Genomic DNA, 56,014 nt, shown 5'->3' with positions numbered 1-56,014 from the left:
CGGCGAAGCCGTCCACCCGGAACGCGTACTCGCGCGCGGTCTGGTCCACCACGGTGGTCTCGGCGGGGTTGCAGCGCAGTCCGCGCAGCAGGGCCTCGCGGTCGGGTGCGGCGGTGCCGTCGTAGTGGGCGACGAGCTCCGCCTTGTAGCGCCAGCCGGTGCCGGCGGCGTTGCGGGCGACGTCGCCGACCTGGAGGTCGAAGCGCTGCTCGGTCATCAGCCGCTCCTGGTCCGCCAGGTAGAGTCCCAGGTCGTCGTAGAACAGGTTGAACACCAGCGCCCGTTCGCGGGCCCGGACCAGGCGCAGGGTGGCGCGGACGATGATCCCGGCCTGGCCGCCGCCGGCCAGCACCGCCTCGAACAGCTCCCGGTCGGCGGTGGGGGAGGCGGTGACCAGCTGCCCGGTCCCGGTGACCACGTCGACCGACTCGACGGTGTCCGCCTGGAGCCCGAACCGCTGCACGGCGCCGCCGATCCCGCCCACGCTCAGCGTCCCGCCGACGGACAGGTGCAGATAGTCCGTCAGACAGGGCGGCATCCACCCCTGGGCGAGCGCGGCGTCGGTCAGCTGCGCCCAGGTGACGCCGGCCTCCACCACGGCCCGGCCGGGGGTGATGGCGACGATCCGGTCCAGGCCGCGGGCGTCGACGGCGATACCGCCGGGCGCGGTGGCCTGCCCGTAGCTGGAGTGCGACTCCAGCTCGGCGGCCGTGCCGGTGCCGCTCTGGCCGTTCATCGCGACGGGGATGCGGTGCCGCCGGGCGAAGCCCACGACCGCGGCGACGTCGTTCACCGACCCGGGGCGCAGGACGGCCCTGGGCGCGGCGGTGACCAGGTGCCCGAAGTCGCCCCCGAAGCGGGCGAGCGTGCCGGGATCGACGACGACGCTGCCGTCCAGCCGTGGCAGCGCGGCGAAGGCGCCGGCCTCCTCGGCGCCCCCGGCCCCCTCGACCCCCTCGGCGGTCCGCTCGGAGGGGGCGACCGCCCAGGAACGCCCGGCGGTGTTCCACCCGATGACCGTGGCCGCCGCCCCCACGAGCAGGCCGCGACGTGGCAGGGCTGACTTGCTCATTACAGATGTCTCCGATCAATCGTCATATTTGCAGTGTTGTACCGCAGTCGGCGCGTACACACGCAATCGCCCCGCCCCCGGACCGGTTCGAGGGCGGGGTGGGGCGGGGCGGTTCCGGGGGCGGGGCGCGGCGGTCCAGGGGCGCGGAGGTGCGGCGCGGGTCGTGGCCGAGTGAAGCGGTGCCGTGCTGCGGACAACCGTGATCGGCCCGGCTACGGGCTCCCGGGCTCCGGCCCCGGCTCGCCGGTCCCTTCCGGGTCGGCCGCCAGCGCCTCCCAGAACGCGACATAGCCCTGCTCGTGTGCGATGCCGAGTGTCAGGAGCCGGGTGCGGGCCGTGGTGTCCGGGGCGTGCGGGTCGAGCCGGGCGCGGAGCTCCCGGTACTCGTCGCGCCACCGTCGGTGCTGCGCCGCCTGCGCCGAGGCCAGCTCGGCCACCTGTCCGGGTGCGCCCAGGTCCGCGAACGTCAGCTTGAGCAGCGCGGGGTTCCGGGTTTCCGGCTCGGGTGTCGTCGGATCGGCGAGCCACTCGCGCAGGGCCTCGTGTCCGGCGCCGGTCAGGTGGAAGACGCGGCGTCGGCGGCCGTGCTCCTCGGCGTCCTCGCGCAGCAGGCCCAGTTCGGCCAGGCGCGGCGGGTCGCGGTAGAGCTGGGCGTGGGGGACGGGCCAGTAGGTGCCGACGGAGGACTCGACCTTGGACTTGAGGTCGTAGGGCGTCATCGGACCGTGTCTGGCGATGAGGCCGAGCACCACCAGTTGGGAGGGTGTCAGATCCTTCGTCATGGTCCTCGTCCTCGTTCCCGCTCACTCGTTCCCGCTCGCTCGGTTTCATTGACACCGTATCACTGGGACTGTTAGCTTCCGCGCCTCGACGGTATCAATGAGACGATGTGGAGTTGCCCATGCGCCTGCACCCCGAGATAGCCCGGGTCCTGGACCGTGTACCGCCCTTCGACCCGCTGGCCGACCCGGCGGCGACCCGGGCGTACGTGCGTGCCCTGCTGGCGGGAGCCCGCCCCGTCGAGGACCCTCGGATCACCGTCGGACCGCTCACCGTCCCCGGGCCGGCCGGCGATCTCGACGTCCGGATCTACCGGCCCACGGCCCAGGGCACGGCCCCGCGCCCCTGCGTGCTGTACTTCCACGGCGGCGCCTTCATCTCCGGCGACCTCGACACCGGCGACGCCAACTGCCGCGACATCTGCCTGGCCGCCGGGGCCGTGGTCGTCTCCGTCGACTACCGGCCGGCCCCCGAGCACCCCTACCCGGCCGCCTTCGACGACTGCTACGCCGCCCTGTGCTGGACGGCGGAGAACGCCGACGCCCTCGGCGTGGACCCCGCCCGCCTGGCCGTCGCCGGCCGCTCGGCCGGCGGTGCGCTCGCCGCAGCCGTCGCGCTCGCCGCCCGGGACCGCCGCGGACCCGCCCTCGCCTTCCAGCTCCTGCTCGTCCCTGCCCTCGACGACCGCTGCGACCACCCCTCCATCGACGAGTGCACCGACAGCCGGATCGTCGACGGCCGGGTCGCCCGCGGCATGTGGGAGCTGTACCTCGGCTCCGCCGCCGCCGACCAGTACGCGGCCCCGGCCCGTGCACAGGACCTCGCCGGCCTGCCCCCGGCCTACGTCGAGATCTGCCAGGCCGACGCCCTCCGCGACGAGGCGATGGAGTACGGACGGCGGCTCATGACCGCCGGCGTCCACACCGAGCTGCACGTCGTACCAGGAGCGTTCCACCTGTTCGAGGGCTACGCCCCCGACAGCCGACTGGCCCGCCGCGCCCTCGCGAACTGGACATCGGCCCTCACGCACGCCCTGGCCTGAACCGACCCGCTGGGGCCTGCCCTGCCGGGTCTCCTCTGGTGCGCCCGGGTCGGTGCCCGGGAGGCCGGCCGCGCTCAGTCGTCGGGCGGCGCCTCCCCCCACACGATGCGCTGGACCGCGGCGGCGGAGATCCAGGTCTCCGCCTCGCCGTGGCCGGTACAGACCCTCACCCAGCGGCCGGTGACGCGGACGTCGCCGGCGACGTGCGCCGCCGCCGTGTCCGCCCCCGCCACCTGGCCCGGACGACAGTGCACCACCGCGGGAACCCACTGCTTGCTACCCATGCCCACCAGCGTGGGCGAGGACCGGGCGGGCCACCATCCGGCGGGCCCAACGGCGGGCCCAACGGTGGGTCCAGCGGTGGGTCACACCGCGGCGGTACCGGGGCTCGTGGTCACCAGCGGTCGTGCACGAGCGGCCGGATGCGCTCGTCGTACAGCTCGCGGATCGCCGCCAGGGTGGCGTCCGGGAGCGGCGGCAGGCCCGCGGCGGCCGCGTTCGCGCGGGCCTGCCCGGTGTCGCGGGCGCCGGGGATGACGGTGGTGACGCCCGGCTGCTGGATGATCCAGCGCAGCGCCGTCTGGGCCGACGTGGCACCCTCGGGGCTGAGCGCGGCGAACGCGGCGGCGGCCTCGACACCCGTCGCGAAGTCCACCCCGGAGAAGGTCTCGCCCTGGTCGAAGGCTTCGCCGTGCCGGTTGTAGGTGCGGTGGTCGTCCGCGGCGAACATGGTCCGCGCGGTGTACCGGCCCGAGAGCAGCCCGGACGCCAGCGGTACCCGGGCCAGGATGCCCACCCCGGCCGCGGCCGCCGCCGGAAGCACCTGCTCCAGCGGCTTCAGCCGGAACGCGTTGAGGATGATCTGCACGCTGGCGACACCCGGCCGGGCGATCGCCGTCAGCGCCTCCGCGCACGTCTCCACGCTGACCCCGTACGCGGCGATGCGCTGATCGGCGACCAGGGTGTCGAGCGCGTCGAAGACCTCGTCGGTGGAGTACACCGGCGTCGGCGGGCAGTGCAGCTGCACCAGGTCGAGCCGCTCGACGCCCAGGTTGTCCCGCGAACGGTCGGCCCAGGCGCGGAAGTTGTCGAGCCGGTAGTGCTCCGGCCGCTGCTCCACCCGCCGGCCGAACTTGGTGGCGACGAACACCTCCGCATCCGGACGCCCCTTCAGGTACCGGCCGATCAGCCGCTCGCTGCGCCCGTCGCCGTAGACGTCGGCGGTGTCGAAGAGGGTGACGCCGGCCTCGACGGAGGCGTCCAGTACCGCCAGGGCGTCCTCCTCGCGGACGTCACCCCAGTCGGCGCCGAGCTGCCAGGTGCCGAGTCCCACCACCGAGACGGGCCGACCGGTGCGGCCCAGTACGCGCTGTTCCATGGGCCGACGATCTCACGGCGCGGCCCGGCGGGCCCCCCGGCGGGCGCCGATCCGGGTGCCCCGGGCGACACGGAGCCGGCCCCACGCGCCCCGCTCGGCGGAGCAGGGCGCGCGGGGCCGTGCCCGGCTGTCGGCACCGGCCGGATCGCGGCCCTGCCGAGGTGTCGCCGGCCCGACGAGGCTCGGGCTCGTCGGGCCGGATGACGGCCCCGCCCCGCCCCGCCCCGCCCCGCCCCGGGCCGGGCCGGGGGCGGGGCGGAGCCGGGTCACAGTGCCCGGCGGGCCGCCAGCGCCCGGGCGAGCACCTTCGCCCGGAACGGGTTCCGCGGCTCCAACGCCTCCGCCACCGCGACCGCCTCGTCCAGCAACGCCCGCCGGGCGTCGGGCAGTTCACGCACCGCCGGGGAGCCGGCCGCCTCGACCAGCACGTAGGCCAGCTTGGACCCGTACACCTCGGGCGCGACCGTGGTCAGCAGCCGGTACACCGACAGCGCGTTCGGCCCGCGCAGCACCCGCCGGTCGGTGGTGAGCAGCAGCATCCGGGCCCGCAGCACCGCGTCCTGGTTCACACCGTTCATGCCTGATTCCCCCTTGATCCGTCGACTCCTCCCGGCCGGCTGGGCAGCACGACGTGCGCGACGGCGCCCGCGGACGGGTGCCGGCACGGGGCCGGGGGAGTGGATGCGGACGAGTCTGCGGGCCGGGGCAGTGCCGCGGCAAGGAGAAACGGACGTGTGCTGAGTCCTACCGGAACGGCCGCTGACCGGGCATGATTGAGCCTGACACGCTGCCGCGCCGGTTTCAGTCGGCGGCCTCCACGATCACCAGGGTGCCCCGGCTCCCCGCCGCCACGGCGTGCGGGACGCCCGCTGGGACGACGTACATCCCGCCCGGCCCGAGCGGCACATCGGCGCCGTCCACGACCAGCTCCAGCCGGCCGTCGAGCACGAGCAGCACCTCGGTGTGGTCGTGCCGCTCCTCCACGACCGGCAGCCCGTCCATCCGCAGTACCTTGACCGCCGTCGGGCCCACCCGGCCCAGGACCCGCGAGTCCCACGCGAGGGGCAGCGCCGCCGCGGCTGCGGCGACGTCGATCCGGTCGTCGGCCGGAGTGTCGCCCCGGTCGTCGGTCCGGTCGTCGGCCGCAGCGTCGATCCGGTTCATGGCACACCTCTTCCTGCGCGGCCTTGCCCGCGCCTGCTGTTCAGGGATGCCTCGAACGCTAGCCGCGCGGCGGGCCCGGTTGGTCGACCGTTCGGTAAAATCCCGCGGCAGCCGGGTGGCTGACGGCGGCTCGGGGCGGGCGGATAGCCTGGGCCGCATGTTCGTTCTGGAGCTGACCTACACCGCGCCGCTGGACCGCATCGATGCCGTGCTCGCCGAGCACGTGGAGTGGCTGAAGGAGCACTACGCGGCCGGCACCTTCCTCGCCTCCGGCCGCAAGGTGCCCCGGGACGGGGGTGTCATCCTCGCCGCGGGCGCCGACCGGGCGACGATCGAGGAGATCACCCGCACCGACCCGTTCACGCGGGCCGGGCTGGCCGAGTACACGGTGACGGAGTTCGTCGCCACCACCACCGCGCCCGCCCTCGACGCCTTCCGCGAGCAGCTGCCCGCCTGAACCGGTCCCACCCCTGTCCCACCCCGGTCCATTCACCGTCCCCACGTCCGTCCCACGTCTTTCTCCACTCCGGTCCCGGCCGCTGTGAGCCGTACCCGCCGAGTGCCCGGGTACGGCCACCGGTCGTGTTCTGGTTACGATCGGTGAGCACGGGGCAAGGAAGCGCCGGGCCGGCGGGGCCGGCGTACGGACAGGGACTGGTGGGAGACACGTATGGCACACGCACGGGCCGGTCAGCTTGCGCAGCCGGACGACCTGGTGGACGTGGCGCGGCTGGTGACGGCGTACTACGCCCTGCACCCGGACCCGGAGGAGCCGGGCCAGCGTGTGGCCTTCGGCACCTCGGGCCACCGGGGCTCCTCGCTCGACGCGGCCTTCAACGACGACCACATCGCCGCGACCACCCAGGCGATCTGTGAGTACCGGGCCGCGCAGGGCGTCACCGGCCCGCTGTTCCTGGGCGCGGACACCCACGCGCTGTCCGAGCCGGCCCGGGTGACCGCCGTCGAGGTGCTGGCCGCCAACGGCGTCACCGTGCTGCTGGACAGCGCCGACGGCTACACCCCCACCCCGGCCGTCTCGCACGCGATCCTGGCGCACAACCGGCGCAGCCCGCAGGCGCTCGCCGACGGCATCGTGGTCACGCCCTCGCACAACCCGCCGCGTGACGGCGGCTTCAAGTACAACCCGCCGAGCGGCGGCCCGGCCGGCTCCGAGGCCACCGGCTGGATCCAGGACCGGGCCAACGCCCTGATCCGGGACGGCCTGCGCGGCGTCAAGCGCGTCCCGTACGCCCGCGCGCTGACCGCCGCGACCACCGGCCGGTACGACTTCCTCACCACCTACACCGAGGACCTCGTCTCGGTCCTGGATGTGGACGCGATCCGGGCGGCCGGCCTGCGGATCGGCGCGGACCCGCTGGGCGGGGCGTCCGTCGCCTACTGGGGGCGGATCGCCGAGACGCACCGCCTCGACCTGACCGTCGTCAACCCGGTCACGGACCCGACCTGGCGCTTCATGACGCTGGACTGGGACGGCAAGATCCGGATGGACTGCTCCTCGCCCGCCGCGATGGCCTCGCTGATCGGCCGCCGGGACGAGTACGCGATCGCGACCGGCAACGACGCCGACGCCGACCGGCACGGCATCGTCACCCCCGACGGCCTGATGAACCCGAACCACTACCTGGCGGTGGCCGTCGACTACCTGTACCGCCACCGTGCCGACTGGCCGGCGGACGCGGCGGTGGGCAAGACGCTGGTCTCCTCCTCGATGCTGGACCGGGTGGCGGCCGACCTCAAGCGCGACCTGGTCGAGGTGCCGGTCGGCTTCAAGTGGTTCGTCGACGGGCTGCTGGAGGGCTCGATCGCGTTCGGCGGCGAGGAGTCCGCCGGGGCGTCCTTCCTGCGCCGCGACGGTGGGGTCTGGACGACGGACAAGGACGGCATCCTGCTCGCCCTGCTGGCCTCCGAGATCACCGCGGTGACCGGCCGCACGCCCAGCGAGTACTACCGCGACCTGACCGACCGGCACGGTGCGCCCTCCTACGCCCGTGTGGACGCGCCGGCCGACCGCGAGCAGAAGGCGCTGCTGGGCCGCCTCTCGCCGGAGCAGGTCAAGGCCGACGAGCTGGCCGGGGAGCCGATCACGGCCGTCCTCACCGAGGCGCCGGGCAACGGTGCGGCCATCGGCGGCATCAAGGTCTGCACCGAGAACGCCTGGTTCGCCGCCCGCCCGTCGGGTACCGAGGACGTCTACAAGATCTACGCCGAGTCGTTCCGGGGCGACGAGCACCTGGCCCGCGTGCAGGCCGAGGCCCGCGACCTGGTCGGCGAGGTCCTGGGCGGCCACGGCGCCTGAGCCGTCGGCGAGGGCCCGGCCCCGGGCGCGGCCGCTGCGGTCGCGCCCGGGGCCGGCCGGCTCCCGGGGACGGCCTGCCCCCGCCGCGGCCGGTGGTGGAGGCCGCGCCGGGGGCGGGTGCGACCGATCGCCCCGCACCCTTCACCTCGCCCACCGGTCCATGCGTGATGGATCGTCAACTTTCGTCAACGACAGGGGGAAAGGGGGGTCGGCGGCGGGGTCAGTGCGCCGGGGCCGCGGCGGGCTGTTCGGCGTCGCCGAAGCGGGCCAGGGTCAGTGCGCCGATGACCGCGGTCGCGAAGCCGGCGACCGCGAGCGGTGTCGCGTCGTGCCGGGTGTGGTCGCCGAGCACGAGCACCCCGACGACGGCCGGGCCCAGTGTCTCGCCGAGCACCATCGCCGCCGTGGCGGCCGTGACCGAGCCGCTCTGCATCGCCCAGGTCAGCGCGGCGAAGCCGCCCAGGCCGGCCACGGCGATCGCGTACGCCGAGGGTTCGGCGAGCAGTTGCGGCAGGCGCGGCTCGGGCAGCACCCGCACCGCGACGCCGACCACCCCGAACTGGAGCCCCGCCACCAGTCCGAGCAGTGGGGCCCGGCGGCGGCCGGCGAACCGGACCACCAGCCAGCCCGCGACCGTCAGGACCACGGCGACCAGCAGCACGCCGACGCGCATCGCGGTGTCGCCCCGGCCGCTGCCGTCCCGCCCGGCGGTGAGCGCGAGCACGCACAGTCCGGCGCAGACCGCGGCCACCCCGGTCCACTCGCTGCGGCGCAGCCGGACCCGCAGGACGCGGGAGGCCCCGACGGCGGTCACGGCGAGCGCGGAGGCCAGGACGGCCTCGACCTCGTAGAGCGGCAGCCGTTCCAGGGCGACGAGTTCGGCGGCGAAGCCGAGCATGTCCATCCCGATGCCCAGCAGGAACGGCCACTGGCGGAGCGCGCCGGTCAGCGCGGCCGCGTCGCCCGCGCGGTGGCCGGCCGCGGCCCGGCGGGCGCCGACCGCCTGGAGGACGGTGGCTGAGCCGGTGAGCAGCGCGGCCAGGAGAGCCGAGAGCAGGCCGAGGGACATGGGCCGACGGTACGGCGTCGGGGTGTGCGGTGCGGCCTGGCGCGCCGTCAGGATCACCTGCCGGGTGGCCCTGCCGATCGGCGGGGGTCGGACGGCGGGGGCCGGACGACGGGTGGGTTTCCGGCCCGGTGACTCATTGTCATGCGCAGATTCGACATCAAGTTACTTTCCGGTAATCTCGGGTCGTCCCACGGGTGAACCACCCGTCACTTCTCGAAGGAACCACACGTGCACCTCCCCTGGTCCCGCCGGTCCGGCCACCTCGTGCGGTCGGCCCTGGCCGCCGCCGCAGCCACCACCCTGCTCACCGTCGCCTCGTCCCTGCCGGCCCACGCGGACACCGCTGCCGGCACCGCCTCCGGCACCGTCGTCGGCGCCGAGGGCGGCACCGCCCACCTCGACGCGGTCGAGCGAGCCCTGCGCGAGGTGGCGCCCGGCCTGGCGGGCACGGTCTGGCAGCGGACCGAGGGCAACAGCCTGAACGCCTCCGCCGACGACCCGGCCGGCTGGCTGCTCCAGACGCCCGGCTGCTGGGGCGACGCCGCCTGCGCCGACCGTCCGGGCACCCGCGCGCTGCTGGCCCGGATGAAGGCGGACGTCGCCGCCGCCACCCGGACCGTCGACGTCTCCACCCTCGCGCCCTTCCCCAACGGCGGCTTCCAGGACGCCCTGGTCGAGGGCCTCAAGGCCTCGGTGGCGGCCGGCCACCGCCTCCAGGTGCGGATCATGGTCGGCGCCGCGCCCGTCTACAACGCCAACGTGCTGCCGTCCCGCTACCGGGACGAGCTGATCGCCAAGCTCGGCCCCGCGGCCGGCTCGGTCACCCTGAACGTGGCGTCGATGACCACCTCCCGCACCGCGTTCTCCTGGAACCACTCCAAGCTGCTGGTGGTCGACGGCCGCAGCGTCGTCGCCGGCGGCATCAACGGCTGGAAGGACGACTACCTCGACACCGCGCACCCCGTCTCGGACGTCGATCTGGCGCTGACCGGGCCCGCCGCCGGCTCGGCCGCGAGCTACCTGGACACCCTCTGGGACTGGACCTGCGGTCACACCGGTGTGTTCGACAACGCCTGGTTCGCCTCCTCCAACGGCGCCGCGTGCAGCCCCTCGATGGAGCGGGACCTCAACCCAGCCCCGGCCGCCACCGGCACCGTCCCGGTGATCGCCGTCGGCGGCCTCGGCGTCGGCATCAAGGCCAACGACCCCACCTCCGCCTACCGGCCCGGCCCCGTTCCCGGCGCGGCCGACGCCAAGTGCAGCCCGCTCACCCTGCACGACAACACCAACGCCGACCGCGACTACGAGACGGTCAACCCGGAGGAGAACGCCCTGCGGGCGCTCGTCTCCAGCGCGACCGACCACATCGAGATCTCCCAGCAGGACATGAACGGCACCTGCCCGCCGCTGCCCCGCTACGACTCCCGCCTGTACGAGGCGCTGGCCGGCAAGCTGGCCGCCGGCGTGAAGGTGCGGATCGTGGTCAGCGACCCGGCCAACCGCGGCACCATCGGCAGCGGCGGCTACTCGCAGATCAAGTCGCTCGCCGAGATCAGCGACGTCCTCAAGGCCAGGCTGACCGCCCTCACCGGCGACCAGGCCAAGGCCGGCGCCGCGCTCTGCGGCAACCTCCAGCTCGCCACCTTCCGCGCCGCCCCCACCGCCACCTGGGCGGACGGGCACCCGTACGCGCTGCACCACAAGCTGGTCGCGGTCGACGGCTCGGCCTTCTACATCGGGTCGAAGAACCTCTACCCGGCCTGGCTCCAGGACTTCGGCTACGTCGTCGAGGACAAGACGGCCGCCGGCCAGCTCGACCGCGACCTGCTCGCCCCGGAGTGGAAGTACTCGCAGGCCACCGCGACCGTCGACTGGGCGAAGGGGATCTGCCAGGCCTGACACGGCTGCGCCCCGGAACACCGCCCGTCCGCACGGGCGGTGTTCCGGGGCGCACGGCTGTCGGCGGGGTCCGGCCGCGGGCCCAGGGACGAGGGGCCCCGGGGCGGGCGCGGCGGCGCATCATCTCCCGGCGGGGGTGCCGCGGAGGTCGTCCCGGAAACCCTCTCCGGCCGGGCTAGCCGTCGTCCTGGGAGCGTTCCCGGGCGCGGCAGGAGAGGCTGCGGCTCAGCGCGTCGCTGCAGTTGGCGGCGGCGAGACGGCGGAGCAGACTGCCCAGACGGGTCGTGAGCGGGCGGGTCCAGGAGCGCACGGCGGCCTCGACGCGGGCGTCGAGGCGGACCACGGCGGCGACGAGGGCGCGGGCTCCGTGGGCCAGGGCGGTGCCCGTGCGGGCGGCGAGTCGGCGGGTGCGGTGGGCGGTTCGGATGAAGCGGTTCACGCGCATGCAACGTGCCGTCCGTGGGTGCGGTTGTGGTCCGTGCGCACGGTTCCGGTGGCGAACGCCGTGGCGCGCGCCCCTTGCGGACGTCCACGCCACCGCCGGGCAGCGGTGGGCGGCGGTGCGGGCCCGGCCGTCCGGCACTTGTCCGGAATACGACAAGACCCTTGTATTGAAAGCTATTTGACGATCCATCAATCTGGTCCCCAGGGGATTTTCAAAGGGGGGACCATGAGTCCGAGGCAAGGTTTCGGCCGCATCTGCGCGGTACTCGGCGTGACCGCAGGTCTGTGCGTCGGCGTCGGCGGGGTGTTCCCCGCGTCGGCCGCCACGCCGGAGGGGGCGGTCCAGGGCGCCGGGTCCGCGAACGCCGTACCGGGCAGCTACCTCGTCGTGCTCAAGCCGCAGGCCGCCGCCGCCCGGTCGGTCGCGGGCGGGGCGCAGGGCCTCGCCCGCGCCTACGGCGGCAAGGTGCGGCGGACGTACGACGCGGCGTTGAAGGGCTTCTCCGCCGAACTCTCCGCGCGGGACGCCCGGCGGCTGGCCGCCGACCCGTCCGTGGCCCTGGTCTCGCAGAACCGGCGGGTCCGGCTGGACGGCGTCCAGTCCGCACCGGACTCGTGGGGCCTGGACCGGATCGACCAGCGCCGGTTCCCGTTCGACAACCGGTACACCTACCCGGACTCGGCGGGGCGCGGCGTCACCGCGTACATCGTCGACACCGGAGTACGGGTCACCCAGGAGGAGTTCGACGGCCGGGCCTCGTACGGCTACGACGCCATCGACGGGGACGACGTGGCCGAGGACGGCCACGGTCACGGCACGCACGTGGCGGGGACGGTGGCGAGCAGCGTGTTCGGGGTCGCGAAGTCGGCGAAGATCGTCGCCGTCAGGGTCCTGAACGACGACGGCGAGGGCACGACCGAGCAGGTCGTGGCGGGCATCGACTGGGTGACGCAGCACGCCGCCAAGCCCGCCGTCGTCAACATGAGCCTGGGCGGCGACCCGGACCCGGTGCTGGACGCGGCGGTGGCCAACTCGATCGCCACCGGCCTCACCTACGCCGTGGCGGCGGGGAACGGAAGCGTCGACGCGGCCGAGCACTCGCCGGCCCGGGTGCCCACCGCCCTCACCGTCGGAGCCACCGACTCGGACGACAGGCAGGCGTCCTTCTCGAACTACGGCCCGCTGGTGGACCTCTTCGCACCCGGCGTGGACATCGTCTCCACGGCGAACTGGAGCGACTACGGCGGCTTCGGGCTCTCCATGTCGGGCACCTCGATGGCGTCCCCGCACGTGGCGGGGGCCGCCGCGCTCTACCTGTCGGACCACCCGGGCGCCACACCCGCACAGGTGGCCGCCGCGCTGACCGCCTCGGCCACCACCGGCTCGGTGGTCGACGCCGGGCCGGGCTCGCCCGACCGGCTGCTCTACACGGGCACGGTGGCCAACCGGCCGCGCGGCCCGCTCTTCGCCGGCACCACCCCGGTGGTCATCGACGGCAAGGCCGCCTTCGAGTCGCCGGTCACCGTCTCCGGGGTGTCCGGCAAGGCGCCGAAGGACCTGGAGATCCAGGTCGACATCGAGCACGGCTGGAGCGGTGACCTGCGGGTTGAGCTGGTGGCACCGAACGGCACGGTGTTCCTGCTGCGCGAGGAGAAGACCTGGGCCGGCGGTTCGGGGATCACCGGGATCTTCGGCGTCGACGCCTCGGCGTGCACCGCCAACGGCGTCTGGCGGCTGCGGGTGACCGACGTCTACGGCCTCTGGTCCGGTGCCGTCAAGAGCTGGGCGCTGCGGTTCTGACGCTCCGCGGCCGGGCGCGGCCGGTCGGTCCGGCCCCGAGGACGGTGGCTCAGCCGGCCCTGAGGACGGTGGCTCAGTCGGACCCGAGGACGGCGGCCTCCTGCCGGATCAGCTCGCGCAGGGCGGCGAGCCGGGGCCGTTCGTCGTCCAGCCGCCACTGCATCTCAAGCGGCAGGGTGGCCCGGTCGGCGAGGCGGACGGTGACCACCTCCTCGGTCAGGTGACCGGCCATCGAGGCGGGGACGAGCGAGAACGCGCGGTTCTGCGCCAGCAGGTAGAGCCGCGAGCCGACGATCCGCGGCGGGCTGACCAGGACCGGCGGCTCGACGCCGTGCGCCGAGCAGAGGCCGAGCACGTGGTCGTAGTACCGCGGGTGCTGCTCCCGGGACCAGAGCAGCAGCGGCAGGTCGCGCAGCTCGTGCAGGTGGATGCCGTCCCGACCGGCGAGCGGGTGGTGCCGGCTGACCGCCACCCGCACCGGCTCGTCGGCGAGCTTCTCCCGCCGGTAGCCGGGCACGTCCTCCAGGAAGCGGCCGAGCCCGATGTCGGCCAGCTCCGCGGCCAGCGTCGTCGACACGTGGCCGGTGTCGACGGCCAGCTCGGCCGGTTCCAGCGCCGGGAGCTCGCGCTCGGCCCGGCTGACCACGGCCGGCAGCAGGCGGTTCATGACGCTGGGGGAGGCGACGATCCGGGCCGTCCCCATCCGTGACTCCTCGTGCAGCCGCACCCGGGCGAGCAGGGAGCCGGCCTGTTCGAGGAGCCGGGCCGACTCGGCGGCCATCACCTCGCCGGCCGGGGTCAGCCGCACGGCCCGCCGGCTGCGGTCGAAGAGTTCCACGCCGACGGTCCGTTCGAGCCGGGCCACCTCCTGACTGACCGTCGGCTGGGAGATGTGCAGGCGCTCGGCGGCGCGGCCGAAGTGCAGCGTGCCGGCCACCGCGAGGAAGACTTCGAGCTGACGCAAGGTGAAACCCATAGCCTGAAGCCTATGAGAAGGCCCAGGACTCATTCTGGATGCCTATGCGACCCGTCTCTAGGCTGGGTCCGAGTTGCCACACCGTGGTGGCATCGCAGAGAGAGCCCGTGCCATGACCGCACTGCCCGTCCGCATCTCCGACGAGGTCGCCCAGGCCGTTGCCGCCGGAGCCCCCGTCGTCGCCCTGGAATCGACCATCTTCACGCACGGGCTGCCCCGGCCCCGCAATCTGGAGGTCGCGCTGGAGGCGGAGGAGCAGCTGCGGGCCGCCGGGGTCGTCCCGGCCACGATCGGCGTGTACGCCGGGGTGCCCACGGTCGGACTCGGCGCGGACCAGATCAAGGAGCTGTCCGGGGCGGACGACCTCGACAAGGCGAGCCTGCGCGACCTGCCGGTGGTCGCCGCGCTCGGCCGCCACGGCGGGACGACCGTCGCCGCCACCGCCTTCCTCGCCCACCGGGCGGGCATCCCGGTGTTCTCCACCGGCGGCCTCGGCGGCGTGCACTTCGGGGCGTCCGAGACCTTCGACGAGTCGGCCGACATGACCACGCTGGCCGCCACGCCCGTCACCGTCATCAGCGCGGGCGTCAAGTCGATCCTCGACATCCGGGCGACGCTGGAGCGGTTCGAGACGCTCAACATCCCCGTCATCGGCTACCGGACGCACCAGTACCCGGGCTTCTACGTCACCGACTCCGGTCACCGGATCAACTACCGGGTCGACTCGCCCGAGGAGGCCGCCCGGGTGATCGCGGCCCGGGACGGCCTGGAGCTGCCGCAGGCCGTGCTGATCGCCAACCCGGTCGACCCGGCCAAGCAGCTGCCGCCGCAGGAGCTCGACGCCCTGCTCGCCCGCGCCTGGGCCGAGGCGGAGCGACAGGGCGTCACCGGCAACGCGTCGACGCCGTTCCTGCTCGACTTCATCCAGCGCGACACCCAGGGGCGCAGCCTGGACGTCAACGTCGAGGTCTACCGGGGCAACGTCCGGCTCGGCGGGCAGATCGCGACCGCGCTCGCCGCCCTGCGCAGCGAGGCCTAGACCCGTGGGCGGGGTACTCGGCGTGCTCGGCGACCTCGTGGAGGACATCGTCGTCTGGGTGGACGGCCCGCTGCGGCACGGCACCGACTCCAGCGCCCGGGTCTTCCGGCGGCGCGGCGGCAGCGCGGCCAACGTCGCGGGCTTCGCCGCCGGCCAGTGCCCGGCGCGCTTCCTCGGCTGCGTCGGGGACGACCCGGCCGGGGACGGCGTCGTCGCCGAACTGGCCGGCCACGGCGTCGACGTGAGGGTCGTGCGGAAGGGCCAGACCGGGAGCATCGTGGTGCTGATCGACCAGGCCGGCGAGCGGACCATGCTCCCCGACCGGGGCGCGGCGACGCTGCTCGACATCGTCCCGGACGCCTGGCTGGAGGGGCTGGCCCACCTGCACGTGCCGGCCTACTCCTTCGACGGGGAACCGCTCGCCGCCGCCGCCGTCGACGCCCTCCGGCGGGTCCGCCGGGCGGGCGGAACCACCTCGCTCGACGCCTCCTCGACCGGGATGCTCGACCGGTTCGGCCGCGAGCGGTTCCTCGCCCTCGCCGCCGAGTTGGCGCCCACCCTGCTGTTCGCCAACCGGGAGGAGTCCGCCTTCCTCGGTCTGCTGACCGACGGCGGGCCCGGTCCCGAGCGGGCGCGGCTGGCGGCCACCACGGTCGTCACCAAGTCCGGTGCGCAGGCGACGGTGGTGGACGCCCCCGGGGAGGAGCCCTTCGCCGTGCCGGTCCCGCCGGTCGCCGAGGTCCGTGACCTCACCGGCGCCGGCGACGCGTTCGCCGCCGGCTTCCTGGCCGGCTACCTCGCCGACGGCGACCTGCGGGCGGCCGCCGCCCGCGGGCACGCCTGCGCGGCGAAGGTCCTGGCCTCACCGGGAGCCTCCTGCGGCGGGGCCTGACGACGCGCCCCGGGCGGGGCCTGCTTCCCCGCCCGGGCGGTGGCGGCGAGGACGGCGCTGCCCGGCGGCCGCTGCCCGCGGCCCGCCGCCCGGGTGAGCCCGTGACTCCCGGCTGCGCCGGGGTGGTCCACGTACCAGGCCGCGGCGTGGCCGCGCCACCAGCTCTCGTCGTACGGTGCTCGAAGTCGTGGTGCTGGTGCTCGTAGGAGGCGTGACCGTTCGCCGCGGAGCGCGCGACGGTCAACCGCACGCCCCCGACCGACCGGCCGGAGCAGCACCCGGACCTCACCGGGCGCCGGGACCGGCCTGGCGTCCGTCCGCGCGCTGCCGTTCCCAGGGCCGGGGGAGGGGCCGGCCCCGATGACCTCCGCCGGCCGGCGCAGCAACAGCACCGTCCCGGCGGTGTCGGAACCGGCCGTGCCCGCCCCCGGTCCCCGCGGCCTGCCGTCCGCCCCCGTCCCCGGCTTCGGACGGATCCGGTGCAGGGGCTGCCGCGGACGGTGGTCGCGCCGTTATGGTGAGTGACGGTTGAATCGGCTGGCGGGAGGTCGGCGCAGTGGCGGTCACCGAGGTCAAGGTCCACCAGGACAACGTGCGGCTCCATGCGACGAAGCGGTGCGGCGGGGCATTCGAGCCGGTCGCCTCGGTGGAGCTGCCGGAGCAGGTCGAGGTCTACCGGATCAAGGGCAACTGGGGTGAGGCGGTCGCCTGTTCCGAGGCCGAGCGCGAGCGGTGGAGCGAAGCGGAGAGCACCTTCCTGGCCGCCGTCTCCCGTGCGCTGGAGGTGCTCTACCGGGCGCACGGCGGCCGCGGCGCGACGTTCGACCTGGAGAAGGGCACCGGGGCCTGGAACACCATTCCCGCCCCGCGCCACTGGCCCGGCTGGAAGCAGCGGGCCGTCGAACGGTCGGAAGCCGCCCAGCGCGCCTTCCTGGCGGAGGTGCAGCGCGCGACCGAGGCCTACCGGCCGGTCCGGGAGGAGATCGACCGGCGCCTGGCGGAGCAGCGGGCGGTGCGGCAGGCGGCCGAGCTGGCCCGGGCCCGGGAGGCGCAGCAACGCCGAGCCCTCCTGGAGGAGGTGGCCGCGCAGCGGGTGTGGCTGTACGAGGTGGGCGAGGAGGCGGCGGACGGGGCGGAGGACGGCGCGGCGGAGGGCGACGGTCCGGTCCGGGTCCGGATCTTCCGCGCCGACCTCCTGCCGGCTGCTGCGGATCCGGGCGCCGCGGACCCGGGCTCTGCGGATCCGGCCGCGCCGTCCCAGGAGCCGCTGACGGCGTCGGAGCTGGAGAAGGACCTGTACGCGTTGGCGCGCGCCCAGAAGGCGGCCGGGATCGTCCTGCGGTGGGACGACGCGGCCCGGGCCGCCGTCGAGGAGGAGTGCCTGGCGCGGGGCGTCCGCGTCACCTTCGCCCAGTGGTGGCGCGAGATGGCCAGGCACGGTTGGTCGGTGAGGCACGACGACCCGCAGCCGATCCCGCCGAGTCCGCCGGGTTCCGGCCCCCGTCCCAGCTTCGGAGGCACCGGCATGGGCGGCACCGGCGGCTTCACGGGCGGCCACAGCTACGGCGGATTCGGCGGCTACTGACCGGCCCCGTCGGCCCGCTGACACGTCCGCGGCCCGCTGACAGGCCTGCGCTCTCTGACGCGTCCACGGTTCGCTGACACGCCTACGGACGGCGGAGCATCCGCCGCCGTGAACCGACCGTCCGGTAGTGATGGCTCGCTCGTCCATCACCTACCCGGAGGGTCCGCCATGTCCCCGAACACCCCGAAGTCGCTGAAGCACGCCACCCGTGCGGCCTGTTCCGTACTGCTGCTGGCCGCCCCGCTCCTGCTCGCCCAGCCGGCCGCCGCCAACAACGGGCCGAAGACGCCCCAGGAGTCCGCCGCCTGCCAGGGCGTGCTGAACACGCTGTTCGGCGGTTCGCTCTTCGGCGCGGGCGGCGTCAGTGCGGTCTGCGCCGTCCAGCCCGACACCGGGTCCGGCCAGTCGTCCTCCACCGGCCCGTCCGCGCGCGGTGCCGTCACCTACGACCTTCCGAAGATGCGGCAGGAGGTGGCGGACCTTCGGAGCAAGGCCGCCACCCTGGACCGGCTCGGCGAGCACGAGGCGGCGCGGAGGGCCCGTGCCGAGGCCGACGCGCTCCAGCACCGGATCGACCAGATCGTCCGGTCCGAGGAGAACAACTGACCCCATCGGCGCCGCCCCGCCCCGCCCTGCCCCGGATGCGGTGGGGTGGGGCGGCCCACCCGGCTCCCGAGCGCCGCTCACCGTCCCGTCGCTCACCGTCCTGTCGGCCCCGCCTTGCCGGCCAACGGCTCGGCCAGGGCGGCGAGTTCGTCCGGTTGGAGGACGAGCCCGGCAGCGGCGGCGGAGTCGCGGATCGATGCGGGGCGGCGGGCGCCGGGGATCGGGACGACGGCGGGGGAGAGGGCGAGCAGCCAGGCGAGCCCGACCTGCTGGGGTGAGACACCGCGGGCGGCGGCGATCCGGTGGAAGGCACTCTGCCCGACGGTGGTGTCCTCGGGGTCGTCCAGCACGCTGCGCGACAGGCCGCCGAGCGGGCTCCAGGGCAGGAAGGCCAGGCCGAGCCGTTCGCAGAGCCGCAGCTCCGGTTCGGCGGCGCGGACGGCGGGGGAGAACCGGTTCTGCACCGAGACCAGGCCGTCGCCGAGGATCTCCCGGGCCGTCAGGATCTGCTCCTCGTCGACGTTGGAGATCCCGGCCGCGCGGATCTTCCCGGCCTCCAGCAGGTCGCGCAGGACGCCCACTGACTCGGCCCACGGCACCAGCGGGTCGGGCTTGTGCAGCTGGTAGAGGCCGATGGCCTCGACACCGAGCCGGCGCAGGGAGCCCTCGGCGGCCCGCCGGAGGTGCTCGGGCCGGCCGTCGACCGTCCAGGAGCCGTCACCGGGCCGGCCCCGGCCGCCCTTGGTGGCGACCAGCACGGCCGCGCGGTCGGCGGCCGGACGGGCGGCCAGGGCGCGGGCCACCAGCCGTTCGTTGTGGCCGAGTTCGCCGGCGTGCCAGTGGTAGGAGTCGGCGGTGTCGAGCAGGGTGACGCCCGCGTCGAGCGCGGCGTTCAGGGTGGTGAGCGCGGCGTCCTCGTCCGGGCGGCCCTCGACGGATAGCGGCATCGCGCCGAGGCCGATCGCGCCGACGGCGGTGCCGCCGATGGTGCGCTGTCGCATGTCAGGCCGCCTTTGCGGAGGTCGGGGTGAGGGTGGAGGCGGCCACGGCACCGGGCAGCCACTGCGCCGTCGGCGTGAACTCCAGGCCGAGCCCGACGGCTCGCCGGTTGTCCATCGGGTACCAGCGGTCGAAGGAGAACGGCGAGGCGTCCGTGCCGGTCGCGCTCCCCGCGCCTGGTGTACCGACCCCGGCCGTCGTGTCGGCCCCGCCCGGCACGACGCGGTAGCGGGCGGTGGTGCCGAGCCGCCCGGCGATCAGCTCGCAGAGTGCCACCACGTCGAGCGACCCGTCGGAGCAGGCGTTCACCGGGCCGACCGCCTCCATGGCGGCCATCCGCACCAGAGCGGCGGCGATCTCCTCGTGGTGGACGAAGGAGGTCGGCTGCGGCTCGCCGTGCACGGCCACCGGCCGCCCGGCCGCGATCAGCTCCGTGTAGTGAGCCAGCCGGCCGGTGAAGTCCCGCGCACCCCCGCCCAGCACGTGCGCGCTGCGCACACTGGCCCAGGAGAACGGCGGGTCCTGGGCGAGCACCGCCTCCGCCTGCCGCTTGCCCTCCGCGTAGCGGGTCGCCTCGTCGAAGCGGCGGGCGAGCGCCGCCGGGTCGTGCCACGGCAGCGAGAGGTCCACCGGCCAGCCGGCCGGGTCGACGGCGGTCTCCGGCACCGGCACGCCCGGCACGGTGCGCACCAGCGGCGAGGTCGCCGGGTCGTACACCTCCATCGTGGAGGTCATCACGTACCGCCCGGTGCGCTCGCCGAAGACCCGGCGGGCCACCGCCGCCTGATCGGGGGTGTACAGCACCTGGTCGATCACCGCGTCGAAGGTGCGGCCGCCGAGCGCCGTCGCCAGCGCGGCCTCGTCCGACCGGTCGGCGACGACGTGCTCGACGCCGGGCGGCGGCGGGGCCGAGCCGCGGTTGACCACGGTGACGCGGGCACCGGACTCCCGCAGCAGGGTGACCAGGTGGAGGCCGAAGTACCGGCTCCCGCCGATGACGCAGACGTTTCGCATGTCCTGTCCCCTCAGGTTGTGCTGGGTGCTTCCCACGGACACCACTCTGCTGGCGTATGGTCCTCAGCAGAACTACCGATCTACTGAACGCGTCACCAGCAGAACTGTTGACCGGGCCGACCCGGGGCTCACCGGGCTCACCGGACCGATCGGTGGACGAGGGCGACCAGGGGGAGCGCGATGATCGACGTCCGACGGCTGGCCATGCTCCGGGAGGTCGCCGAGCACGGCAGCTTCAACCGGGCGGCGGCCGCCCTGCTGCTCACCCCGTCCGCGGTGTCCCAGCAGATCGCGGCGCTCGAACGCGGCCTCGGCACACCGGTGGTGGAGCGCTCGACCCGCGGGGTGCGGCTCACCGAGGCCGGCCGTCTGCTGGTGGAGGCGGCCGGCGCCATCGACGCCGAACTGCGGCACGCCCGGGAACAGATCGGCCGGCTGGGCCAGGCCCGGCCCAGGCTCACCCTCGCCACCTTCACCAGCGGCGGCCGGCACCTGCTGCCCGCCGTCCTGGCCCGGTTCGCGGCCGACCACCCGGAGGCGGAACTGCGCATCCTGGAGCGGGAACCCGAGGACAGCCTGCCGATGGTCCGCGAGGGCACCGCCGACCTCGCCCTCGCCTACCACTTCGACGGCCCGCTGCCCGTCGTCCCCGGCGACCGCTCGGGCCTCGACTGGACGCCGCTGATGGACGACCCGCTCTCGGTGGTGCTCCCGGCCGGGCACCCGCTGGCCGGCCGGGAGGCTCTGGACCTGGCCGAACTCGCGCGGGAGCGCTGGGTGTTGGGCTGCCTCAAGACCGAGGCCTTCCTGCGCCGGCACGCCGAACTGGCCGGCTTCGAACTCCTGGTGGCCGGCTCCACCACTGACTACTTCTTCGCCCGCTCGCTGGTCGCCGCCGGGGTCGGGGTCTCGCTCGTGCCGCACGTCGCCCTCGAACCGGCCCAGCCCGGCACCCGGGTGGTCCCGGTGCAGCCCCCGCGCCCCGCCCGCCACTTCGGCGTCGCCCTCGCCCGGCGCCGCCGCCCCAACCCCTACGCGCAGGCCCTGGCCGCGCTGCTCCGGGAGCACGTGGGAGGCGCCGCGTAGGGTGGGTGGATGACCTCCCACAGTCCTCGCGTCCCGGTGCGGACGGCCACCCCCGCGGACATCGACGCCGTCGTGTCGACGCTGACCAGCGCGTTCTTCCACGACCCGCTGTGGGGCCCGGCCTTCCCCGACGTCGGGCGGCGTGCCGAGCAGGCGGCCGCGATGTGGCGGCTCTACGCGACCTCGGCGCTGCGGTACCCGTGGCTGCTGGTGACGCCGCAGGTCGAGGCCGCCGCGGTCTGGATCCCGCCGGGCGGCAGCGAGCTCACTCCGGAGGAGGAGGGCGGCCTGGTGGACCTGCTGACCCGGACCACCGACGAGGCGACGGCCGGGGCGATCCTGGCCATCTACGACCAGCTCTACTCGGTCGCCCCGAAGGAGCCGTGCTTCTACCTCACCCTGCTGGGCACCCACGCCGACCACCGCGGCAAGGGGCTGGGCATGGGCCTGCTGGCCGAGAGCCTGGCCCGGATCGACGAGCTCGGAGCCCCCGCCTACCTGGAGTCGTCCAACCCCGCCAACCTCGGCCGCTACCGCAGCCTGGGCTTCACCCCGCGCGACGAGCTCACCACCGCATCGGGCCACGTCGTCACCACCATGTGGCGCCCGGCCCGCTGAGGCTCACCCTGGCACGACGCCGCGGAGCCGGACGGTCATCCGGTCGTGCGGCTGTCCGCCTGTCCGGTCATCGGGTCGTGCGGTAGTGCGCCTGTCGGGTCATGCGGTCAACCTCGCAAGTTCCGCGTTGGCGCGCTCGGTGACCAGGGCGAGGACGCGGCCGGCGGCGGCCAGGTCCTCGGCGGGGATCCCGCCCCAGACGCGGGCGGTGACGGGGGCGGTCGCCGCGCCGACGGCGGCGAACAGCTCGCGACCCGCCTCCGTGGCGCGGAGGCGGGCGCCGTCCTCGACGAGCAGCTGCTCGGCCAGCAGCTCGTCGAGGGTGGCGCGGACGTCGGCCGGATCGGCCTTGAGGGAGGCCCCGATCTGCGTGATGAGCTGGTCGGGCGTCTGCGGGGCGTCGGCGGTGACGGCGACGCGCAGGGCGACCTGCTGCTGGAAGGTGAGGCCGTGCCCGGCCAGGACGTGCTCCAGGACGCCGCGGGCGGCGTAGTGGGCCAGGCCGAGGACGCGGGCGTCGGCGACGGGTGCGGTGCTGGTCATGGTGTTCTCCCCTGGGTGTTCTCGTCGTTGGACCGGGATGGGGTGAGGGGTGCGTCGAGCAGGGCCGTCAGCTCGTCGGTGAACGCGAGCGTCCGTGGGGCGTCGACGCCCCCGAGCGGCTCCAGGAGCTGCTCGTGCAGTTCCTGGACCACCGCGATCGCCTGCCGCGTGATGCTCCGGCCCTGCTCGGTGAGGGCGAGCTGCACGGCGCGCGGGTCGCGCGGGTCGCGGGTGCGCTCGACCAGGCCGGCCGCCTCCAGGGCGCGCGCGAGCTTCGAGACGTACAGCGCCTCCAGGCCGGTGTGGTCGGCCAGCCGGCGTTGACTGGGCCGCTCGCCGGTCCGCTGCATGCCGTACAGCGAGGCGACCACCGAGTACTGCGCGTGGGTGAGGCCGAGCGGGGCCACCGCGCGATCGACCGCGACCCGCCACTTGTTGGCGAGCCGCCACACCAGGAAGCCGGGCGTTGCGCCCGTGGAACCCTTGCTCATGGCAAATAGCGTACATGGCTACTATGTCCATGGCTACTGTTTTCGGGCTCTCGCCTCCGTGTCCCGGCTGCCGCCGGGCCGGTCGTCGGGGACGATCTTCCGGGACTTCACCAGCCGGTCCGGTGGGAGCTCGTGCGGGCACCGGGCAGGCGGAGAACCGCGCCGGTGTTCACCGCACGTCGCCGTCCGGCTCGGCGCCGTCCATGTCGAGCCGGAAGGGCGGGTACTCGTCGGTCATCAGGGCCGCGTAGGCGGCGACCCGGAACACCCAGCGGTTGAGGCCGATGACCAGGTCGAACAGGTCGCGGTGACAGCTGCCGGTGAACGCCAGGGCGACGGCGGAGATCAGCACCAGCAGACCGATCAGCCCGGACTCCGCCCAGCCCTCGCGCCAGCCGCCGGTGAAGATGCCGACCACCAGGTAGTGCGGAACGGCGAGCAGCCACCACTTGACCAGCACCAGTCCCCGGGACAGCCGCTCGGGGTACGCGACGTCGAGCCGCGCCGGGTAGTCCGGCTCGGCACGCAGGCTGAACGGCGGGTAGCGGTCGGTGCCCAGCGCGCCGTACGCGTAGTCGGAGACCCGCCAGCTCCAGCGCAGGACACCCAGGTTGAAGTCGAACTGGGGGCGCGGGTAGCGCTCGGTGAGGTGCCTTGCGGACATGCGTGCAACACGTGCGCACCCGGGCGGCCGGGCGGCCGGGCGAACCCGTCCCGGCCGTTCTGCAGTGCGCATCCCTGCGGGGCGCGGAGAAGCTCCTTCCCCCAGCCTGCTCCGGGAACACGGGCGACGCCAACGGCGGGCGCACTCGCACCGGACCGGTGGCGCAACGGCTTCATTCGTACGGAACGACCGCGACCGGGCACTGGACGTGGTGGATGGCGGCGTGCGCCACCGGCCCGAGGTGCGCACCGATCGGCGCCCGACGGACACGGCGGCCGACCACCAGGAGGTCCGCGCCGGCGGCGGCCTCGACGACGGTGGTCGCGGCGTGGCCGCGCACGAGTTCCGCGTTCACGGTCACCTGCGGCCGGCGCGACCGCCAGGGTGACAGCGTGTCCGCGAACTCGCGCTGCTCGGCGGCCGACAACTCCGCGTCCATGCTGCCGATCGCGGCGAAGGCCATGTACTCGCTGCCGGTGGGCGGCATCCAGGCGTGGACCGCCCGGAGCGGCGCCGAGCGTAGCCGGGCGGCCTCGAAGGCGAAGGCGATGACGTCGTCGCAGGCGTGCCGGAGATCGAGGCCGAGCACGACATCGCCCTGCGCCGAGGCGTCCGTCGTGGGACCGCCCGTCGTGGGACCGCCCGTCGTGGGACCGCCCTCCTCTGCCCGGACCAGCACCACCGGGCAGGCTGCCCGCCGCAGTACCTCCTGGCTGACGGATCCGACGAGGTAGCCACGGAGTGTGCCGAGCCCCCGTGAGCCGAGAACCAGCATGGCGGCGTTCCGGCCGGCCGCCTCCAGGGCCTCGGCCGGCTCCTCGGGGACGTGGGCCGAGGTGACCTCGGCGCCCGAGGCGAGCACGGCCCGGAGCTCCTCCTCCTTGGCCGCCAGCCTCTGCCGACTCCAGGCGATCGCATCGTCGGTGCCGAGGACGTCGGTCCTGCGCCACGGCCAGGCCTCGACGAGTTCGAGCGGCAGCCCGCGGAGGACCGCCTCACGGGCGGCCCAGCCGGTCGCGGCCACGCTCTCGGGCGAGCCGTCGAAGCCCACCACGATCGGTCCGTTCATGCCGGCCTCCGGTGTCGGGAAGGGGACTCCCGGTGCGGTGAGCGGTCGCCCCGGCAGGGCGGGCTCCGGCGCCCGTCGGCCGGCCGGCCGGGCCGGAGGCCGAGAGCGTGCACCACGATCCCCTGATGTCAGGCGGGTCCCTCGGTGTCAGGCGGAGCCGGACCGGTCGTTCGCGGTCGCGTCCGTCATCCCGGCCCGGAGCAGCATGTGCCCGAGCTCGACCAGGGCGCGCCCGGCCGCGTACTCGTCGCCGATCTCCGGTACGGGCGGGTCGTGCGGGTTGCGGTGGGCCTCGGTGCGGCTCTCCAGCGTGTTGTCGCCGGTGTCCAGCACGGCGTGGACCTTGGTGACGTCACCCTCCTCGAAGAGGTCCAGTCGCAGTTCCCAGCGCCTGGTACGGACGGGGCCTGATGCGGCGCTCGCGTTCATGGGCGGTTCTCCTCACGGACGGAGGCGGCTTCGGCCGACCGGTTGGTCGGCCTGCCGGCCGCCTCCCGCACTTCCATGGTGGGCCGAGCGGAGTGCACCGGCACGGGGAGGCTGACCGACGTCAGCGGATCAGCACGTGCCGCCGGTGACGGTGCCCACGCCGTCGGGGAAGGTCAGCAGGCCCGGCCGGGGCTGGGGCCGGGGCCCGCCGCTGTCCGTGGTCATGACGCCTCCGTCGGGGTCGGGTTCTCCCATCGTCACCCTCGCCGGTCGCGCTGTCCTGGGCCGAACCGGCCCGGTCGACCTGGTCCGGTCGGCCCTGTGCGGAGACGCGCGACGGGCGGAGAGTGAAGGCGGGACCCTCCCTACGGGCCCGTTCGAGGAGGAGTGAGGACGATGCAGCACCGCAGCGTCAACGACGTGATGACCCGTGAGGTCGTCACCGCCCGGCCCGACACGCCGTTCAAGGAGATCGCGGCGCTGTTCCACCGCAACGACATCACCGCGATCCCGGTGCTCGACGACCAGGACCGCCCGCTCGGGATGGTGTCCGAGGCCGACCTGATCCGCAAGGAGGCCGTCCTGCCCGACCCCGAGGGCCGCTACCCCGGCCGCTGGCTGGACGCGAAGGACCGCGCCCGTGCCGAGGCGGAGACCGCCGGCGGGCTGATGACCAGCCCCGCCGTCACCGCCCGCCCCGGCTGGTCGGTTCCCGAAGCGGCCCGGGCCATGGACAAGCACAGGGTCAAGCGCCTGCCCGTGATCGACGAGGCCGGCCGCCTGGTCGGCATCGTCAGCCGCAGGGACCTGCTCCAGGTCTTCCTGCGCCACGACGCCTCCATCCGCGAGGAGATCACGCACGACGTGCTGGGCCAGACCCTCTGGCTGGCGCCCGGCGACGTCCGGGTCACGGTGCACGACGGCGTGGTCACCCTGGAGGGGAGGCTGCCCCGCCGCAGCCTGATCCCGGTCGCCGAACAGCTGTGTCGGGCGGTGGACGGCGTGGTCGCCGTCCACGCCACGCTCGACTGGGCCGAGGACGACACCAGCCCCCGGCTCGAACACCCCCGCGCCTACCACGCCGCTTCGTAGGAGACCACCGTGACCAGCACACCGAGCGCCGTCGCCGACGTCATGACCCACGCGGTGGTCGCCGTCGGCCGCGACGCGGACTTCCGCGAGATCGCCGAGACCCTCCGACGCTGGCAGGTCAGCGCCGTCCCCGTCCTGACCGGCGACGGCCGGGTGATCGGCGTGGTGTCCGAGGCCGACCTGCTCATCGCCCGCGACCGGGACGGCGAGCGCGCCGACGCCCTGACCGCCGGGCGGATGATGTCCGTCCCCGCCGTCACCGTCCACCCCGGCAGCCCGCTCGGCGAGGCGGCCCGGGCGATGGCCCGCGGCCACCTCAAGCGGCTCCCGGTGGTCGACGACGAGGACTACCTGGTCGGCATCGTCAGCCGGGGCGACCTGCTGAAGGTCTACCTCGGCGACGACCGCGAGCTCGCCGACCGGGTGCGTTTCGAACTGGTCGCCACGCTCGGCCCGGCCGCCCCGGTGGACACCGACGTCCGGTGCGAGGACGGCCGGATCACCCTGTCCGGTGACCTGCCCGACGCCGTCTCCGCACCGGTCCTGGAACACCTGGTGCGGTCCGTGCCCGGAGTGGTGGGAGTCGAGCTCCGGCTTGGCGCCCCTGCCTGATCACGGCGTCCGCGACGAGGCGGCCTGCGCCCGCCGTCCGCGCCCGCGGCCTGCGCCGCCTCGCCGGCCGCCCTCGGCGAGGCGGCGCAGGCCGGCAGGAGCGCCACCCCGCAGGGCTCCGGCCGCGCGGAGGGCCGACCGGCCCGGCGCACGGGGCCGGTCGGCACCCGGGAGACGCCCCCGGTCGGCCGCGGCGGGGGACCGTCCGGCCCTGCGTGTCCGGCGGTGGGGGGACGAGAGTGGGAAACGAGCCCGATCCCCGAGGAGGTGGCGGAGATGATCCGCGTCAAGGTCGCCACCCGGCCCGGCCGGCCCGCCCGACCCGGCGGCGCCGCGCACGCACCGTCCGGCCGTCCGCTGCCCCACTGACGCAGGGAGGAGCCGACATGAACCCCCGCCGGCCGCTGCTGGCGGCCTTCGACGTCCGCAAGGTCTACCGGACCGGGACGGTCGAGGTGACCGCCCTGCGCGACCTCGACCTGACGGTGGACCACGGGGAGCTGGTCGGGGTGATGGGTCCGTCGGGGTCGGGGAAGACGACCCTGCTCAACTGCCTCTCCGGCCTGGACGACATCGACGCCGGCCGGGTCGAGGTGGACGGCCGGGACCTGTTCGCGATGTCGGACGCCGAGCGCACCGAACACCGGGCCCGGGCGATGGGATTCGTCTTCCAGGCGTTCAACCTCATCCCGGTCTTCACGGCCGCCGAGAACGTCGAACTCCCGCTGCTGCTCACCGGAACCCCGCCGCACGAGGCGCGCGCCCGGGCGGTCGGCATGCTGGAACGGGTCGGCCTCGGCGACCGGGTGACGCACCGTCCGAGCGAGCTGTCCGGAGGCGAGCAGCAGCGGGTCACCATCGCGCGGGCCCTGGTCGCCCGGCCGGCCGTCGTCTGGGCGGACGAGCCCACCGGCAACCTGGACAGCGCCATGGCCGGCCAGGTGATGGACCTGCTGACCGGGCTCAACCGCGACGAGGGCCAGACCATCGTGCTGGTCACCCACGACGAGGCGATCGGCCGCCGGCTGCCGCGCCTGGTGCGGATGCGCGACGGCCGCCTGGTCTCCGACAGCCTCCGGACCGAACTGGAACACGTGGACTGAGCGATGTACCCGAATCTGCTTCCACTGGTGCTCGGTTCGGCCGCCGCCGCCCTGCTCGCCCTCCTCCTGCTCGCCGTGCGGCAGCCGGTGGTCCGGCGACTGGCTCTGCGCCAGGTCGCCCGGCGCCGCACCGAGGCGGCCCTGGTCGTCACCGGCTCCGTGCTCGGCACCGCCATCATCGTCGGCGCCCTCGTCGTCGGCGACACCCTGAACTTCTCGGTCCGCCAGCAGGCCTACCGGACGCTCGGCCCGCTCGACGAACGGATCGTCGCCACCGACCCCGCCGTCGGACGGGACGTGACGGACCGGCTGCAACCGCTCACGGCCGATCCCGACGTCGACGGCGTCCTCACCGCCCAGGTCGCCCAGGCCGCCGCCGCGAACCCCCGTGGCGCCGGCGGAACGGTCGCCGAACCCCGCGTCCTCGCCTGGCAGACCGACCTCGACGCGGCCGGCCGCTTCGGCGCGGCGGGCGGGGACTCCGGCCTGCACGGGCCCACGCCCCTGCCGGGCCAGGTGGTGCTCAACGCGCCCCTCGCCCGCTCGCTCCACGTCGGCAGCGGGCAGATGATCACCCTGTACCTCTACGGGCAGGCGGTGGACTACCGGGTCGAGCGGGTGGTTGCGCAGCAGGGCCTGGCCGGGGCCGGCCTCGGCGGTCGCCAGAACCGCGACGTGTTCCTGCCGCCGGGCGCGCTGGACGCCGCGAGCCGCGCGGCGGGCACGCAGCCGCTGTCGGTGACCATGGTCTCCAACCGCGGCGGCGTCGAGACGGGCGACCGGCTCACCGACACCGTCACGGCGAAGGTCCGCACCGCCCTCGGCCCCGACACGGGCCGCGCCGCCGTCGAGACCCCCAAACACACGGTGCTCGTGGAGGCTCAGCGGACCGGTGACGTGCTCGGCGCCCTCTTCCTGATGATCGGCAGTTTCAGCATCATCGCCGGTGCACTGCTGCTGGTCAACGTCTTCGTGATGCTCGCCGAGGAGCGCAAGCCCCAGCTGGGCATGCTCCGGGCGGTCGGCCTCAAGCGCTCCCGCCTGGTCGGCTCCTTCACCCTGGAGGGTGCGGTCTACGCACTGGCCGCCACGGTGCCCGGGGTGGCGATCGGCGTCGGCGTGGGCTGGGGAGTCGCCCTGATCGCCGCCCAGATCTTCCGCGGCTGGTCGGTGGACGGCGGTGGCCTCTCCATCGTCTTCGCCATGACCCCGACGAGCCTGCTCAACGGGGCCGCGACCGGCCTGGTGATCGCGCTGGCCGCGATCGCCGCCACCAGCGCCCGGATCAGCCGGTTCAACATCATCGCCGCGATCCGGGAACAGCCCGCCGGTCCCGGCCGCGGGCCCCGGCGCCGGCTCCTGGTGGTCGCCACCGCGCTGGCCGTGCTGTGCGCACTGGCGGCCGTTCCCGCAGTCGCTCGCAGCCAGGCGGAACAGACCTACCTCCTGCCCGCCCTGGCCGTGCTCTGCGCCGTCCCCGCGGCCCTGCGGGTGCTGCCGCGCCGCGCCGTCACGAGCGTCGCCGCAGGACTCGTCCTGGTCTGGTCGCTGACCGCCAGCGTGCTGCGCCCGCGGGTGTTCGACACCCCCTCCATGGCCGTGTACGTCATCCTCGGCAGCCTCGCCGCCTTCTCCGCGGTGATCCTGGTCAGCGAGAACCAGCAGACCCTGCTGCGCCCGCTGCGCCGGGTGATGGCGAGGCCCACCCAACAGGGCCTCGCGCTGCGGCTGGCCGCCGCGTACCCGCTGGCCAAGCGCTTCCGCACCGGCTCGACCCTGGTGATGTACACCCTCATCGCGCTCGTCCTGGTGCTGCTCACCGAGATCTCCGGTCTCGTGAACGCCAGCGTCGGCCAGGCCACCAGGGACGCGACCGCCGGCTACACCTTGAAGCTCGACTACAACCCGCAGGCGGTGGGGGGCGATCCGCTCGCCGCCCTGCGCACCGGTCCGCTCGCCGCCCAGACGGCCGCCGTCACCCCGCTGCTCGACGCGCGGGGCCAGTCGACCGACCCCGGGCACCGGACCACGCGGCCGCTGGACACGGCGGTCGTCGGCGTACCCGACGGGGCGGTCTCGGGCATCGCCTTCCGGGACCGGCTGCCGGGCCTCCCCGACGACCCGGCCGTCTGGCAGGCGCTGGCCACGCACCCCCAGTACGTCGTCGTGGACAACTTCTTCGGATCCACCGGCGGTCCCGCGGGCAAGTACTTCGCCCCCGGCGACACCCTCACGCTCACCGATCCGGGCACCGGGCGCGCCGAGCAGAAGACGATCGCCGGCGTGCTGAAGAGCGGGCTCGCCTTCTACCCCGCCAACGGCAACAGCGCCACCGTCTACCCGGTGATCGCCGGCGAGCGGAGCGTCGCGCAGCAGTTCGGCGCCGACGCGCGGACCGCCGGCGCGCTGGTCCGCACGGCCCCCGGGGTCTCCCCGGAGGCCCTCGCCGGCCGTCTCCAGGGCGAGTACCTCCCGGCCAGTCTGGTGGCCAGTCCGATCGCCTCCGACGTGCACCGCCTGTTCGCCGCCGACACCGCCTTCTTCAAGCTGATGCAGGGCTTCCTCGCCCTCGGCCTGCTGATCGGCATCACCGGTCTCGGCGTCGTCATGGTCCGGGCCGTCCGGGAGCGCCGCCGCACCATCGGCGTGCTGCGCGCCCTGGGCTGCCAGGCCCGGACGGTCGAGCGGTCCTTCCTCTGGGAGAGCGGCTTCATCGCGCTGGAGGGGGTTCTGCTGGGCAGCTTCCTGGGGGTGCTCACCACCTGGCTGATGTACCAGAAGAGTTCCGCCTTCACCGGGCTCGAAGGCGGGTTCCCGATCGAGTGGGGGCCCGTCCTCGCCCTGGCCGGCGTCACCCTGGCCGCGTCGCTGCTGGCCGCACTCGGTCCCGCCCGGCACGCGGCCCGGATCAGGCCGGCCCTTGCCGTGCGCCTGTCCGACTGACTGCGCCCCGGGCCCTCGGCCCTGGTTGCCGGAGCCTCTCGTTCCGGTGGCGACACGCCGCCGGGCCCCCGCGCCGGGTAACGGAAGGGTCTCGGGGCGGCAGGAGGTCGCGCAGGGGTCTTGACGGGAACAGGTCGTCAAGCGTTTGCTGTCTCCCACCCCGCAGACCTGTTTGGTTCTGCTCGGTTTTGTGGATTTGAACGTTCAAACTCGGTTCGAACTCGGAGGGATCTCATGCCGGTGCGCTCTGTCCCGGAGTACCTGCGGCAGTTCGGCGAGCCGGCCGGGTATCTGGACTTCGCACGGTTCGGCCCGGTTTCGGCCTCGGTGCACGAGGTGCTGGTCCGGTCGGCCACGCAGATCCGCGACCGGGGGTGGGGTGCGCTGGAAGCCCTGGACGTGGCGGGGGAGGAGGCGGCCCGGACGGCGGCGGAGCTCCTCGGGTGCGCGCCGCACGAGATCGCGTTCGTCGGCTCGACCTCGCACGGCATGTTCGCCGCGGCCCACGCCTTCGCCGCCGCGCCGGCCGGGAGCACCGTCCTGGTCTCCCGGTCGGACTTCCCCGGTGCGGTCTACCCCTGGCTGCGGGCCGCCGGCAACGGTGGTCTGGCGGTGCGGCTGCTGGACGGCCCGGTCACGGCGGACGTGGTGCGGGCCCACCTGGACGAGCGGGTCCGTGCGGTCTCGGTCTGCGCGGTGGACAGTGCCACCGGGTTCCGGGCGCCGCTGGCCGCGATCAAGGAGGTGATCGGTCCGGGGCGGGTCCTGGTGGTGGACGCGGTCCAGGCGCTGGGCGCCGTGGAGTTCGCCGTCGACGCCGCGGACGTGCTCGCCTCCGGCGGCCAGAAGTGGCTCCGGTCCGGCTGGGGCGCTGCGCTGCTGCTGGTCCGCGACCGGGTGGCCGGGCTGCTCGGCCCCGGGCTCGGCGGCTGGTCGGGCGTCCTCGACCCGATCGACGCGCCCGACCACCCGCGCCCCGCCAGGCCGGGGGCCGTCGCGCACACGCTCACCAACCCGGACGGCCCGGCCGTCGCCGCGCTGGGCGCGGGCCTCGCCCTGGTCCGGGACGTCGGCGCGGCGCGGATCGACGCCCGGATCGGCGAGGTGCTCGGCGTCCTGCTCGACGCCGCCAGGGCGGCCGGCGCCGAGACCTCCGGCGGTCCTGGCGGAGGTGGGGAGGGCGGCGGCAGCGGGATCGCCCGGCTGCGGCTGCCCGGCGCCGACCCGCAGGCCGTCCACGACGCGCTGACCCGGGAGGGCCTGTCCACCACCCGGCGCGGCGACTGGATCCGGTTGTCGCCGCACGCCAGCACCGACCCGCACGTCGCCGCCCGGCTGGCCGGGGCACTCAAGCTCGCCGCCACCGGCTGACCGGCGCGCCGGCCAGCACGCCCAACGCCTTCCGACCGGCACACCTGCCGCCTCCCGACCGCCTTCCGACCGGGGCCGGCCGGGAGGCCCCGAGCCTCCGCCCCCGCAACAACCGCACCAGCCCGCAAGCCCTTCGCGACCACCGCACGACCAGAGCACCGCGCAACCCACCGCACGACCCACCGCACGACCCCCGCAGGCCAGGGCCCACCCCCTTGACCGGGCCACCCCTCAGAGAGGAATGCAATGTCACACCTTTCCCGTCGTGATCTGCTCCGCACCACCGGAGGCGGCCTGCTGGCCCTGGCGGCCGGCGGCGCGCTGTCCGCCTGCTCCGGCTCCGGCGGCGACGCCGCCCCGGGCGGGGACGCCGCCACCGGCACGATCACCGTCTGGTCCTGGGCCACGGCGGCCGAGGCCCTGCGAGGCGTCGTCCCGGCCTTCGAGAAGGACAACCCCGGGATCAAGGTCGACGTCCAGGACCTCGGCGAGCCCGCGATCTGGGACAAGATCACCGTCGGCATGGCAGCCGGCGGCCAGGGCCTGGGCGACGTCCTGCACATCGGCTGCGACTACCTGCCCGGCTACATGGAGAAGTTCCCCGGCGGCCTGGCCGACCTCTCCGGGCTGGGCGCGGACGCCCACAAGGACAAGTTCGCCCAGGGGCTCTGGCCCGTCGTCACCGGCAAGGACGGCCGCGTCCACGCGCTGCCCTGGGAGGTGAACCCGCTCGGCTTCTTCTACCGCAAGGACATGTTCGACAAGGCGGGCATCGATCCGACGACCTTCCAGACCTGGGACGACGTGCTCGCCATCGGCGACCGGTTCAAGGCCGCCAACCCCGGCATGGCCCTGGTCGGTCTCAACCGGCCCGCCACCCCCGGGCCCGACCTCGACTTCCTCCAGTCGCTGATGCAGCTCCAGGGCGCCTTCTACTTCGACCTCAAGGGCGACATCACCGTGAGCTCCCCGGAGGCGGTCCGGGCCCTCACGATCATCAAGCGCCTCGACGAGGCCGGACTGGTCGCCGACGCCGCCGGCGACCACGGCTGGCGCAACCTGATGAAGGCCGGCAAGCTCGCCCTCGGCCCCCTGCCCGCCTGGGCCGCGCACTACCTGGAGGCCAAGTTCCCCGACCAGAGCGGCAACTGGCGCCTCACCCGGCCGCCGGCGGTCACCCCCGGCGGGAAGCGCACCGCGATCGTCAACTCCACCTACCTGGCCGTCGCCGGCTCCAGCCCGCGCCGCGTCGCCGCCTGGAAGTTCGTCGAGTACGCGCTCACCCGGCCCGCCTCGGTCAACGCCATGTTCACCTCCGGCGGCGTCTTCCCCGCACTGACCGCCGCCTACGCGGACCCGATGTACTCCGCGCCCGCCCCCTACTACGGCGGACAGCCCGTCCTGCGGACCTTCGCCGACCTGCTCGGCGAGGGCGCCGATGCCACCAACTACTCCGCCGACTTCGCCCGCGCCCTCAAGCTCGCCAGCGACGCCCAGACGAAGGTCTTCCTCAAGGGCGCCGACCCGGCCGCCGCCCTCCAGGACGCCGCCAAGCAGCTCGCCCAGCAGACCGGGCGCACGGTCCGGTGACCACGGCCACCCGAACCGCCGCCCCGGCCGGACCGGCGGCGCCGCGCGCCCGCCGCCGGTCCGAGCCGCGCCCCCGGTCCCGCTGGCGCCGCAGGGCGGTGCCGTACCTGCTCCTCGCGCCAGCCCTGATCACCTTCGCCGTGTTCAAGGCCTACCCGATCGTCTCCTCACTGCTGCTGTCGCTGACCACCGGCGCCGGCGCGGCCACCCGCAACGCGGGCACCGCCAACTACCGGCGCCTGCTCCACGACCCGCTGTTCTGGACGGCCCTGCGCAACACCGCTCAGATCCTGGTCGTGCAGGTCCCGCTGATGCTCGTGCTCGCGCTGGGCCTGGCCGTCGGCATGAACTCGGCGTTCGTCCGGTGGCGCACGGCGTGGCGCCTCGGCGTCTTCATGCCGGCCGTCACCGGCCTGGTCGCCACCGGCGTGGTCTTCGCCTTCCTCCTCAACACCCGCCAGGGCGCCGTCAACCACCTCCTCGAACAGATCGGCCTGCCCGGCGTGGACTGGCTCGGCAGCCCGTTCTGGTCCCGGATGGCCGTCGTCCTCGTCCTGACCTGGCACTACACCGGCTACAACGCCGTGATCTACCTGGCCGGCCTCCAGGGCATCCCCCGGGAGCTGTACGAGGCGGCCATGGTGGACGGCGCGGGCCCGCTGCGCCGCTTCGCCTCCGTCACCCTGCCCGCCCTGCGCCCGGTCCTGCTGTTCACCGTGGTGCTCTCCACCATCGGCACCCTCCAGCTCTTCGACGAGCCGTACGTGCTGACCCGCGGCGGCCCGGACAACGCCACCCTCACCGTCTCGATGTACCTGTACGACAACGGCTTCCGCTACTTCGACTTCGGCTACGCCTCCGCCATCGCCTACGCGCTCACCCTGCTGGTGTCGGTGCTCGGCGCGGCCCAGATGCGCCTGATGGGAGAACGCCCATGAGCACCGCGAGGTCCGCACGGCTGCGCGGCCTGCCCCTGACCCTCGTCCTGGCGGGCGTCGCCGGCCTCTCCGTCGGCCCCTTCTACTGGCTGGTGGTGGCCGCGACCCACGGCGACTCCGAGATCTTCGACTGGCCCCCGAACCTGCTGCCCGGAAGCCATCTGGGCGACAACCTCTCCCATCTCCAGGACAAGATCGGCCTCGGGCGGGTCGTCCTCAACTCGCTGGCCATCGCCGGCCTGCAGACCGTCGGCGCGCTGATCGTCGCCCTGCTCGCCGGCTACGCCTTCGCCAAGTTCCGGTTCCGCGGCCGCACCGTCCTGTTCGCCCTGCTGCTCTCCACCCTGGTGGTGCCCGAACAGGTGATGCTGGTACCGCTGTTCAAGATGATGATGTCGATCGGCCTGCTCGACAGCTACCAGGCCGTGGTGCTGCCCGGCCTCTGCGTGCCGTTCGCGATCTTCCTGATGCGCCAGTCCCTCAGCAGCATGCCGGACGAACTCCTGGACGCCGCCCGGGTCGACGGCGCCGGCGAGCTGCGGGTGCTGTGGAGCGTGGTCGTCCCCGTCATGCGCCCCGCCCTGGCCGCACTGGCGATCTTCCTCTTCCTCGGCTCCTGGAACCAGTTCGTCTGGCCGCTGATCGCCCTGCGCAGCCCCGAGATGCACACCCTGCCGGTGGCGCTCGCCACCCTCCACGCCAGCGAGGCGACCACCGACTACGGTGCCATCCTCGCCGGAACCGCCGTTTCCACCCTGCCGATGATGGTCCTCTTCCTGGTCCTCCAGCGGCAGTTCATCTCCGGCCTGCTGGCCGGCGCGACGAAAGGCTGACCATGGACGAAGTCTGGGAACCGCACGCCCCCGCCGCCGGCGCCCTCCGGCCGCTGCCCGCCGACGGACTGGACCTGCGGGCCGGCGGCACCGCCACGGTCCGGCCGGTCGCCGAGGGCGTCGTCGAGGTGACCGCCGAGAGCGACGGCGAGACCCGGATCGAGTGGCGCGTCCCGTGCGCCGACGCCACCGCCTTCTGGACCCCCGAGCCCCGCGGCACCGGCTGGCTGCCCGCCGCCTGGAGCGCCCCGCGGGGGATCTCCCTGGCCAAGGGCGCGCCGGTCGCCGCCCTGGTCGGCACCGGTGACGTCGCCCTCTGCGCCTTCGCCGCCGACCGCACGGACGTCCTGGCCGGCGCCGGAGTCGTCGAGGAGAACGGCGAGTTCCGGTTCTGGGCCCAGGCCACCGGACGCCTCACCGTCCGGATCGACACCTCCCGCCGCCACTTCGCCGGCTGTCTGGCCGACCTCGCCGGCTGGTGGGGGGAGGGGCGGACGGCCCACGTCCCCGAGGCCGCCCGCCGTCCCGCCTACTCCACCTGGTACACGCTCCAGCAGAACGTCACCCCGCAGGCCGTGGAGACCCAGGCCGCCCTCGGCAAGGCCCTCGGCCTCGACACGATCATCGTCGACGACGGCTGGATGACCCGGGACCGCGCCCGCGGCTACGCCCACTGCGGCGACTGGGAACCGCTCTCGCTGCCCGACACCGCCGCCCACGTCGGCCGCGTCCACGACCTCGGGGTCCACTACCTGCTCTGGTACGCCCTGCCGTTCATCGGCAAGGAGAGCGCCGCCTGGGACCGGCTCGGGCGTTACGCGCTCGCCGACGCCGCACACATGGGCGCCGTCGTCGCCGACCCCCGCTACCCGGCCGTCCGCGAGCACCTCACCGACCGCCTCGCCAGGGCCGTCGAGGAGTGGGGGATGGACGGACTGAAGATCGACTTCATCGACTGGTTCGCCGCCCCGGACCCGCCGGCCCCCGGGCCCGAGGCGGACTGCGCCACCGTGGACGAGGGCGTCGAACTGCTGCTCGCCGCCGTCCACCGCCGGATCACCGCCGCACAGCCGGAGGCGATGACCGAGCACCGCCAGCCCTACACCAGCCCCGGCCTCTGGCCGTGGACCACCATGATCCGCGCCACCGACTGCCCGCTCAGCCCGCAGGAGAACCGGCAGCGCACCCTCGACCTGCGACTCGTCGCCGGGCCGGTCGCGGTCCACTCCGACATGCTCATGTGGCACCCGGCCGAGCCGCCCGAGCAGATCGCCTGCCACCTGATCAACGTCCTCTTCGCCGTCCCGCAGATCTCCGTCGACCTGGCGGCCCAGAGCCAGGAGCAGCGCGAGGCCCTCGCGTTCTGGCTCGGCGTCGTCCGCGAGCACCTGGCCACCCTGCAACTCGGCGAACTCCGCCCGGCCAGGCCCGACCTCGGCTACCCGATGGTCACCGCGACCGGCGACGGGACGGTGGCGGTCGCCCGCTACGCCCCGCTGCCCGTGCGGGCCGGCGACGGGCCGTGGCACACCCTGCTCGTCGCCAACGCCGACGACGACCCCGAGGTGCGCCTGCCGGGCCTGCGGGGCAGGGCCGAGGTCACCGTCCAGGACGCCCGCGGGCGTATCGTCCGTAGCGACACCGCCGACCTGGCCGGCGACGACGTCGTCACCGTCCCCCGCGGGGGGCTGCTGACCCTACGCCGGACGCGGGGATAGCGGCCGCCCCGTCCACCGTCCCGACCCACCGACCGGAGCACCGATGACCCAGGGAGCACGCCCGCCGCGCCGGGCCACCACCATCGCGGAGGTCGCGCGCGCGGCGGGCGTGTCCCGGCAGACCGTCTCCAACACCCTCAACGCTCCGCACCGCGTCCACCCGGACACCCTGGCCCGGGTCACCGCGGCCATCGAGGAGCTCGGCTACCGGCCCGACCAGTCGGCCCGCTCGCTGCGCACCGGCGAGCGGCGGACCATCGGCTACCTCGCCCCGGTGGACGACCCCTTCGACCCGAACCCGCTGATGGCGGGCTTCCTGGAGGCCCTGGTGGACGCGGCGGGCGCCGAGGGGCACCGCGTCCTGCTGGTCCGCCCGACGGCGGGTGACGAGGCGGCCCGGGCGGCCATCGACGAGCTGGTGGCGGCCCGTCAGGTGGACGGGCTGGTCTTCGCGGACGTGCTGCACGAGGACGCCCGGGTCGCACGGGCGGCGCGGGCCGGCGTCCCGTTCGCCGCCTTCGGCCGCACCGCGCCCGGCCTGCCGCAGCACTGGGTGGACATCGACAACGGCGCGGCGATGGCGGACGTGGTCCGGCACCTGGCGGCGCGCGGCCACCGCAGGGTCGGCTTCGTCGCGTCCGACTCGGAGCCGCCCTGGATGGCGGCGCGGCGCGAGGGCTTCCACGCCGAGGCCCGCCGGCTGGGCCTGGAGGTGGTGCAGGCGCCGCCGGGCGCACCCGGGGCGCCGCGGGTGGCCGCGCTCCGCGAACTGCTGCGCGGCCCGCAGCGGCCGACGGCGGTGGCGGCCGAGAGCGACCTGCCGGCCCTGGACGTCTACGAGGCGGTCCGTGCCGAGGGGCTGGCCGTCGGGCGCGACGTCGCGGTGACCGGCTTCCACGACACCCCGCTCTGCCGGCACCTGCACCCCGCGCTGACGTCGGTGCGGCTGCCGCTGCGCGCCATAGCGGCCACCCTGGTGCGGCTGCTGCTGGCCCAGGTCCGGGGGGAGTCCGTGCCCGCCGCCGGGCAGGTGCTGGCCGCCGAGCTGGTCGTCCGGGCGAGCTCGCAGTAGCCCGGCGCAGGCCGCCGCCGGCAGGCCGCCGGCCACCGTTCGCACCCCCGGGCCCGCGTGTCGACCACGCGGGCCCTTCCTGTGGGCTTCCATGTTGAGTATTGTTCGATAATGTTCGCTCATGTCGCCGTGCAAGGAAGACGAAGAACAGATGGCCGAGACCACTGCCGCACCGACCAGCAGGACCGTGACCACGCTGGCCGACGGGCGTGAGCTGATCTACTACGACTGCGGTCCGGCACCCGACCGGGACGTCACCGACCGCCGTCCGCTGGACCGGCCCTCCGGGGGCTCCGAGATCCGCCTCGACGCGGCCACCGGGGCCTGGGTCACCATCGCGGCGCACCGCCAGGCCCGGATCTACCACCCGCCGGCCGACGAGTGCCCGCTGTGCCCCTCCCGGGACGGGCGGCTGAGCGAGATCCCGGCCGGGGACTACCAGGTCGCCGTCTTCGAGAACCGCTTCCCCTCCCTCGCCGGACTGCCCGGCACGGCCGCCCTGCCGGACGACCCGGACGACGCCCGGTTGCACACCGTCCGGCCCGGAACCGGCCGCTGCGAGGTGGTCTGCTTCACCGCCGACCACGAGGCCTCCTTCGCCGACCTGGACGAGGACCGCGCCCGCCTGGTGCTGGACGCCTGGACCGACCGCACCGCCGAGCTGTCCGCCCGGCCCGGCGTCCAGCAGGTCTACTGCTTCGAGAACCGCGGCACCGAGATCGGCGTCACCCTCGCCCACCCGCACGGCCAGATCTACGCGCTCCCCTTCACCACCCCGCGCACCGCCCGGATGACCGAGCAGGCCGCCGGCCACCGCGCCGCCACCGGCCGCAACCTGTTCGAGGACCTGGTCGCCGCCGAACGAGCCGACCCGGCACGGGTGGTGGTGGCCGGCGAGCACTGGACGGCGTTCGTGCCGTTCGCCGCCCGCTGGCCCTACGAGGTCCACCTCCACCCGCACCGCAGGGTCCCCGACCTCACCCGCCTCGACGAGGACCAGCGCGCCGAACTCCCCGGCCTCTACCTCGACCTGCTCCGCCGCTTCGACCGGCTCTTCGGCACCCCGCAGAGCCCCGTCCGGGCCCCCTACATCGCCGCCTGGCACCAGGCGCCCGCCGTCGGTGGGGACGAACTCGCCCTCCACCTCGAACTGTTCACCGTCCGCCGCACCGCCGAGAAGCTCAAGTACCTGGCCGGCACCGAGTCCGGCATGGAGGCCTTCATGAACGACGTCGCCCCCGAGGACGCCGCCCGCCGCCTGCGGGAGGTCGCCCGATGACCGCCACCTCCTTCCAGGGGCTCTACGGCCACACCCCCGACGGCGAGTGGGCCGCCCCCGGCCGGGTCAACCTGATCGGTGAACACACCGACTACAACGACGGGTTCGTCCTGCCGATCGCCCTCCCGCAGACCGCCCGCGTCCAGGCCCGCCGCCGTGACGACGGCCTGCTGCGCCTGCACTCCACCCGCAGCGACGCACCGCCGGTCGAGCTGGACGTGGCCGGCCTCGCGCCCGGCTCCGCGCCCGGCTGGGCCGCCTACCCCGCCGGCGTCGTCTGGACCCTGGGCCGGGCCGGCCACCCGGTCGGCGGCGCCGACCTCCTCATCGACAGCGACGTCCCCGGCGGCGCGGGCCTCTCCTCCTCCGCCGCCCTGGAGTGCGCCGTCGCCACCGCCTACCGCGACCTCTACCGGCTCGACCTGGACAACCAGCAGCTGGCCCTGATCGCGCAGCGGGCCGAGAACGAGTTCGCGGGCGTCCCCTGCGGCATGATGGACCAGATGGCGTCCATGGTCTGCCGGGCCGGGGCCGCCCTCCACCTCGACACCCGGGACCTCGCCGTCCGGCACGTCCCGTTCGACCCCGCCGCCGCCGGCCTGACCCTCCTCGTCATCGACACCCGGGTCAAGCACGACCTCGGCGACGGCGCGTACGCCGCGCTGCGCGCCGGCTGCGAACGCGCCGCCGCCCTGCTCGGACTGCCCGCCCTGCGCGACCTCCCGGCCGCGGACCTCGGCGACGCGCTCGCCGGGCTCCCGGACGAACTGCGGCCGCTGGTGCGGCACGTGGTCACCGAGAACGACCGGGTCCGCGAGGCGGTGGCGCTGCTCGACGGCGGCGACCCGGCCGCCCTCGGCCCGGTCCTCACCGCCGGGCACGCCTCGCTGCGCGACGACTTCCGGGTCTCCTGCGCCGAGACCGACCTCGCCGTCGAGGCCGCCCTCGCCGCAGGTGCGCTCGGTGCCCGGATGACGGGCGGGGGCTTCGGCGGCTCGGTCATCGCCCTGGTCCCGGTCGGCGCGGCCGCCGCGGTGACCACCGAGGTGACCCGCGCCTTCGCCGGCGCCGGGTACACCGCGCCGCTCGTCTTCCCCACCGCCCCCGCCGCGGGGGCCCACCGCCTGGCCTGAGGCCCGCGGAACGACGCGGCGCGGTGCCGGGCGGGGGCCCGGCACCGCGCCTTTCCGGTGCGGTGGACGTCAGCAGGTGAGGACGGGGCCCGCCCAGTCGGCGTGGTCGCTGTTGGTGCCGTCGCCGCCGTCGGTGACCACGAGGTGCAGCTCGTCGGCGCCCGTGAGGTCGGCGGTGAGGTGCCTGGCGGCGTCGCGCGCGGTCATCAGGCCGCTGTCGGCGACCTTGACGGAGTCCTTGTAGATCTCGAAGGTGACGGTGCCGCGGCCGTTCGCCTCGGCGTCCACGCCCACGTCGGTGGTGAGCGAGGAGCAGGAACCGCCGAGGTAGTAGACCACCTCACTGAGGGCGTTGACCCCCAGGCCCTTGGCGTAGGTGGCGCCCGCGATGGTGATGGTGCTGCCGTCACGGGCCTGGTTGTCGCCGTTGCTCATGTTCTTCTCGACCGGGCCCCAGCTGTTGCCGGCGGAGGACCAGGCGAGGTCGGAGAGCTGGTGGGTGCCGGCGGCCGGGCCGCTGCCGCAGGCGATGCGCGCGCCCGCCCAGTCGGCGTGGTCGTAGCTGGTGCCGTCGCCCGCGTCGGTGGCGACCAGGCGGACGGTGGTGGCACCGGTCAGGTCGGCGGTGAGGTGCTTGGCCGGGTCCTTTCCGGTGAGGGTGCCGCTGTCGGCGACGAGGGTGTCGTCCTTGTAGATCCGGAACACCGCGGAGCCGTTGCCGTAGGCGTCGTCGTCGATCCCCACGTCGGTCACCAGGTTCCTGCAGGCGCCGCCGAGGTGGAAGGCGACCGCGCTCGGGGCGTGCGTGCCCAGGCCCTTGGCGTAGGACCGGCCGCGGAGGGTGATGGCCTGCCCGTCACCGGCCACGTGGTCGCCGTTGGTGCGGTCGCGCTCGACCGGGCCCCAGAAGTTGGTGACGGAGGCGAACGGCAGGTCGCTCAGCTGGGTGACCCCGGTCGGCGGGGCGACGGGCGAGTCCGGGGTGATCCGGAACATCGCCGTCCCGTGCCCCGGCACGGTGGCGCTGACGGTCCCGTCGCCCTTGGTGATCTTCTTCGACCACAGGTCCTTGACCGTGTACGACTTCGCGCCGGCGATGCCGACGGTCTGCGCGGTGGCGGTGATGGTGGCGTCGTACGAGCCCTCGTTCGTCAGGGTGACCGCCCGGCCGCCGTCCGCCAGCGGCTTGGCCATCACCACCAGGCCGTTCTCGCTGGAGACGACGGCGCCCTGCCGGCCCAGCGGGTCCTGGTCCACCGCGATCACGTCGGCGTTGGTCAGGATCTCGAAGGTCTCCGGCTCGGCCGTGCGGAGGTCGGTGCCGATCATCAGGGGGGCGGCCATCTCGGCCCAGAGGCTGAAGTGGGTCCGGTACTCCGTCGCGGTCATGCCGCCGTTGCCGACCTCCAGCATGTCGGGGTCGTTGAAGGCCCCGGCCTTGGCGTAGTTGGCCAGGCCCTGGTTGGCCTGGGCGATGGAGATCATGCTCTGCCAGGTGTCGCTGATGTCGCCGGTGGTGCGCCAGGAGTTGCCGACCGGTGCCGCCCAGTTCCACGGCCCGGTGCTGCCCCACTCGCAGATGCTGTAGAGGATCGGGCGGCCGGTCTTCTTCAGCGCGTCGCCCATCGCCTTGTAGCGCTTCTGGGCGTCGACGCCCTTGTTGTTGCAGTTGTCGTACTTCAGGTAGTCGACGCCCCAGGAGGCCCAGAGGTCGGCGTCCTGCTGCTCGTGGCCCAGGCCCCCGGGGAAGCCCTTGACGTCGCAGGTGTGGACGCCGGCGCTGGAGTAGATGCCGAACTTCAGGCCCTTGGCATGGACGTAGTCGGCGAGCGCCTTGATCCCGCCGGGGAAGCGGACCGGGTCGGCGACCAGGTTGCCCGAGCCGTCGCGCTCGGGCAGCGCCCAGCAGTCGTCCAGGTTGACGTACTGGTAGCCGGCCGCCTTCAGGCCCTTGCTGACGAAGAGGTCGGCGATGCCCTTGATCATGGCCTCGTTGAACTGGGCGCCGCACTGGGTGGAGTTCCAGTTGTTGAAGCCCATCTGCGGCGTCAGGTTGAGGCCGTTGTCGAGGGCCGCCGCCGGCGGTGCGGTGGCGAGTTGGAGCCCGACGGCGAGGGCCCCGCCGCCGGTGAACAGGGTGAGTGCCGTCAACGCCGACGCCATGCGGCGAGGCGCCGAGGTACGGCGGGTCTGCGAGGTGCTGGGGGAGCGCAAAGGTCCTCCAGAGAGGGTGAGTTGGGTAGGGCCCCCGGCTCCGGCAAGGCGCCGGGGCCGGGGGAGCAGGGGGAGGCCGGGGTCAGGACAGCAAGGTCCAGGACTGCCCCGGCGCCGATCCGTCGGCCGGGCTGAGGACGACGGGGGACGTCGCGGCGGCCTGCGGGGCGGCCAGGACCAGACCGGTCGCGACGTTGGTGATGGTCAGCGCGCCCGTCGCGGTGTTCTGGACGACGCGCCACTTCTGGGCGGCGCTGCCGGGGTCGTAGGCGTTCCGGACCCGGGCGGGCTGGCCGGGCGCGCTCGTTCCGGTGAGCGTGCCGTGGGTCTGCGTCGGGGTGAGGCAGTTGTCGGTGATGCGCACCGTGCCGTCGGTGTTCGGCGTGAACTGCCACTGCTCCGAGGTGTGCCAGTCCCACCAGGTGTTGACGTCGGTGGGGGAGCCGTCGGGGGCGCTGCAGGTGCCCTGGACCTCCAGCGCCTGGCCGCCGGTGCCGCCGGCGCTGATGCCGTGGTAGCGGCCGTCGCCGACCACCGCCGCGGGGACGGTGCCCGCCATCGCCTTGAGGCGGTACAGGGCGACGCCGTGCGGCTCGACCTGGGCGCTGAGGGCGCCGGTCACGGTGGCGGTGGCGCCGGTCCACAGCTCCTTGGCCGAGTAGCCGGGGCCGGTGAGGCCGAGGTCGGCCAGCGAGGTGGAGACGGTCCGTTGGGCGGACGGGTCCTGGTTGACGAGCAGGACGGCGGTGTCACCGTTGGCGAGCTGCCGCTTGAGCACGACCGGCGCCGTGCTGCTGTTCGGCGGGCCGCCGACCCGCACGGCGGGCTTGGCGAGTAGGTCCTGGTCGATCGCGATGACGTCGGTGTTCTTGTAGACGGCCAGGTGGTCGGCGGTGATGCCGGTGGACCAGGTGAGGCCGTCCTGGGTGTGCCGGGAGTCGGTCGCGGTGCGCAGGTCCGCGCCCGAGATCAGCGGGGAGGCCGTCATGGCGAGGATCGACATCTCGCTGCGCGACTCGGTCAGGGACATGGGCTTGTGGCAGGGGCAGGTGTCGGTCTGGCCGTACACGCCGTACGGGTCCTGCCAGCCGGCGAACATCATGTCCAGGTCGTTCCAGCTGCCCGGGCGGACGTTGTCCGGGTACTTCAGGGCCGTCTGGAGCTGGCCGTTGTAGAGCACGCCCTCCAGGTCCGGGCCGCGGTCGCCGCCGATCCGGCAGAGGTTGGCCACCTGCCCGCACCAGACCCCGGTCGGGGCGTAGCCGGGCGCCTCGTTCGCGGGCGTCCCGGCCGCGACCACCACCGGGTCGGTGCGGGCCGGGTCGTCGGCGGCCAGCAGCGGCGGGACGCCGGTGTGCACCGGTTGCGCGGAGACGCTGAGCGCCACCCGCGGGCGTCCCTGGGCCCGGGACGCGGCGTCGAGCGCCCGCTGGAAGTCGCGGACCCGGGCGTAGATGGAGCGGGTCAGCTCCCTTCCCTCGCCCTGCGTCCCGTAGTTGTGGCCGTCGGGCCCGGTGATCGGCGGCCCGTACGGGCAGTCGTCGTACTTGACGAAGTCCACGCCCCAGGCGACGAAGTCGGCGGCGTCGGTGGACTCGTGGCCGAGGCTCCCGGGGTGGCCCTGGCAGGTGGTGTAGGTGTCCGTGGCGTAGAGGCCGAACTTCATGCCCTTGCTGTGGGCGTACCAGGACAGGTACTGGATCCCGTTGAGGGTCTGCCCGTTGACGGTGCGCGCGGGGAAGTGGGACGGGTCCGGGACGAGGTGGCCGCTGGTCGGGTCGAGCCCGGTGCCGTCGGTGCCGCTGACGGGGTTGCGGTTGGCGTCGTAGAGCTGCATCGCGCCGTAGGAGTTCTTGACCAGGTCGGTGGTCTGGCCGTCGCGGTGGCCGAGCGACCAGCCGTCGTCGATCGTGACGGTGTCGTAGCCGGCCTGGACCAGCCCGTTGGCGGACATGAAGTCGATGGTCTGGACGACCTGTTCCTGGGTCACCCCGGTGCCGAGGGTGTTCCAGGAGTTCCAGCCCATCGGCGGGGTGAGGGCGAGCCCGTTGTCGAGGGCGGCGGCGGGGGTGGCCGCGCCGAGGACGACGGTGCCGAGCCCGGTCGCCGCGAGCGAGAGCGCGACGAGGGCGTGGGGGAGGGTGCGGGTCAGACTCCGGGGGAGGGCGCGGGGCAGGGGTATCCGCATGGGCGCTCCAGGGTGCGCAGGTGGGGGTGGGGGGATCGGTAGTTCGTTACCGTCGGTTTCTGTCGGAACATCCAACAGAAAGCAACGCAGCATGACACGTCGGGGACTCGCGCTCAAGAGGTACGGCACGGGTGCCGATTGACGTGAGGTCAGGTCCGAGTGAGCCGTGCGGGTGACGCCGAGGCGTCGTGCCACGTCACAGCTTGATCTCGGCGTGCACGACTACTTGACGCGGGGTTAACAAGACATGTGATATTTCACATTGCGTTTGAACGTGTTTGTATCTGATCGCTTGTCACGCAGCTGCTCAGCCGGACCGGCCGACGCCCGACCCCCGACCCACGCCCGACCACGCCCGACCCCTGATCTCACCAGCCGTGCCGGCCCCGGTCCTCACCCCCGGCACAGAGGAGCGCTCCCCCATGATCCGCAGCACCACCGGCCGTGCCGCCGCCATCGGCCTCCTGCTCGCCCTGGGCCTGACCACCACCGCCTGCTCCAACGGCCAGGACTCCAACACCGGCGCCTCGTCGGTCGACACGGTGAGCGGCAAGATCTCGCTGACCTACCTCCAGAAGCAGGGCGACCAGGAGTACTTCGTCGGTGAGGCGGCGGGCGCCAAGGCCAAGGCCGCGGAGCTCGGCATCGACCTCAAGGTCGTCAACCTCGGGAACGACGCCAACAAGACCGTCAGCGAGGTGAAGGCGGCCATCGCGCAGAAGACCAACGGCGTCATCGTCGTCGTCCCCGACCCGGCCGTGGGGCCGCAGGTCGTCCAGACCGCCCGGGACGCCCGGATCGCCCTCCTCACCTCGGACGACCAGGTCTGCGCCACCGGTCCGGACCCGTCGGTGTGCGCCAAGGGCGACCTCGTCCCGCGGGTGGGCTTCAGCGGTGCCCAGATGGGCGCCGAGGTCGGCAAGCGGGCCGCCGACGAGTACACGAAGGCGGGCTGGAACTCCGCCGACACCCGGGTCATCGCGGCCTGGAAGCAGGACGTCACCGTCTGCGGCGACCGGGTCAAGGCGGCGAAGGAGGCCTTCGGCACCGTCGCCCCCGGCGTCCAGTCCATCGAGGTCGCCACCGACAACACCCCCACCGGCGCCCAGGACAAGGTCGCCGCGACCATCACCGCCAACGCCGGCGTCAAGCACTGGGTCGTCTGGGGCTGCAACGACGAGAACGTGCACGGCGGCGTCACCGCCCTGCGCAACGCCGGGGTGAGCGCGGACAACGTCATCGGGGTCGGCCTCGGCGCCTACCTGGCCTGCAAGGACTGGAGCGGCACCCAGGCCTCCGGGATGAAGGCCGCGCTGTTCATCAACGGCCGGGACGTCGGCGCGCTCGCCGTCCAGACGATGTACGACAAGCTCAAGAGCGGCAAGGAGATGCCCGCCGAGGCGTTCGCCAAGACCACCATGGTCGACGCGGCGACCTGGAAGAGCGCCGGGGTCACCTGCTCCTGAGGGGTCGTCACCCCGCGACCGGCCGCCCGCCCGCGCGGGCGGCCACCCGGTTCCCCGCCGAGGTGCTGGCGGGCCGGCCGTGCCCGTACACCGGCCGCGCCCGTCCCGCCGCCACGCCCGTCCGACACCCCCCGAGGTGACCCAGCCATGAGCAGAGCGCGCCGCCCGAACGCCGGGCCCCGGACACCCGCACCCGCGGGCGCACGGCACGCCGGCCGTTCGTCCGGGGGCTCCGGCCCGTCCGCGGACCCGGCCCCGTCCGGCGACCCCGGCGTGGCCGCCGGCCCAGGCGTAGTCGCGGGCCCGTCCGCGGACCCGTTCGCCGCCCTGTCGCCGGCCCGCACCGCGGGCGTCGAGGGCCTCGTCAAGCGCTTCGGGACCGTCCAGGCCCTGGCCGGCGTCACCCTCGACTTCCCCGCCGGCAAGGTGACCGCGCTGATGGGCGAGAACGGCGCCGGCAAGTCCACGCTGCTGAAGATCCTTACCGGGGACCACCAGCCCACCGCGGGCCACGTCGTCCTCGACGGCCGGCGCGTCGACCTGCGGTCCCCGGCCCGGGCGCGGGCCCTCGGCATCCGGATCATCCCGCAGGAGCCCGAGATCATCCCGCACGTCTCGGTCGCCGAGAACGTCTACGCCGGCTCCCTGCCCAGGGCCGCCGGCCGCCGCCTGGACCGCGCCGAACTGCGCCGCCGGATCACCGCCGACCTCGACCGGCTGGGCTTCGCCGGAGTCCTCGACCCCGACCTGCCCGGCTCCCGGCTGACCTCGGCCCAGCGCCAACTGGTCGAGATCCTGCGCGCCCTGACCGGCGAGGCCAAGCTGATCGCGTTCGACGAGCCGACCTCCTCGCTCTCGGAGCACGAGGTCGAGGCCCTGTTCGCCCTCATCGGCCGGCTGCGCGACCAGGGCATCGCGGTCGTCTACGTCTCGCACCGGATGCAGGAGATCTTCCGACTGGCCGACCGGATCGCGGTCCTGCGCGACGGCGCCCTGGTGGGCGTGCAGGATGCGCACCGCACGAGCGAGGGCGAGCTCGTCCGCCAGATGGTCGGCCGTGACCTGTCGGCCCTGTTCGTGCGCCGCACCGTCGCCACCGACCGGGTCGTCCTGGAGGCCCGCGGCGTCACCACCGACCACGTGCGCGACATCGACCTGACCGTCCGCGCCGGCGAGGTCGTCGGCCTGGCCGGCCTGATCGGCGCCGGACGCTCCGAGCTGGCCCTCGCCCTCGCCGGCGACCTGCCCGTGCACGGCGGCACCGTCACCCTGGACGGCCGGCCCCTGCCCGCCGGCAGCCCCCGGCGGGCGATCCGGGCCGGCCTCGCCCTCGCCCCCGAGGAACGCAAGGCCCAGGCGCTGTTCCTGCACCGCTCCGTCCGCGACAACACCTCGATCGCCGTCCTGGAACGGCTGCGCCGCCTGCGCTTCGTGAAGCGCACGGCCGAACGCGACCTCGCGCAGCAGTACGCGGAGCGCCTGCGGGTGCGCACCCCGTCCGTCGAGCACGAGGTCGGCAAGCTCTCCGGCGGCAACCAGCAGAAGGTCGTCCTCTCCCGCTGGCTGGCCCGCCGCCCGAAACTGCTGATCCTCGACGAACCGACCCGCGGCATCGACGTCGGCGCGAAGGCCGAGATCTACCGGATCATCGCGGGCCTCGCCGAGGACGGGGTCGCCCTGCTGGTCATCTCCTCCGAACTGCCCGAGATCCTGGGCCTGGCCGACCGGATCGTGGTCATGCAGGGCGGGCGGATCACCGGCGAACTGGGGCGCGACGACGCGACCGAGGAAGCCGTCCTCCAACTCGCCATGGCCGACGACATCACCGGCACCACCTCTTCCGGAGCATCCTGATGACCACCGCCACCACCCCGCCGGCCCTCAAGGGCACGCCCGACGGCCGCCCCGCCCGCCCGACGGCCCTGCTCGCCGGCATCGGCGGCCAGAACCTCAGCCTCGTCTGCGCGCTCGGCGCCGTGCTGGCCGTCTTCGGGACCCTGAACGACAACTACCTCAGCTGGACCAACATCCAGGTCATCGCCGAGGCCGCCACCATCACCGGCCTGCTCGCCGTGGTGCAGACCGTGGTGATCATCTGCGGCGGCCTGGACATCTCGGTGGGCTCGCAGGCCGGCCTCGCCTCGGTGGTCAGCGCGATGGCGTTCACCTCCGCGGGCTCCGGCGCCTTCGCGGGCATGGCCGCCGCCGTCGGTGTCGGGGCGCTCGTCGGCGTGCTGAACGGTGCCGTGATCGTGTACGGCCGGGTGAACCCCACCATCGCGACCCTCGCGGGCCTCGCCGCCTACAAGGGGCTCGCCCAGCTGGTCTCGGACGGCCGGGCACAGGGCTACGTCCTCAACGACGCGGTGTTCGTCTTCCTCGGACGCGGCAAGATCGCCGGGCTGCCGGTGATGGTCTGGATCCTGATCCTCACCGCCCTGGCGGTGCACGTGCTGCTGAAGTACACCGACATCGGCCGCAACCTCTACGCGATCGGCGGCAACGACATCGCGGCCCGGCTGGCCGGCATCGCGATCAACAAGTACCTGGTCGCCGTCTACGCCCTGATCGGCGTGGTGGCGGCGGTCGCCGGCATCCTGCTCACCGCCCGCACCGGCTCCGGGCAGCCGGTCTCCGGCAGCGAGGGGCTGGAGCTGAAGGCGATCACGGCCGCCGCACTGGGCGGCAGCGCGCTCAAGGGCGGCCGGGGCGGCGTCGGCGGCACGCTGCTGGCCGTCGCCCTGCTGGGTGCGCTGGACAACGGCCTCACCGTGCAGGGCATCAACTCGTTCTGGCAGAACGTCGCCCAGGGCGCGCTGCTGGTCGTCGCCGTGGTCGTCCAGCAGCGCCGCAGCGGCGAACGCGCGGTCGGCCTTCCCGGCTAGCCGGCGGACGGACCCGGTACGCCACCGTCGGGGGGACGGTGGCCGCCGCCGGCGGGGGCAGGGGCGGGGCGGATGGCGGCCGGCTGCGGGGACGGTCCTCCCGCCGGCCGGCGCTGCCGCCCGGCCGGGGGCTCGCCTCAGCGTCCGCCCACGGCCGCCCGGGCCGTGAAGGCCCGCCGGTAGTCGGTCGGGGTCACGCCGACCCGGGCGGTGAAGTGGCGGCGCAGGTTGGTCGCGCTGCCGAGGCCGCTGCGCTCGCCGATCTGCTCGACGGGCAGGTCGGTCGCCTCCAGCAGCGACTGGGCGCGGGCGAGTCGCTGGTTGAGCAGCCACTGCAGCGGGGTGGTGCCGGTGGCGGCCTGCAGGCGCCGGAAGAAGGTGCGCGGGCTCATCCGGGCGCGTCGGGCCAACTCGTCCACCGTCAGGGGTTGTTCGAGGTTGGCGGTGGCCCACTGCAGGACCGGTGCGAGGCTGTCGTCGTCCGCGACGGGCACCGAGAGGTCCACGAACTGGGCCTGCCCGCCCGGGCGGTGGGCCGGGCCGCCTCACCCGTCGAGGCGGTCGAGGCGGGCCCGCTGATCGTCGCCTGCGTCCTCGACTACGACGCCCTGCGCGCCGTCCTCGCCGGAACCGAAGCCCTGCTTCGCGGGCGGACCCTGGTGAACCTCACCTCCGGCTCCCCCGAACAGGCCCGCGAGCTGGCCAGCTGGGCCGCCGAGCACGACCTCGCCTACCTCGACGGCGCGATCATGATCACCCCGCCCGGCATCGGCGGCCCCGACGCGACCCTGCTCTACAGCGGCACGCCCGCGGCGCTGGCCCGCCACCGCGACACCCTCGCCGTCCTCGGCGACCAGGTCGACCTCGGCCCGGACGCCGGGATCGCCGGCCTCTACGACGCCGCGCTGCTCGGTCTGATGTGGTCCTCGCTCAGCGGCTGGCTCCAGGGCGTGGCCCTGGTCGGCGCCGACGGCGTCCGCGCCGCCGACTTCACCCCCGTCGCCACCCGCTGGCTGGCCGGTGCGGTGGCCGGCTTCATCGGCCGCTACGCCGCCCAGGCCGACGCCGGCGCGTACCCGGGGGACGACGCCAGCCTCACCGTCCACCTCGCGGCGATGAAGCACCTGTTGCACGCCGCCCGGGCCCGAGGCGTCGACACCGCGCTGCCCGAACTCCTCGCCCGCCAGACCGAACAGGCCATCGAGGCCGGCCACGGCGCCGACAGCTACGCCCGCCTGATCGAGGGGATCCGGAAGTGACGGCCGCCACCCCGGCCGCCGCCGTCACGGACTGGCCCGCGCTGGTGACGGAGGCCGCCGCCCGGACCACCGCGCTGCTCGACCGGGCCGCCGACGCCGACTGGTCGCGCCGCCCGAAGGGCAGCGACTGGACCTGCCGCGCGACCCTCGACCACCTCGCGCTCGGCCTGCTCGGCTACGCGGGCCTGCTGACGGCCCGTCCGACCGACCGCTACATCACGCTGTTCGGCTCGCTCGACCCGGCCGCGCCGATCCCGCACTGCCTGGAGGGCCTGCGCATCGCCGCGGCCCTGCTGGCCGGAGCGGTCCGGGACGCGCCGGCGGACGCCCGGGCCTGGCACCCGTGGGGGCACTCGGACGGATCGGGATTTGCGGCCATGGGGACGGTCGAACTCCTCGTCCACGGCTGGGACCTGGCGGGCGGCCTCGGCCTTGACCGGTCGGTTCCGGACGAACTCGCCGGCCCGGCGTTGGCCCGGCTGTTCCCGGCCGCCCCGACCGGCCACGCCCCCGGGGACGCTCTGCTGTGGTGTACCGGCCGCATCGGCCTGCCGGGCCTGCCCGAGGTGCCCGCCGGTGCGTGGAGCTGGGACGGCCGGGTGCGCTGAACGACGACGGTCAGGAGCGCGGAGTCCAGAAGGCGACCAGCCGGGCGGCGCCGGGCTCGACCGCCTTCCAGGACCCCTCGTAGGTGAGCACCGCGATGGCCGAGGTGGGGAAGGCGGCACTCATCCGGGCCGTCAGGTCGCCCTCGGACGCGCCGGCGAGGATCTCCGCCAGGGCGTGGATGCCGGGATTGTGGCCCACCATCACCACGTCGTCCACCTCCTCGGACAGCTCGGTGAGCAGGACGAGGAGTTCGCCGGGGCTCGCCGCGTAGATCCGCTCCTCGTAGACGGTCGCGGGCCGCTCGGACAGCTCGGGGGCGAGCAGGTCCCAGGTCTCCCGGGTACGCGTCGCCGTGGAGACGAGGGCGAGGTCCGGGGTGATGCCCGCACCGGCCAGCCAGCGGCCCGCGGCCGGCGCGTCCCGGCGGCCCCGTTCGGCCAGCGGGCGCTCGTGGTCGTCGATGACGTCGCTTCGCTCGGACTTGGCATGCCGGACCAGGACGATCCTGCGGGTTCGCACGGTGCTCACGAGGGTCTCCTCCTCCACGTGGCCGACAACTCGCTCCCCGGCCGAGGCTGGTGCTGCGACCGGGAAGGACCACCAGGTTGCCCGATCGTGAGGCGAGGACGGGTCCGCCACCCCGGCGCGGACCCTTCCTGCTGCGGATCCGGGTGCGTTCGCGGCGTCGGGCGGTCGGGAAGCCGCGAGGCTCGGAGACCCGGAGGCCCTGAGGCCCTGAGGCCGGAACGTCGGGGTGCCGGGTGCCGGGGGGTGCCGGGGCGCCAAGGTGCCGGGCGTTGGCGTTGCGCCGGCGCGGGTGGGCGCGCTCAGGCTGCGGGCACCTCGGCGACCACCAGCTCGCCGACCGCCTCCGCCAGGACGCCCCGGGCGTGCTCGCCCAGCCCGGAGTCCGTGACGAACACGTCGACGTCCTCCAGCGCCGCGAACCCGCTGAGGCCGACGACGCCCCACTTGCTGTGGTCCGCGACCACCGCGACGCGCCGGGCGGAGGCGATCAGCGCCCGGTTGGTCTGGGACTCGGCCAGGTTCGGCGTCGTCAGGCCGGCCTTCTCGGACACCCCGTGCGCCCCCAGGATCAGCAGGTCGACGTGGAGCGCCCGGATCGACTGGTCCGCCAGCGGCCCCACCAGCGCCGCGGACGGGGTGGGGGAGCCGCCGGTCAGCAGCAGCGACGGCGCGTCCGGATCGTGCTGCTCCCCGGCCGAGCGGATCAGGTCGGCGACGGGCAGCGAGTTGGTGACGACGGTCAGCCGCGGCACCCGCAGCAGCCTGGCCGCGACCGCGAAGGCCGTTGTCCCCGCCGAGATCGCGATGACGCTGCCCGGTTCGACCAGCGCCGCCGCGGCGTCCGCCACCGCGGCCTTGGCCGCCGACTCCAGGCCGGACTTCACCTCGAACCCCGGCTCGGCCACCGCGGTCTCCGAACCGAGCACGGCACCCCCGTGCACCTTCTTCACCGTGCCCGAACGCTCCAGCGCGTCCAGGTCCCGGCGGACGGTCATGTCGGAGACCCCCAGCTGTTCGACCAGGTCCGCGACCCGCACGGCACCGCTGCGGCGCACGATCTCGGCGATCAGCGCCTGCCGCTGATGGGCCAGAAGTCCCGTATCCGCCACAGCCCCGCTCCCCTCACCAAGCAAACCGAAAACACCAGAACCGAACAACTACCGAGGATACTCAACCCGAAGGCGCCGTCCTCCCGGCACCCACCGGTACCGTCCCCCCGCACCCACCGGCATCGTCCCTCCGTACCTGCGGACGGTACCCGGAACCGCGGCCCGGTGCGATCATCCTTCCAGTCCTGGCGCACCAGCGAACGGAGAGACGGATGGGACGCAAGCGCAGCTTACGGTGGAAGGCGGCACTCGCCGCTCTGGCCGCGGTCTGCACGGCGGTGCTCGCCGGCCCGGCACCGGCCTCGGCCGCCGGCACCCCGGTGGTGAAGCCGCTCACCCCGGCCCCGGGCCAGTTCCGGCTGACCGACACCAGTTACGCGGCCGCGACCGACAACCTGTACACCCGGTACCTCAGGAACCACGCGAGCCTGACCGACGTCGTCACGACCGACTACACCACCAACTCCGCCGGACAACCGGACAGTTGGATGAACCTCCGGCAGATGCAGGCCTGTTCGGGCACCGCGACCGCCGGCCTGCCGCCCACCGTCGAGAAGAAGACCGCCTGGTGCTGGTCGAGCGCCCACGCCGACGACACCACGCAGCACTGGTACCCCCAGGGCCTCAGCACCACCGGCACCGCCGACGGCGGCGACGGGGAGATCCAGGGCCGGAGCGTCACCGCGGTCAGCTGGCACTACAAGGCCTACGACGGCGAGCCGACCGGTGGCTGCAAGAGCGACAACCTGCTCAAGCTCACCCTCATCGACCGGACGACCCGGAAGTACCGCCACGTCCTGCTGGCCGAGCCGACCAGCACCTCCTCCGGCGCCGCCGACTTCACCTTCGTCACCGGCCACGGCGGCGGCATCGTCTGGTACGCCAACTACCTCTACGTGACCGACACCGCCAACGGCATCCGCGTGTTCGACCTCGACAAACTGGCGAAGGTCGACACCTACGGCTCCGGCGTCTCCACGGTGGGCATCGACAACGGCAGGTCGAGCGCCTGCGGCTACCCGTACGTGCTGCCCGAGGTCCACCGCTACTTCCAGCCCAGGAAGGCACCCGACTGCAGCGCGTCCGCGCCGCTCGACCCGGCCTCGCTCTGCTTCTCCTGGCTCTCCCTGGACAAGACCGGCGGCGGCTCCACCTTCAAGCTGGTCACCGGCGAGTGGTACGGCGACACCTACGGCAGCCGGGTCGTCCGCTACCAGCTCAACCCTGCCAGCGCGGCCACCGATCCCGGACTGCTCGCCACCTCCGGCGGACGCTCCCTCGTCCAGGACGCCTACAGCACCGACGGCTACCGGGGCCTCCAGGGCGGCATGACCTGGACCGACGGCCAGGGGCTGGTGAACTTCGCGTTCTCCAAGGGCTGCGGCACCAAGCCCGCCGTCTTCTCCCACACCTGGAGCGGCGACACCCGCCCCGTCACCGGGTGCGGCAGCGGCACCGCCTCGGGCGGCAACTGGGGCGCCGGCTCGCCCCAGGCCCTCAGCTACTGGCCCAAACTGGGCACCACCCAGGTCGACGAACTCTGGGGCCTCACCGAGGGCATCTGCCGGGCCAAGGGCGACCCGCACTTCACCCCGGGGGCGGACGACACCGGCGTCTGCGCCGACTACACCGGCACCACGACGGCCTCGCTGCGCACGGTGTACGCGGTCGGCTTCACCGATCCCCAGGTGCAGGGACTGCACTGACCACCGCCGTTCCGGGCCCACCGCCGTTCCGGGCCCGGGGCGCGCCGCTCCGGGCCGGGAACGGCTCGGGGTGCCCTGGCGCCGTTCACGCCTGCCGGGGGTCCGGTGCGGTGTCGAACTGCTCGGCGAGGGCGGTCAGGGTGGCGCCGAGCGGGAGGGGGAGCGTGACCTCCGCGTACGCGTCGCCCCGCGTCGCGCCCTGGTTGACGATCGCGACGGGCTTGCCGGTGCGTGCGGCGTGTCGCACGAAGCGCAGGCCCGACATGACACTGAGGGAGGACCCGAGGACGAGCAGTGCGCGGGCGTCGTCGATCAGGTCGTAGCAGTGCTGGACACGGGGCCGGGGCACGTTCTCGCCGAAGAAGACGACATCGGGCTTGAGCATGCCGCCGCAGGCCGTGCAGGGCGCGATGCGGAAGGAGTCGGCCAGCGCGTCGGGCAGCTCCACGTCCCCGTCCGGGTTGACCCGGGCGCCGGCGGCCGCGGCCGGGCCGTTGAGGTCGTGCAGGCGGCGGTCGAGCTCCTCGCGGGTGCTGGTGCGCCCGCAGCCGAGGCAGACGACCCGGTCGAGCCCGCCGTGCAGCTCGACGGCGTCGACGGTGCCGGCCGCGCGGTGCAGGCCGTCGACGTTCTGGGTGATCACCGCCGACACCCGGCCGGCCCCGCGCAGCCGTTCGACGGCCCGGTGCCCGGCGTTGGGCCGCGCCTCGGCGATCGAGCGCCACCCGGCGTGACTGCGGGCCCAGTACCGGCGCCGGCCCGCCTCGCTGCCGGTGAACTCCTGGTAGGTCATCGGCGTGTGGCGGCGCAGCAGGCCGTTGGCGCCGCGGTAGTCGGGGATGCCCGACTCCGTGGACAGCCCCGCGCCGCTCAGGACGGCGACGCCCCGCGCGGCCAGCAGCCGACGGACGGCGTCCAGCCCGCGGGCCGGCGACGCGCTCCCGTGGTCGGCCGGCTCTGCGGGGACTCGCTCTGGGGGCATGCAGCCAGCGTAGGACAGCCGCCGTCCGAACGACCGGCCGCCCGCCGCCCGCCCCGTCCGGAGAGGGGCGGGCGGTACGGGCGGGGTCAGCCCGCGGTGGTGCCCAGGGCGGCGACGTCGGCGCGCAGCGCGGGCAGGCCCGCGTACATCGTGCCGCCGGGGCAGTCGGTCGCGAGCCAGTCGCGGTGGCCGCTGATCATGTCGACCGGCTTCGTCACGCCGTTGACCGGGTTGACGAAGGTGACGTGGGCCTGCGGGTCGAGGTGGTGCGTGCGGGTGAGCAGGGCGAGCAGGCAGGTCAGCGAGCGGCGGGCCTGCGGGGTGGGGTCCTGGCTGCTGAGGGTGCCGAGCAGGGCGATGCCGAGGTTGCCGGAGTTGAAGCCCGCGGTGTGGAAGGCGGTGACCAC

50 protein-coding genes and 2 pseudogenes (2 of these 52 cut by a window edge) are annotated in these 56,014 nt (G+C 74.3%); 29 read left to right on the top strand and 23 right to left on the bottom strand.

From position 1 onward, the window contains the following. Together J5Y04_RS06115 and J5Y04_RS06110 are read right to left on the bottom strand one after the other, a co-directional pair. Window positions 1–1,072, bottom strand: partial view of an FAD-binding protein gene (locus tag J5Y04_RS06115; RefSeq protein WP_209410797.1) — the 5' portion only. The gene continues 455 nt to the left of window position 1, outside the view; 1,072 of the gene's 1,527 nt are visible here — the first part of the coding sequence; the start codon lies at window positions 1,070–1,072; the stop codon falls past the left edge of the window. 212 nt (window positions 1,073–1,284) lie between these two features. Further along, entirely contained in the window at window positions 1,285–1,854 is a 570-nt protein-coding gene (locus J5Y04_RS06110; protein WP_209410796.1) for a PadR family transcriptional regulator, read from the bottom strand. A gap of 119 nt (window positions 1,855–1,973) precedes the next feature. Between J5Y04_RS06110 and J5Y04_RS06105 the strand changes: the two genes are divergently transcribed. After that, entirely contained in the window at window positions 1,974–2,894 is a 921-nt protein-coding gene (locus J5Y04_RS06105) for an alpha/beta hydrolase (RefSeq protein WP_245204364.1), read from the top strand. A 74-nt stretch (window positions 2,895–2,968) separates the two neighbouring features. Here J5Y04_RS06105 and J5Y04_RS06100 read toward each other — a convergent pair whose 3' ends face one another. The 4 genes from J5Y04_RS06100 to J5Y04_RS06085 all read right to left on the bottom strand — a co-directional run bounded on the left by J5Y04_RS06100 (window position 2,969) and on the right by J5Y04_RS06085 (window position 5,436). Further along, window positions 2,969–3,178 carry a hypothetical protein gene (locus tag J5Y04_RS06100; protein ID WP_209410794.1) on the bottom strand — a complete coding sequence of 70 codons (210 nt, stop codon included), beginning with the start codon at window positions 3,176–3,178 and terminating at the stop codon, window positions 2,969–2,971. A gap of 110 nt (window positions 3,179–3,288) precedes the next feature. Further along, complete coding sequence (locus J5Y04_RS06095) at window positions 3,289–4,272, bottom strand: aldo/keto reductase (RefSeq protein ID WP_209410793.1); 984 nt, start codon at window positions 4,270–4,272, stop codon at window positions 3,289–3,291. Between the two features lie 266 nt (window positions 4,273–4,538). After that, on the bottom strand, window positions 4,539–4,850 hold the full coding sequence (locus J5Y04_RS06090; protein WP_245204363.1) for a hypothetical protein: 312 nt from the start codon (window positions 4,848–4,850) through the stop codon (window positions 4,539–4,541). A 223-nt stretch (window positions 4,851–5,073) separates the two neighbouring features. Further along, window positions 5,074–5,436 (bottom strand): cupin domain-containing protein, encoded by a 363-nt coding sequence (locus J5Y04_RS06085; protein WP_209410792.1) that lies wholly within the window; start codon window positions 5,434–5,436, stop codon window positions 5,074–5,076. A gap of 157 nt (window positions 5,437–5,593) precedes the next feature. On the opposite strand from J5Y04_RS06085, the gene J5Y04_RS06080 reads away from it, so the two are divergent. Both J5Y04_RS06080 and pgm read left to right on the top strand, forming a co-directional pair. Next, on the top strand, window positions 5,594–5,893 hold the full coding sequence (locus J5Y04_RS06080; RefSeq protein WP_148640613.1) for a YciI family protein: 300 nt from the start codon (window positions 5,594–5,596) through the stop codon (window positions 5,891–5,893). Window positions 5,894–6,106: 213 nt separating this feature from the next. Further along, on the top strand, window positions 6,107–7,753 hold the full coding sequence (gene pgm, locus J5Y04_RS06075; RefSeq protein ID WP_209410791.1) for a phosphoglucomutase (alpha-D-glucose-1,6-bisphosphate-dependent): 1,647 nt from the start codon (window positions 6,107–6,109) through the stop codon (window positions 7,751–7,753). A gap of 220 nt (window positions 7,754–7,973) precedes the next feature. Here pgm and J5Y04_RS06070 read toward each other — a convergent pair whose 3' ends face one another. Further along, window positions 7,974–8,822 carry a hypothetical protein gene (locus J5Y04_RS06070; RefSeq protein WP_209410790.1) on the bottom strand — a complete coding sequence of 283 codons (849 nt, stop codon included), beginning with the start codon at window positions 8,820–8,822 and terminating at the stop codon, window positions 7,974–7,976. Window positions 8,823–9,050: 228 nt separating this feature from the next. Here J5Y04_RS06070 and J5Y04_RS06065 point away from each other — a divergent pair, with 228 nt between their 5' ends. Continuing rightward, entirely contained in the window at window positions 9,051–10,721 is a 1,671-nt protein-coding gene (locus tag J5Y04_RS06065; RefSeq protein ID WP_307852951.1) for a phospholipase D-like domain-containing protein, read from the top strand. 175 nt (window positions 10,722–10,896) lie between these two features. On the opposite strand, the gene J5Y04_RS06060 is transcribed toward J5Y04_RS06065, so the two are convergent. Continuing rightward, window positions 10,897–11,160, bottom strand: a complete 264-nt coding sequence (locus J5Y04_RS06060) for a hypothetical protein (RefSeq protein ID WP_209410789.1) — start codon at window positions 11,158–11,160, stop codon at window positions 10,897–10,899. A 231-nt stretch (window positions 11,161–11,391) separates the two neighbouring features. On the opposite strand from J5Y04_RS06060, the gene J5Y04_RS06055 reads away from it, so the two are divergent. Then, a complete protein-coding gene (locus J5Y04_RS06055) occupies window positions 11,392–12,966 on the top strand; it encodes a S8 family peptidase (RefSeq protein ID WP_209410788.1) in 1,575 nt (524 codons plus the stop codon). A gap of 73 nt (window positions 12,967–13,039) precedes the next feature. Here J5Y04_RS06055 and J5Y04_RS06050 read toward each other — a convergent pair whose 3' ends face one another. Next, window positions 13,040–13,942, bottom strand: coding sequence for a LysR substrate-binding domain-containing protein (locus J5Y04_RS06050; protein WP_209410787.1), 903 nt, complete (start codon window positions 13,940–13,942; stop codon window positions 13,040–13,042). A gap of 112 nt (window positions 13,943–14,054) precedes the next feature. Here J5Y04_RS06050 and J5Y04_RS06045 point away from each other — a divergent pair, with 112 nt between their 5' ends. The 4 genes from J5Y04_RS06045 (at window position 14,055) to J5Y04_RS06030 (ending at window position 18,064) form a co-directional block, all read left to right on the top strand. Continuing rightward, the gene (locus J5Y04_RS06045; RefSeq protein ID WP_307852950.1) at window positions 14,055–14,981 is read left to right on the top strand and encodes a pseudouridine-5'-phosphate glycosidase; all 927 of its coding nucleotides are present in this window, start codon (window positions 14,055–14,057) and stop codon (window positions 14,979–14,981) included. Window positions 14,982–14,985: 4 nt separating this feature from the next. Continuing rightward, window positions 14,986–15,873, top strand: a complete 888-nt coding sequence (locus J5Y04_RS06040; protein WP_209410786.1) for a PfkB family carbohydrate kinase — start codon at window positions 14,986–14,988, stop codon at window positions 15,871–15,873. 556 nt (window positions 15,874–16,429) lie between these two features. Beyond that, window positions 16,430–17,458, top strand: coding sequence for a hypothetical protein (locus J5Y04_RS06035; protein ID WP_209410785.1), 1,029 nt, complete (start codon window positions 16,430–16,432; stop codon window positions 17,456–17,458). A gap of 168 nt (window positions 17,459–17,626) precedes the next feature. Beyond that, window positions 17,627–18,064, top strand: coding sequence for a hypothetical protein (locus tag J5Y04_RS06030; protein ID WP_209410784.1), 438 nt, complete (start codon window positions 17,627–17,629; stop codon window positions 18,062–18,064). Between the two features lie 92 nt (window positions 18,065–18,156). Here the strand turns inward: J5Y04_RS06030 and J5Y04_RS06025 are convergent, their stop codons facing one another. After that, entirely contained in the window at window positions 18,157–19,065 is a 909-nt protein-coding gene (locus J5Y04_RS06025; RefSeq protein WP_209410783.1) for an aldo/keto reductase, read from the bottom strand. A 1-nt stretch (window position 19,066) separates the two neighbouring features. Beyond that, window positions 19,067–20,077 (bottom strand): NAD-dependent epimerase/dehydratase family protein, encoded by a 1,011-nt coding sequence (locus J5Y04_RS06020; protein ID WP_209411072.1) that lies wholly within the window; start codon window positions 20,075–20,077, stop codon window positions 19,067–19,069. A gap of 180 nt (window positions 20,078–20,257) precedes the next feature. On the opposite strand from J5Y04_RS06020, the gene J5Y04_RS06015 reads away from it, so the two are divergent. Further along, a complete protein-coding gene (locus J5Y04_RS06015) occupies window positions 20,258–21,163 on the top strand; it encodes a LysR family transcriptional regulator (protein WP_209410782.1) in 906 nt (301 codons plus the stop codon). A 9-nt stretch (window positions 21,164–21,172) separates the two neighbouring features. Beyond that, window positions 21,173–21,781, top strand: a complete 609-nt coding sequence (locus J5Y04_RS06010) for a GNAT family N-acetyltransferase (RefSeq protein WP_209410781.1) — start codon at window positions 21,173–21,175, stop codon at window positions 21,779–21,781. Between the two features lie 99 nt (window positions 21,782–21,880). Here the strand turns inward: J5Y04_RS06010 and J5Y04_RS06005 are convergent, their stop codons facing one another. The 5 genes and pseudogenes from J5Y04_RS06005 to J5Y04_RS05985 all read right to left on the bottom strand — a co-directional run bounded on the left by J5Y04_RS06005 (window position 21,881) and on the right by J5Y04_RS05985 (window position 24,977). After that, window positions 21,881–22,324, bottom strand: a complete 444-nt coding sequence (locus tag J5Y04_RS06005; protein ID WP_209410780.1) for a MarR family transcriptional regulator — start codon at window positions 22,322–22,324, stop codon at window positions 21,881–21,883. After that, complete coding sequence (locus J5Y04_RS06000; RefSeq protein ID WP_209410779.1) at window positions 22,321–22,815, bottom strand: MarR family winged helix-turn-helix transcriptional regulator; 495 nt, start codon at window positions 22,813–22,815, stop codon at window positions 22,321–22,323. The genes J5Y04_RS06005 and J5Y04_RS06000 overlap by 4 nt, the downstream gene beginning before the upstream one ends. A gap of 169 nt (window positions 22,816–22,984) precedes the next feature. Next, window positions 22,985–23,461: pseudogene (locus J5Y04_RS05995) on the bottom strand (DUF4389 domain-containing protein); the annotation flags it as partial. A gap of 190 nt (window positions 23,462–23,651) precedes the next feature. Beyond that, complete coding sequence (locus J5Y04_RS05990) at window positions 23,652–24,548, bottom strand: universal stress protein (protein ID WP_209410777.1); 897 nt, start codon at window positions 24,546–24,548, stop codon at window positions 23,652–23,654. 147 nt (window positions 24,549–24,695) lie between these two features. After that, the gene (locus tag J5Y04_RS05985) at window positions 24,696–24,977 is read right to left on the bottom strand and encodes a dsRBD fold-containing protein (RefSeq protein WP_209410776.1); all 282 of its coding nucleotides are present in this window, start codon (window positions 24,975–24,977) and stop codon (window positions 24,696–24,698) included. 396 nt (window positions 24,978–25,373) lie between these two features. Between J5Y04_RS05985 and J5Y04_RS05980 the strand changes: the two genes are divergently transcribed. From J5Y04_RS05980 to galK, 12 genes are all read left to right on the top strand, one after another. Beyond that, complete coding sequence (locus J5Y04_RS05980) at window positions 25,374–26,069, top strand: CBS domain-containing protein (RefSeq protein WP_209410775.1); 696 nt, start codon at window positions 25,374–25,376, stop codon at window positions 26,067–26,069. Between the two features lie 9 nt (window positions 26,070–26,078). After that, on the top strand, window positions 26,079–26,681 hold the full coding sequence (locus J5Y04_RS05975) for a CBS domain-containing protein (RefSeq protein ID WP_209410774.1): 603 nt from the start codon (window positions 26,079–26,081) through the stop codon (window positions 26,679–26,681). Window positions 26,682–27,067: 386 nt separating this feature from the next. Next, entirely contained in the window at window positions 27,068–27,784 is a 717-nt protein-coding gene (locus J5Y04_RS05970) for an ABC transporter ATP-binding protein (RefSeq protein ID WP_209410773.1), read from the top strand. Between the two features lie 3 nt (window positions 27,785–27,787). Continuing rightward, entirely contained in the window at window positions 27,788–30,727 is a 2,940-nt protein-coding gene (locus J5Y04_RS05965; protein ID WP_209410772.1) for an ABC transporter permease, read from the top strand. Between the two features lie 240 nt (window positions 30,728–30,967). Next, window positions 30,968–32,098, top strand: coding sequence for an aminotransferase class V-fold PLP-dependent enzyme (locus J5Y04_RS05960; RefSeq protein WP_307852949.1), 1,131 nt, complete (start codon window positions 30,968–30,970; stop codon window positions 32,096–32,098). 246 nt (window positions 32,099–32,344) lie between these two features. Beyond that, complete coding sequence (locus tag J5Y04_RS05955) at window positions 32,345–33,688, top strand: sugar ABC transporter substrate-binding protein (RefSeq protein ID WP_209410770.1); 1,344 nt, start codon at window positions 32,345–32,347, stop codon at window positions 33,686–33,688. Beyond that, window positions 33,685–34,626 (top strand): carbohydrate ABC transporter permease, encoded by a 942-nt coding sequence (locus tag J5Y04_RS05950; protein ID WP_209410769.1) that lies wholly within the window; start codon window positions 33,685–33,687, stop codon window positions 34,624–34,626. Before J5Y04_RS05955 ends, J5Y04_RS05950 begins: the two co-directional genes overlap by 4 nt. Continuing rightward, entirely contained in the window at window positions 34,623–35,459 is an 837-nt protein-coding gene (locus J5Y04_RS05945) for a carbohydrate ABC transporter permease (RefSeq protein ID WP_209410768.1), read from the top strand. Before J5Y04_RS05950 ends, J5Y04_RS05945 begins: the two co-directional genes overlap by 4 nt. 2 nt (window positions 35,460–35,461) lie before the next feature. Next, window positions 35,462–37,177: a glycoside hydrolase family 36 protein gene (locus J5Y04_RS05940; RefSeq protein ID WP_209410767.1), complete on the top strand. Its 1,716-nt coding sequence runs from the start codon at window positions 35,462–35,464 to the stop codon at window positions 37,175–37,177. A 43-nt stretch (window positions 37,178–37,220) separates the two neighbouring features. Next, window positions 37,221–38,249 (top strand): LacI family DNA-binding transcriptional regulator, encoded by a 1,029-nt coding sequence (locus J5Y04_RS05935; protein ID WP_209410766.1) that lies wholly within the window; start codon window positions 37,221–37,223, stop codon window positions 38,247–38,249. A gap of 151 nt (window positions 38,250–38,400) precedes the next feature. Then, window positions 38,401–39,528 carry a galactose-1-phosphate uridylyltransferase gene (galT, locus tag J5Y04_RS05930; RefSeq protein ID WP_209410765.1) on the top strand — a complete coding sequence of 376 codons (1,128 nt, stop codon included), beginning with the start codon at window positions 38,401–38,403 and terminating at the stop codon, window positions 39,526–39,528. Further along, window positions 39,525–40,661, top strand: a complete 1,137-nt coding sequence (galK, locus tag J5Y04_RS05925) for a galactokinase (protein WP_209410764.1) — start codon at window positions 39,525–39,527, stop codon at window positions 40,659–40,661. The genes galT and galK overlap by 4 nt, the downstream gene beginning before the upstream one ends. Window positions 40,662–40,730: 69 nt before the next feature. Here galK and J5Y04_RS05920 read toward each other — a convergent pair whose 3' ends face one another. Beyond that, window positions 40,731–42,824, bottom strand: coding sequence for an NPCBM/NEW2 domain-containing protein (locus J5Y04_RS05920; protein WP_209410763.1), 2,094 nt, complete (start codon window positions 42,822–42,824; stop codon window positions 40,731–40,733). A gap of 133 nt (window positions 42,825–42,957) precedes the next feature. Continuing rightward, on the bottom strand, window positions 42,958–45,063 hold the full coding sequence (locus J5Y04_RS05915) for an alpha-galactosidase (RefSeq protein WP_209410762.1): 2,106 nt from the start codon (window positions 45,061–45,063) through the stop codon (window positions 42,958–42,960). Between the two features lie 422 nt (window positions 45,064–45,485). On the opposite strand from J5Y04_RS05915, the gene J5Y04_RS05910 reads away from it, so the two are divergent. From J5Y04_RS05910 to J5Y04_RS05900, 3 genes are all read left to right on the top strand, one after another. Further along, window positions 45,486–46,529 carry a substrate-binding domain-containing protein gene (locus tag J5Y04_RS05910; protein ID WP_209410761.1) on the top strand — a complete coding sequence of 348 codons (1,044 nt, stop codon included), beginning with the start codon at window positions 45,486–45,488 and terminating at the stop codon, window positions 46,527–46,529. Between the two features lie 147 nt (window positions 46,530–46,676). Next, window positions 46,677–48,383 (top strand): sugar ABC transporter ATP-binding protein, encoded by a 1,707-nt coding sequence (locus J5Y04_RS05905; protein WP_209410760.1) that lies wholly within the window; start codon window positions 46,677–46,679, stop codon window positions 48,381–48,383. Next, entirely contained in the window at window positions 48,383–49,414 is a 1,032-nt protein-coding gene (locus J5Y04_RS05900; protein WP_209410759.1) for an ABC transporter permease, read from the top strand. The genes J5Y04_RS05905 and J5Y04_RS05900 overlap by 1 nt, the downstream gene beginning before the upstream one ends. A 137-nt stretch (window positions 49,415–49,551) precedes the next feature. Here the strand turns inward: J5Y04_RS05900 and J5Y04_RS05895 are convergent. After that, window positions 49,552–49,953 (bottom strand): annotated as a pseudogene (locus tag J5Y04_RS05895) (GlxA family transcriptional regulator); the annotation flags it as partial. On the opposite strand from J5Y04_RS05895, the gene J5Y04_RS05890 reads away from it, so the two are divergent. Beyond that, window positions 49,945–50,673, top strand: coding sequence for an NAD(P)-binding domain-containing protein (locus J5Y04_RS05890; RefSeq protein WP_307852948.1), 729 nt, complete (start codon window positions 49,945–49,947; stop codon window positions 50,671–50,673). The pseudogene J5Y04_RS05895 and the gene J5Y04_RS05890 sit on opposite strands and share 9 nt — an antisense overlap. Next, window positions 50,670–51,281: a maleylpyruvate isomerase N-terminal domain-containing protein gene (locus tag J5Y04_RS05885; protein ID WP_209410756.1), complete on the top strand. Its 612-nt coding sequence runs from the start codon at window positions 50,670–50,672 to the stop codon at window positions 51,279–51,281. The genes J5Y04_RS05890 and J5Y04_RS05885 overlap by 4 nt, the downstream gene beginning before the upstream one ends. Window positions 51,282–51,291: 10 nt before the next feature. Here the strand turns inward: J5Y04_RS05885 and J5Y04_RS05880 are convergent, their stop codons facing one another. Further along, window positions 51,292–51,810, bottom strand: a complete 519-nt coding sequence (locus tag J5Y04_RS05880; protein ID WP_209410755.1) for a histidine phosphatase family protein — start codon at window positions 51,808–51,810, stop codon at window positions 51,292–51,294. Between the two features lie 299 nt (window positions 51,811–52,109). Then, entirely contained in the window at window positions 52,110–52,919 is an 810-nt protein-coding gene (locus J5Y04_RS05875; RefSeq protein ID WP_209410754.1) for a DeoR/GlpR family DNA-binding transcription regulator, read from the bottom strand. A gap of 212 nt (window positions 52,920–53,131) precedes the next feature. On the opposite strand from J5Y04_RS05875, the gene J5Y04_RS05870 reads away from it, so the two are divergent. Next, window positions 53,132–54,625, top strand: a complete 1,494-nt coding sequence (locus J5Y04_RS05870; RefSeq protein ID WP_209410753.1) for a hypothetical protein — start codon at window positions 53,132–53,134, stop codon at window positions 54,623–54,625. Window positions 54,626–54,710: 85 nt separating this feature from the next. On the opposite strand, the gene J5Y04_RS05865 is transcribed toward J5Y04_RS05870, so the two are convergent. Together J5Y04_RS05865 and J5Y04_RS05860 are read right to left on the bottom strand one after the other, a co-directional pair. Then, window positions 54,711–55,607 (bottom strand): NAD-dependent protein deacetylase, encoded by an 897-nt coding sequence (locus J5Y04_RS05865; protein ID WP_209410752.1) that lies wholly within the window; start codon window positions 55,605–55,607, stop codon window positions 54,711–54,713. An 86-nt stretch (window positions 55,608–55,693) separates the two neighbouring features. Further along, a protein-coding gene (locus J5Y04_RS05860) for a peptidoglycan recognition family protein (RefSeq protein WP_209410751.1) crosses the window boundary here: on the bottom strand, window positions 55,694–56,014 show its 3' end. Its footprint extends 849 nt past the window's final position; the window shows 321 of its 1,170 coding nt (coding positions 850–1,170); the start codon falls outside the window, past its right edge; it ends in the stop codon at window positions 55,694–55,696.

Source organism: Kitasatospora sp. RG8, from assembly GCF_017813315.1.
Lineage (GTDB): Bacteria > Actinomycetota > Actinomycetes > Streptomycetales > Streptomycetaceae > Kitasatospora.
The sequence above is the reverse complement of the archived record's forward strand: the minus strand, read 5'-3'. Positions and strand labels throughout refer to the sequence as shown.

Bases quoted from the DNA above. Each gene is read 5' to 3' on its own strand.
- J5Y04_RS06110 (WP_209410796.1), bottom strand. From the start codon at position 1,854: ATGACGAAGGATCTGACACCCTCCCAACTGGTGGTGCTCGGCCTCATC.
- J5Y04_RS06105 (WP_245204364.1), top strand. From the start codon at position 1,974: ATGCGCCTGCACCCCGAGATAGCCCGGGTCCTGGACCGTGTACCGCCC.
- J5Y04_RS06100 (WP_209410794.1), bottom strand. From the start codon at position 3,178: ATGGGTAGCAAGCAGTGGGTTCCCGCGGTGGTGCACTGTCGTCCGGGC.
- J5Y04_RS06095 (WP_209410793.1), bottom strand. From the start codon at position 4,272: ATGGAACAGCGCGTACTGGGCCGCACCGGTCGGCCCGTCTCGGTGGTG.
- J5Y04_RS06090 (WP_245204363.1), bottom strand. From the start codon at position 4,850: ATGAACGGTGTGAACCAGGACGCGGTGCTGCGGGCCCGGATGCTGCTG.
- J5Y04_RS06085 (WP_209410792.1), bottom strand. From the start codon at position 5,436: ATGAACCGGATCGACGCTGCGGCCGACGACCGGACCGACGACCGGGGC.
- J5Y04_RS06080 (WP_148640613.1), top strand. From the start codon at position 5,594: ATGTTCGTTCTGGAGCTGACCTACACCGCGCCGCTGGACCGCATCGAT.
- pgm (WP_209410791.1), top strand. From the start codon at position 6,107: ATGGCACACGCACGGGCCGGTCAGCTTGCGCAGCCGGACGACCTGGTG.
- J5Y04_RS06070 (WP_209410790.1), bottom strand. From the start codon at position 8,822: ATGTCCCTCGGCCTGCTCTCGGCTCTCCTGGCCGCGCTGCTCACCGGC.
- J5Y04_RS06055 (WP_209410788.1), top strand. From the start codon at position 11,392: ATGAGTCCGAGGCAAGGTTTCGGCCGCATCTGCGCGGTACTCGGCGTG.
- J5Y04_RS06050 (WP_209410787.1), bottom strand. From the start codon at position 13,942: ATGGGTTTCACCTTGCGTCAGCTCGAAGTCTTCCTCGCGGTGGCCGGC.
- J5Y04_RS06045 (WP_307852950.1), top strand. From the start codon at position 14,055: ATGACCGCACTGCCCGTCCGCATCTCCGACGAGGTCGCCCAGGCCGTT.
- J5Y04_RS06030 (WP_209410784.1), top strand. From the start codon at position 17,627: ATGTCCCCGAACACCCCGAAGTCGCTGAAGCACGCCACCCGTGCGGCC.
- J5Y04_RS06025 (WP_209410783.1), bottom strand. From the start codon at position 19,065: ATGCGACAGCGCACCATCGGCGGCACCGCCGTCGGCGCGATCGGCCTC.
- J5Y04_RS06020 (WP_209411072.1), bottom strand. From the start codon at position 20,077: ATGCGAAACGTCTGCGTCATCGGCGGGAGCCGGTACTTCGGCCTCCAC.
- J5Y04_RS06015 (WP_209410782.1), top strand. From the start codon at position 20,258: ATGATCGACGTCCGACGGCTGGCCATGCTCCGGGAGGTCGCCGAGCAC.
- J5Y04_RS06010 (WP_209410781.1), top strand. From the start codon at position 21,173: ATGACCTCCCACAGTCCTCGCGTCCCGGTGCGGACGGCCACCCCCGCG.
- J5Y04_RS06005 (WP_209410780.1), bottom strand. From the start codon at position 22,324: ATGACCAGCACCGCACCCGTCGCCGACGCCCGCGTCCTCGGCCTGGCC.
- J5Y04_RS06000 (WP_209410779.1), bottom strand. From the start codon at position 22,815: ATGAGCAAGGGTTCCACGGGCGCAACGCCCGGCTTCCTGGTGTGGCGG.
- J5Y04_RS05990 (WP_209410777.1), bottom strand. From the start codon at position 24,548: ATGAACGGACCGATCGTGGTGGGCTTCGACGGCTCGCCCGAGAGCGTG.
- J5Y04_RS05985 (WP_209410776.1), bottom strand. From the start codon at position 24,977: ATGAACGCGAGCGCCGCATCAGGCCCCGTCCGTACCAGGCGCTGGGAA.
- J5Y04_RS05980 (WP_209410775.1), top strand. From the start codon at position 25,374: ATGCAGCACCGCAGCGTCAACGACGTGATGACCCGTGAGGTCGTCACC.
- J5Y04_RS05970 (WP_209410773.1), top strand. From the start codon at position 27,068: ATGAACCCCCGCCGGCCGCTGCTGGCGGCCTTCGACGTCCGCAAGGTC.
- J5Y04_RS05965 (WP_209410772.1), top strand. From the start codon at position 27,788: ATGTACCCGAATCTGCTTCCACTGGTGCTCGGTTCGGCCGCCGCCGCC.
- J5Y04_RS05955 (WP_209410770.1), top strand. From the start codon at position 32,345: ATGTCACACCTTTCCCGTCGTGATCTGCTCCGCACCACCGGAGGCGGC.
- J5Y04_RS05945 (WP_209410768.1), top strand. From the start codon at position 34,623: ATGAGCACCGCGAGGTCCGCACGGCTGCGCGGCCTGCCCCTGACCCTC.
- J5Y04_RS05940 (WP_209410767.1), top strand. From the start codon at position 35,462: ATGGACGAAGTCTGGGAACCGCACGCCCCCGCCGCCGGCGCCCTCCGG.
- J5Y04_RS05935 (WP_209410766.1), top strand. From the start codon at position 37,221: ATGACCCAGGGAGCACGCCCGCCGCGCCGGGCCACCACCATCGCGGAG.
- galT (WP_209410765.1), top strand. From the start codon at position 38,401: ATGGCCGAGACCACTGCCGCACCGACCAGCAGGACCGTGACCACGCTG.
- galK (WP_209410764.1), top strand. From the start codon at position 39,525: ATGACCGCCACCTCCTTCCAGGGGCTCTACGGCCACACCCCCGACGGC.
- J5Y04_RS05920 (WP_209410763.1), bottom strand. From the start codon at position 42,824: ATGGCGTCGGCGTTGACGGCACTCACCCTGTTCACCGGCGGCGGGGCC.
- J5Y04_RS05915 (WP_209410762.1), bottom strand. From the start codon at position 45,063: ATGCGGATACCCCTGCCCCGCGCCCTCCCCCGGAGTCTGACCCGCACC.
- J5Y04_RS05910 (WP_209410761.1), top strand. From the start codon at position 45,486: ATGATCCGCAGCACCACCGGCCGTGCCGCCGCCATCGGCCTCCTGCTC.
- J5Y04_RS05905 (WP_209410760.1), top strand. From the start codon at position 46,677: ATGAGCAGAGCGCGCCGCCCGAACGCCGGGCCCCGGACACCCGCACCC.
- J5Y04_RS05900 (WP_209410759.1), top strand. From the start codon at position 48,383: ATGACCACCGCCACCACCCCGCCGGCCCTCAAGGGCACGCCCGACGGC.
- J5Y04_RS05870 (WP_209410753.1), top strand. From the start codon at position 53,132: ATGGGACGCAAGCGCAGCTTACGGTGGAAGGCGGCACTCGCCGCTCTG.
- J5Y04_RS05865 (WP_209410752.1), bottom strand. From the start codon at position 55,607: ATGCCCCCAGAGCGAGTCCCCGCAGAGCCGGCCGACCACGGGAGCGCG.